The 55,639-nt window shown below is 58.6% G+C and carries 54 protein-coding genes, 1 tRNA gene and 2 pseudogenes (2 of these 57 only partly in view); 31 read left to right on the top strand and 26 right to left on the bottom strand.

All coding sequences use genetic code 11. The annotated features are described in order from the left end of the window. Positions 1–764: the 5' portion of an NAD-dependent epimerase/dehydratase family protein gene (locus ACP7E0_RS19090; RefSeq protein WP_426126877.1), read on the bottom strand. 457 nt of this gene lie to the left of the window's left edge; the window shows 764 of its 1,221 coding nt (coding positions 1–764); its start codon is at positions 762–764; the stop codon falls past the left edge of the window. A gap of 125 nt (positions 765–889) precedes the next feature. On the opposite strand from ACP7E0_RS19090, the gene ybgC reads away from it, so the two are divergent. After that, complete coding sequence (ybgC, locus tag ACP7E0_RS19095) at positions 890–1,333, top strand: tol-pal system-associated acyl-CoA thioesterase (RefSeq protein ID WP_426126879.1); 444 nt, start codon at positions 890–892, stop codon at positions 1,331–1,333. A 3-nt stretch (positions 1,334–1,336) separates the two neighbouring features. Here the strand turns inward: ybgC and ligD are convergent, their stop codons facing one another. The 3 genes from ligD to ACP7E0_RS19110 are packed head-to-tail and all read right to left on the bottom strand — an operon-like array spanning position 1,337 to position 5,103. Further along, positions 1,337–3,955 carry a DNA ligase D gene (gene ligD, locus ACP7E0_RS19100; RefSeq protein WP_426126881.1) on the bottom strand — a complete coding sequence of 873 codons (2,619 nt, stop codon included), beginning with the start codon at positions 3,953–3,955 and terminating at the stop codon, positions 1,337–1,339. A 9-nt stretch (positions 3,956–3,964) separates the two neighbouring features. Beyond that, positions 3,965–4,804 (bottom strand): Ku protein, encoded by an 840-nt coding sequence (locus tag ACP7E0_RS19105; protein ID WP_426126882.1) that lies wholly within the window; start codon positions 4,802–4,804, stop codon positions 3,965–3,967. A 26-nt stretch (positions 4,805–4,830) separates the two neighbouring features. Further along, on the bottom strand, positions 4,831–5,103 hold the full coding sequence (locus ACP7E0_RS19110; RefSeq protein WP_426126883.1) for a hypothetical protein: 273 nt from the start codon (positions 5,101–5,103) through the stop codon (positions 4,831–4,833). Positions 5,104–5,411: 308 nt separating this feature from the next. Between ACP7E0_RS19110 and tolQ the strand changes: the two genes are divergently transcribed. From tolQ to pal, 5 genes are all read left to right on the top strand, one after another. Further along, positions 5,412–6,131: a protein TolQ gene (tolQ, locus tag ACP7E0_RS19115; protein WP_426126885.1), complete on the top strand. Its 720-nt coding sequence runs from the start codon at positions 5,412–5,414 to the stop codon at positions 6,129–6,131. A gap of 46 nt (positions 6,132–6,177) precedes the next feature. Next, on the top strand, positions 6,178–6,639 hold the full coding sequence (gene tolR / locus ACP7E0_RS19120; protein WP_113317157.1) for a protein TolR: 462 nt from the start codon (positions 6,178–6,180) through the stop codon (positions 6,637–6,639). A 10-nt stretch (positions 6,640–6,649) separates the two neighbouring features. Further along, positions 6,650–7,720: a hypothetical protein gene (locus ACP7E0_RS19125; RefSeq protein WP_426126886.1), complete on the top strand. Its 1,071-nt coding sequence runs from the start codon at positions 6,650–6,652 to the stop codon at positions 7,718–7,720. A gap of 37 nt (positions 7,721–7,757) precedes the next feature. Continuing rightward, a complete protein-coding gene (gene tolB, locus ACP7E0_RS19130; RefSeq protein WP_426126888.1) occupies positions 7,758–9,062 on the top strand; it encodes a Tol-Pal system beta propeller repeat protein TolB in 1,305 nt (434 codons plus the stop codon). Positions 9,063–9,255: 193 nt separating this feature from the next. Further along, positions 9,256–9,783, top strand: a complete 528-nt coding sequence (gene pal / locus ACP7E0_RS19135) for a peptidoglycan-associated lipoprotein Pal (protein ID WP_426126890.1) — start codon at positions 9,256–9,258, stop codon at positions 9,781–9,783. A 76-nt stretch (positions 9,784–9,859) separates the two neighbouring features. Here pal and ACP7E0_RS19140 read toward each other — a convergent pair whose 3' ends face one another. Next, positions 9,860–10,705: an alpha/beta fold hydrolase gene (locus tag ACP7E0_RS19140; RefSeq protein ID WP_426126892.1), complete on the bottom strand. Its 846-nt coding sequence runs from the start codon at positions 10,703–10,705 to the stop codon at positions 9,860–9,862. 262 nt (positions 10,706–10,967) lie between these two features. Between ACP7E0_RS19140 and ybgF the strand changes: the two genes are divergently transcribed. The 7 genes from ybgF (at position 10,968) to ACP7E0_RS19175 (ending at position 19,182) form a co-directional block, all read left to right on the top strand. Then, positions 10,968–11,963 carry a tol-pal system protein YbgF gene (gene ybgF, locus ACP7E0_RS19145; protein WP_426126893.1) on the top strand — a complete coding sequence of 332 codons (996 nt, stop codon included), beginning with the start codon at positions 10,968–10,970 and terminating at the stop codon, positions 11,961–11,963. 73 nt (positions 11,964–12,036) lie between these two features. Beyond that, entirely contained in the window at positions 12,037–13,335 is a 1,299-nt protein-coding gene (gene tilS, locus ACP7E0_RS19150) for a tRNA lysidine(34) synthetase TilS (RefSeq protein ID WP_426127040.1), read from the top strand. A 101-nt stretch (positions 13,336–13,436) separates the two neighbouring features. Next, on the top strand, positions 13,437–15,377 hold the full coding sequence (ftsH, locus tag ACP7E0_RS19155; RefSeq protein WP_426126895.1) for an ATP-dependent zinc metalloprotease FtsH: 1,941 nt from the start codon (positions 13,437–13,439) through the stop codon (positions 15,375–15,377). A 126-nt stretch (positions 15,378–15,503) separates the two neighbouring features. Beyond that, positions 15,504–15,767: a hypothetical protein gene (locus ACP7E0_RS19160; protein WP_426126897.1), complete on the top strand. Its 264-nt coding sequence runs from the start codon at positions 15,504–15,506 to the stop codon at positions 15,765–15,767. 15 nt (positions 15,768–15,782) lie between these two features. Next, positions 15,783–17,135: a phosphoglucosamine mutase gene (gene glmM / locus ACP7E0_RS19165; protein ID WP_426126898.1), complete on the top strand. Its 1,353-nt coding sequence runs from the start codon at positions 15,783–15,785 to the stop codon at positions 17,133–17,135. Between the two features lie 231 nt (positions 17,136–17,366). After that, entirely contained in the window at positions 17,367–18,188 is an 822-nt protein-coding gene (locus tag ACP7E0_RS19170; protein WP_426126900.1) for an outer membrane protein, read from the top strand. A 181-nt stretch (positions 18,189–18,369) separates the two neighbouring features. Further along, positions 18,370–19,182, top strand: a complete 813-nt coding sequence (locus ACP7E0_RS19175; protein ID WP_426127042.1) for an outer membrane protein — start codon at positions 18,370–18,372, stop codon at positions 19,180–19,182. Positions 19,183–19,214: 32 nt separating this feature from the next. On the opposite strand, the gene ACP7E0_RS19180 is transcribed toward ACP7E0_RS19175, so the two are convergent. After that, a complete protein-coding gene (locus ACP7E0_RS19180; RefSeq protein WP_426126902.1) occupies positions 19,215–21,167 on the bottom strand; it encodes an acyltransferase family protein in 1,953 nt (650 codons plus the stop codon). 296 nt (positions 21,168–21,463) lie between these two features. Here ACP7E0_RS19180 and ACP7E0_RS19185 point away from each other — a divergent pair, with 296 nt between their 5' ends. The 3 genes from ACP7E0_RS19185 (at position 21,464) to ACP7E0_RS19195 (ending at position 24,929) form a co-directional block, all read left to right on the top strand. Continuing rightward, positions 21,464–22,642, top strand: coding sequence for a phosphoserine transaminase (locus tag ACP7E0_RS19185; RefSeq protein ID WP_426126904.1), 1,179 nt, complete (start codon positions 21,464–21,466; stop codon positions 22,640–22,642). 75 nt (positions 22,643–22,717) lie between these two features. Beyond that, positions 22,718–24,313: a phosphoglycerate dehydrogenase gene (gene serA, locus ACP7E0_RS19190; protein WP_426126905.1), complete on the top strand. Its 1,596-nt coding sequence runs from the start codon at positions 22,718–22,720 to the stop codon at positions 24,311–24,313. An 88-nt stretch (positions 24,314–24,401) separates the two neighbouring features. Then, a complete protein-coding gene (locus ACP7E0_RS19195; protein WP_426126907.1) occupies positions 24,402–24,929 on the top strand; it encodes a GNAT family N-acetyltransferase in 528 nt (175 codons plus the stop codon). On the opposite strand, the gene ACP7E0_RS19200 is transcribed toward ACP7E0_RS19195, so the two are convergent. Continuing rightward, the gene (locus tag ACP7E0_RS19200; RefSeq protein WP_426126909.1) at positions 24,926–25,840 is read right to left on the bottom strand and encodes a DMT family transporter; all 915 of its coding nucleotides are present in this window, start codon (positions 25,838–25,840) and stop codon (positions 24,926–24,928) included. The genes ACP7E0_RS19195 and ACP7E0_RS19200 overlap by 4 nt on opposite strands. 202 nt (positions 25,841–26,042) lie before the next feature. Between ACP7E0_RS19200 and ACP7E0_RS19205 the strand changes: the two genes are divergently transcribed. The 3 genes from ACP7E0_RS19205 (at position 26,043) to ACP7E0_RS19215 (ending at position 30,720) form a co-directional block, all read left to right on the top strand. Continuing rightward, complete coding sequence (locus ACP7E0_RS19205) at positions 26,043–26,651, top strand: lysozyme inhibitor LprI family protein (protein ID WP_426126911.1); 609 nt, start codon at positions 26,043–26,045, stop codon at positions 26,649–26,651. Positions 26,652–26,986: 335 nt separating this feature from the next. Then, a complete protein-coding gene (locus ACP7E0_RS19210; protein WP_113317173.1) occupies positions 26,987–28,285 on the top strand; it encodes an adenylosuccinate synthase in 1,299 nt (432 codons plus the stop codon). Between the two features lie 62 nt (positions 28,286–28,347). Continuing rightward, positions 28,348–30,720: a hypothetical protein gene (locus ACP7E0_RS19215; protein WP_426126913.1), complete on the top strand. Its 2,373-nt coding sequence runs from the start codon at positions 28,348–28,350 to the stop codon at positions 30,718–30,720. Positions 30,721–30,795: 75 nt separating this feature from the next. Here ACP7E0_RS19215 and rpoH read toward each other — a convergent pair whose 3' ends face one another. Beyond that, the gene (gene rpoH, locus ACP7E0_RS19220; RefSeq protein ID WP_113316746.1) at positions 30,796–31,701 is read right to left on the bottom strand and encodes an RNA polymerase sigma factor RpoH; all 906 of its coding nucleotides are present in this window, start codon (positions 31,699–31,701) and stop codon (positions 30,796–30,798) included. 393 nt (positions 31,702–32,094) lie between these two features. Here rpoH and ACP7E0_RS19225 point away from each other — a divergent pair, with 393 nt between their 5' ends. Next, positions 32,095–32,454 carry a hypothetical protein gene (locus tag ACP7E0_RS19225; protein ID WP_426126915.1) on the top strand — a complete coding sequence of 120 codons (360 nt, stop codon included), beginning with the start codon at positions 32,095–32,097 and terminating at the stop codon, positions 32,452–32,454. A 66-nt stretch (positions 32,455–32,520) separates the two neighbouring features. Here ACP7E0_RS19225 and ACP7E0_RS19230 read toward each other — a convergent pair whose 3' ends face one another. The 5 genes and pseudogenes from ACP7E0_RS19230 to ACP7E0_RS19250 all read right to left on the bottom strand — a co-directional run bounded on the left by ACP7E0_RS19230 (position 32,521) and on the right by ACP7E0_RS19250 (position 35,432). Further along, entirely contained in the window at positions 32,521–32,778 is a 258-nt protein-coding gene (locus ACP7E0_RS19230) for a DUF2171 domain-containing protein (RefSeq protein WP_426126917.1), read from the bottom strand. Positions 32,779–32,866: 88 nt separating this feature from the next. Continuing rightward, on the bottom strand, positions 32,867–33,181 hold the full coding sequence (locus ACP7E0_RS19235; protein WP_426126918.1) for a DUF1127 domain-containing protein: 315 nt from the start codon (positions 33,179–33,181) through the stop codon (positions 32,867–32,869). Between the two features lie 68 nt (positions 33,182–33,249). Continuing rightward, positions 33,250–33,411: a hypothetical protein gene (locus ACP7E0_RS19240; RefSeq protein WP_426126920.1), complete on the bottom strand. Its 162-nt coding sequence runs from the start codon at positions 33,409–33,411 to the stop codon at positions 33,250–33,252. 107 nt (positions 33,412–33,518) lie between these two features. Continuing rightward, positions 33,519–34,347: pseudogene (locus tag ACP7E0_RS19245) on the bottom strand (helix-turn-helix domain-containing protein). A gap of 62 nt (positions 34,348–34,409) precedes the next feature. Further along, complete coding sequence (locus ACP7E0_RS19250; protein ID WP_426126922.1) at positions 34,410–35,432, bottom strand: RluA family pseudouridine synthase; 1,023 nt, start codon at positions 35,430–35,432, stop codon at positions 34,410–34,412. A 30-nt stretch (positions 35,433–35,462) separates the two neighbouring features. Between ACP7E0_RS19250 and ACP7E0_RS19255 the strand changes: the two genes are divergently transcribed. Continuing rightward, a complete protein-coding gene (locus ACP7E0_RS19255) occupies positions 35,463–35,846 on the top strand; it encodes a hypothetical protein (RefSeq protein ID WP_426126923.1) in 384 nt (127 codons plus the stop codon). Positions 35,847–35,858: 12 nt separating this feature from the next. After that, positions 35,859–36,680: a TrmH family RNA methyltransferase gene (locus tag ACP7E0_RS19260; RefSeq protein WP_426126925.1), complete on the top strand. Its 822-nt coding sequence runs from the start codon at positions 35,859–35,861 to the stop codon at positions 36,678–36,680. Positions 36,681–36,689: 9 nt separating this feature from the next. On the opposite strand, the gene ACP7E0_RS19265 is transcribed toward ACP7E0_RS19260, so the two are convergent. Both ACP7E0_RS19265 and ACP7E0_RS19270 read right to left on the bottom strand, forming a co-directional pair. Then, the gene (locus ACP7E0_RS19265; RefSeq protein WP_426126927.1) at positions 36,690–37,895 is read right to left on the bottom strand and encodes a hypothetical protein; all 1,206 of its coding nucleotides are present in this window, start codon (positions 37,893–37,895) and stop codon (positions 36,690–36,692) included. A gap of 172 nt (positions 37,896–38,067) precedes the next feature. Then, complete coding sequence (locus ACP7E0_RS19270) at positions 38,068–38,604, bottom strand: DUF1134 domain-containing protein (RefSeq protein ID WP_426127044.1); 537 nt, start codon at positions 38,602–38,604, stop codon at positions 38,068–38,070. 321 nt (positions 38,605–38,925) lie between these two features. Between ACP7E0_RS19270 and chpT the strand changes: the two genes are divergently transcribed. Both chpT and ACP7E0_RS19280 read left to right on the top strand, forming a co-directional pair. After that, positions 38,926–39,573 carry a histidine phosphotransferase ChpT gene (gene chpT / locus ACP7E0_RS19275; RefSeq protein WP_426126929.1) on the top strand — a complete coding sequence of 216 codons (648 nt, stop codon included), beginning with the start codon at positions 38,926–38,928 and terminating at the stop codon, positions 39,571–39,573. Positions 39,574–39,685: 112 nt separating this feature from the next. Then, complete coding sequence (locus tag ACP7E0_RS19280; RefSeq protein ID WP_060506444.1) at positions 39,686–40,048, top strand: response regulator; 363 nt, start codon at positions 39,686–39,688, stop codon at positions 40,046–40,048. Positions 40,049–40,271: 223 nt separating this feature from the next. On the opposite strand, the gene ctrA is transcribed toward ACP7E0_RS19280, so the two are convergent. After that, positions 40,272–40,970: a response regulator transcription factor CtrA gene (gene ctrA / locus ACP7E0_RS19285; RefSeq protein WP_037099813.1), complete on the bottom strand. Its 699-nt coding sequence runs from the start codon at positions 40,968–40,970 to the stop codon at positions 40,272–40,274. 441 nt (positions 40,971–41,411) lie between these two features. On the opposite strand from ctrA, the gene ACP7E0_RS19290 reads away from it, so the two are divergent. Beyond that, complete coding sequence (locus ACP7E0_RS19290) at positions 41,412–41,762, top strand: flagellar export protein FliJ (RefSeq protein ID WP_113316755.1); 351 nt, start codon at positions 41,412–41,414, stop codon at positions 41,760–41,762. 104 nt (positions 41,763–41,866) lie between these two features. Here ACP7E0_RS19290 and ACP7E0_RS19295 read toward each other — a convergent pair whose 3' ends face one another. After that, positions 41,867–42,148 (bottom strand): GNAT family N-acetyltransferase, encoded by a 282-nt coding sequence (locus ACP7E0_RS19295; protein WP_426126932.1) that lies wholly within the window; start codon positions 42,146–42,148, stop codon positions 41,867–41,869. Positions 42,149–42,316: 168 nt separating this feature from the next. Between ACP7E0_RS19295 and ACP7E0_RS19300 the strand changes: the two genes are divergently transcribed. Then, the gene (locus ACP7E0_RS19300; RefSeq protein WP_426126934.1) at positions 42,317–42,766 is read left to right on the top strand and encodes a paraquat-inducible protein A; all 450 of its coding nucleotides are present in this window, start codon (positions 42,317–42,319) and stop codon (positions 42,764–42,766) included. A 37-nt stretch (positions 42,767–42,803) separates the two neighbouring features. On the opposite strand, the gene ACP7E0_RS19305 is transcribed toward ACP7E0_RS19300, so the two are convergent. Then, positions 42,804–43,079 carry a DUF1153 domain-containing protein gene (locus tag ACP7E0_RS19305; protein ID WP_004430042.1) on the bottom strand — a complete coding sequence of 92 codons (276 nt, stop codon included), beginning with the start codon at positions 43,077–43,079 and terminating at the stop codon, positions 42,804–42,806. A 558-nt stretch (positions 43,080–43,637) separates the two neighbouring features. Between ACP7E0_RS19305 and ACP7E0_RS19310 the strand changes: the two genes are divergently transcribed. The 3 genes from ACP7E0_RS19310 (at position 43,638) to ACP7E0_RS19320 (ending at position 45,951) form a co-directional block, all read left to right on the top strand. Further along, the gene (locus tag ACP7E0_RS19310; protein ID WP_426127046.1) at positions 43,638–44,324 is read left to right on the top strand and encodes a LuxR C-terminal-related transcriptional regulator; all 687 of its coding nucleotides are present in this window, start codon (positions 43,638–43,640) and stop codon (positions 44,322–44,324) included. A 183-nt stretch (positions 44,325–44,507) separates the two neighbouring features. Continuing rightward, positions 44,508–45,704 (top strand): tRNA 2-thiouridine(34) synthase MnmA, encoded by a 1,197-nt coding sequence (gene mnmA / locus ACP7E0_RS19315; protein WP_426126936.1) that lies wholly within the window; start codon positions 44,508–44,510, stop codon positions 45,702–45,704. 170 nt (positions 45,705–45,874) lie between these two features. Continuing rightward, positions 45,875–45,951: transfer RNA gene (locus ACP7E0_RS19320), tRNA-Met, on the top strand. Between the two features lie 148 nt (positions 45,952–46,099). Here ACP7E0_RS19320 and ACP7E0_RS19325 read toward each other — a convergent pair. Continuing rightward, positions 46,100–47,152 (bottom strand): FkbM family methyltransferase, encoded by a 1,053-nt coding sequence (locus ACP7E0_RS19325; protein WP_426126938.1) that lies wholly within the window; start codon positions 47,150–47,152, stop codon positions 46,100–46,102. A gap of 286 nt (positions 47,153–47,438) precedes the next feature. Then, a complete protein-coding gene (locus tag ACP7E0_RS19330; protein ID WP_426126940.1) occupies positions 47,439–48,455 on the bottom strand; it encodes a hypothetical protein in 1,017 nt (338 codons plus the stop codon). Between the two features lie 149 nt (positions 48,456–48,604). Here ACP7E0_RS19330 and ACP7E0_RS19335 point away from each other — a divergent pair, with 149 nt between their 5' ends. Beyond that, positions 48,605–50,290, top strand: coding sequence for a hypothetical protein (locus ACP7E0_RS19335; RefSeq protein WP_426126941.1), 1,686 nt, complete (start codon positions 48,605–48,607; stop codon positions 50,288–50,290). Between the two features lie 123 nt (positions 50,291–50,413). Here ACP7E0_RS19335 and ACP7E0_RS19340 read toward each other — a convergent pair whose 3' ends face one another. Together ACP7E0_RS19340 and ACP7E0_RS19345 are read right to left on the bottom strand one after the other, a co-directional pair. Beyond that, the gene (locus ACP7E0_RS19340; protein WP_426126943.1) at positions 50,414–50,638 is read right to left on the bottom strand and encodes a hypothetical protein; all 225 of its coding nucleotides are present in this window, start codon (positions 50,636–50,638) and stop codon (positions 50,414–50,416) included. A 108-nt stretch (positions 50,639–50,746) separates the two neighbouring features. Next, positions 50,747–51,688, bottom strand: a complete 942-nt coding sequence (locus tag ACP7E0_RS19345) for an AraC family transcriptional regulator (protein ID WP_426126945.1) — start codon at positions 51,686–51,688, stop codon at positions 50,747–50,749. Positions 51,689–51,909: 221 nt separating this feature from the next. Between ACP7E0_RS19345 and ACP7E0_RS19350 the strand changes: the two genes are divergently transcribed. Then, positions 51,910–52,950 (top strand): NAD(P)-dependent alcohol dehydrogenase, encoded by a 1,041-nt coding sequence (locus ACP7E0_RS19350; RefSeq protein WP_426126947.1) that lies wholly within the window; start codon positions 51,910–51,912, stop codon positions 52,948–52,950. A gap of 60 nt (positions 52,951–53,010) precedes the next feature. On the opposite strand, the gene ACP7E0_RS19355 is transcribed toward ACP7E0_RS19350, so the two are convergent. From ACP7E0_RS19355 to ACP7E0_RS19370, 4 genes and pseudogenes are all read right to left on the bottom strand, one after another. Beyond that, positions 53,011–53,373 carry a hypothetical protein gene (locus ACP7E0_RS19355; protein ID WP_426126948.1) on the bottom strand — a complete coding sequence of 121 codons (363 nt, stop codon included), beginning with the start codon at positions 53,371–53,373 and terminating at the stop codon, positions 53,011–53,013. 201 nt (positions 53,374–53,574) lie between these two features. Continuing rightward, positions 53,575–54,382, bottom strand: a pseudogene (kdsA, locus tag ACP7E0_RS19360) (3-deoxy-8-phosphooctulonate synthase). A 180-nt stretch (positions 54,383–54,562) separates the two neighbouring features. Further along, a complete protein-coding gene (locus tag ACP7E0_RS19365; RefSeq protein ID WP_426126950.1) occupies positions 54,563–55,027 on the bottom strand; it encodes an Lrp/AsnC ligand binding domain-containing protein in 465 nt (154 codons plus the stop codon). A gap of 33 nt (positions 55,028–55,060) precedes the next feature. Continuing rightward, positions 55,061–55,639 carry the 3' end of a M20 aminoacylase family protein gene (locus tag ACP7E0_RS19370; RefSeq protein ID WP_426126951.1) on the bottom strand. The gene runs 585 nt beyond the window's last position, so only the last 579 of its 1,164 coding nucleotides appear in the window; its start codon lies beyond the right edge, outside the window — the gene reads right to left on this strand; the stop codon is at positions 55,061–55,063.

Here is a 55,639-nt window from a genome sequence, read left to right on the forward strand (position 1 = left end):
GCCGCCTGGATCAGGAAGCGGTTGAGCACGGTGCCATAGTAGCCGTCATAATCGAAGCGGTTGATAAGCTGTTCGTGGCGGCGAGTTTGTTCTGTGTGGGTGCCCCAGACGATGCCCTGGTGCAGGTCGGTGATCCGCAGGCTGTCATTCTTGGCGTAGAACTGGAATAGCAGCTGATCGAGGCATTTGGTCATGTGGTAGATCGAGCCGGGATTGGCGGGATAGAGGATATCCTGCTTCGCAGTTTCGCCGCTTTCGGTCTCGATGCCGACCGGAAGGTAGCCTTCCGGAATGGCTGCACCGACCGTCGAATAGCCATAGACACCCATGGTGCCGAGATGGACGAGATGCGCATCGAGGCCGATCTCGACCATGGCATTGAGCAGGTTATGAGTGGCGTTGACGTTGTTGTTGACCGTGTAATTCTTGTGGCGATCGCTCTTCATCGAATAAGGCGCGGCCCGCTGTTCGGCAAAATGGATGACGGCGTCCGGCCGGTTTTCGGCGAGCCAGTTTTTCAATAGCTCATAGTCGCGGGCAAGATCGATCAGGTGGAAATGGATGCGCCGGCCTGTCTCGGCATGCCAGATGCGGGTGCGTTCCTGAATGCTGTCCATCGGGGTCAGTGACTGGACGCCGAGCTCGGTATCAATCCAGCGGCGGGAGAGATTATCGAGAATGTGGATGTCATGTCCGGCACCGGACAGATGCAGGGCTGTCGGCCAACCGACAAAGCCGTCACCGCCAAGGACTGCAATTTTCATGCGCCAATCTCCTGTGGGAAGGGAAGTCATGCGCCGGTGATAGGAGAATAGTGTGACAAGCCTGCAATGCTTGCAAAACGCGTTTGGTTCCTGCACAGGAAAAGAAAAATTTTGCGAGGCTGCGGATGACTTTGATTGCGCTTTCCGGCGAGCTGACGGATGCCGGACACCAGCTGGTGCAGCGTGTCTATTACGAGGACACGGATTTCTCCGGCGTCGTCTATCATGCCCGATACCTGCATTTCATGGAGCGGGCGCGTACCGATTATCTGCGGCTGCTTGGCGTCGAGCAGGCGACGCTGGCGATCGAGGGCGATACGGAAGGCCTGGTTTTCGTCGTTCACCGCATGGAGATCGATTTCAAGCAACCGGCACGTATGGACGATATCCTGACGATCACCACGGTGACGGAAAAAGCTGGTGGCGCCAAGATGGTGCTGAACCAGGAAATCCGCCGCGAGGGCACGCTTCTGATCGCCGCCAAGGTGATCATCGCCGTCATCAACGGGCAGGGGCGGCCGCGGCGGCTGCCGGAGACCCTGGGCAAGAAGTTCCTCGGCCAGGGTTGAGTTTCAGTCTCCGGCCTCGACGGCTTTCAGCATCGCCTTCGTCAGGCTCTGTTTCCAGTCCTTCGCCTCGGCCCAGGGATCGGTGCCGCTTTCCAGCCGCTTGAGAATATCGGGGATATGAAACCCGTTGGCGGCTTCGAGATCGTTCAGTTCGTCCCAGCCGACGGGCGTGGCGACAGGGCCATTGGCGCGGGCGCGCACCGAATAGGGGGCGACGGCGGTGGAGCCGCGCTCATTGCGCAGCCAGTCGATGAAGATGCGGCCCTTGCGCTTGGCCTTGGACATGGTGGCGATGTAGTTGTCCGGATCATTGTCGGCGATCTTGGCGGAAAGGCCTTTGGTGAAGGCCTTGGCCTCTTCCCACGGCGCGCGGCGCGACAGCGGCACGATGACATGGATGCCCTTGCCGCCGGAAACCATTGCGACGGATTTCAGGCCAAGCTCTTCGAGCGCGTTGCGAAGCGAGACGGCAGCCTGTTTGACGGTTTCGAATGTCACGCTCGGATCAGGGTCGAGGTCGAAGACGAGCCGGTCGGCGGAGTCGAGCCTGTCGATGGTCGAGCCCCAGATATGCAGCTCGATCGTTCCCATCTGCACGGCGGCAACCAACCCTTTCGCATCATTGACGTAGAGATAATTGGCCATATCGCCATCGGATTCCTTGATGGGAACCTGATGAATTTCATCGGGGAAACCGTCGCCGGCATGTTTCTGATAGAAACACTGATGATCTGGTCCCTGCGGGCAACGCAGGATCGAGGCGGGGTGGTCGGCAGCGTAGGGCAACATTCGATCGGCGATGACGCCGTAATAGCGGGCGAGGTCGATCTTGGTGATATCCGGATCGGAAAACAGCAAACGGTCGGCATGGGTAATGCGGATACCAAGCACGTCGCCGTCCGCATCCTTTTGCCTGCGCGCCGGACGTTTCTTGTCCGCAGGCGGCTCGGCCGGTGCTTCCGCTTCATTCGCCGCGGCTCTGGACGGTGGTGTTGGGTTCTTCGTTTCTGGTGTCACGGCGGAAGCCTCCTTGTCTTCACGCAGGCCCTGAAAAGCCCCGTGACGGATATGACCATCGTCGGTAAACTCGGCGAAATCGACCTCTGCAACAAGCTCCGGCGTCAGCCAGACAGCGTCACGGGCAATCTCCTTCGGGACCGCGTCGAAGGGTGACGTCTTGCGCTTCAGCTTCAGGAAGCGTTTGGCCATGTCTGCCATCGTGTCTTCTTCAAACCCGGTGCCAACGCGGCCCTGATAGACGAACCTACCGCCATCATAGGCGCCAACCAGGAGCGAGGCGAATGGGCGGCCGCGTTTGTCGGAGGGTGAATAGCCGCCGATGACAAACTCCTGCCGTTTCGTGCATTTGATCTTCAGCCAGCTGCCGACCCGGCCTTCGCGATAGGGGGCATCGGCTTTTTTGGCGATGATGCCTTCTTGCCCAGACTTGCACATGGCCTGGAATACTTTCTCGCCATTGCCACGGACATGTTCGCTGTACTGTACCGATCGGCTTGGGCCGAGTGTGTCCAAGAGGGCTTTCAGCGCCTTCTTGCGCTCGATCAGCGGTTGCTTGCGCAAATCCTTGCCGTCGAGTTGCAGCAGATCGAAGGCATAGAACCGCGTTTCACCGCCGGTCTTGATCGCCTTCTGCAAAGCGGAGAACTTCGAGCCTTCGTCGGAGGCAGCGACGGCTTCGCCGTCGATCAATGCGGTATCGCAATCCAAATCGGCTAACCCATGGGCGATGTCGGGAAATTTTTCCGTCCAATCCAGTCCGGTGCGGGTGAAGCAGGTGATGCCGTCCTTGCCGATGGAAACAATCAGACGGTAGCCGTCAAACTTGGCTTCGTTCAGCCAGCCGTCGCCTGCCGGTGCTTCGGCGGTAAGGGTCGCGAGCTGCGGCTTGATGAAGGCGGGCGCCTTGCCCGTGCGTTTCCGCGCACTTCGTGGCTCAGAGGGTTCTGCGGCAACGGCACCAGCCTTGACGTTGGCGGCAGCACTTTTCGCCGATTCCCAGACATGGGCTTTCTTTTCCCCCTGACTGGCCGCGATCTCCTCCATTGAACGGCCGGTTTTCACGCTGGTCAGGTTGTCCGTCAGCAGGCTTTCGCCGTCCTCGCCGGTCTCTTCGTCATGCTCCTTGATCAGCAGCCAGTTCTCGCGCTTTTCGCCGTTGCGTGGTTTCATCCGTACTAGTGTCCAGCCGCCGTGCATGCGCTGACCATGGATATGGAATTTCAGCTTGCCTTCCTTGAGGCCTTCATCGGGATCGTTGTCCGGTTGCCACCAGCCGGTGTCCCACAGCATCACCGTGCCGCCACCATATTGCTTTTTCGGGATCGTGCCTTCGAAATCGCCATAGGCCATAGGATGATCTTCGGTGCGCACGGCAAGCCGCTTGTCCTCCGGGTTGATGCTTGGACCGCGCGTCACGGCCCAGCTTTTCAAAACGCCCTTCCATTCCAGCCGGAAGTCGTAGTGCAGCCGAGTTGCATCATGTTTCTGCACTAGGAAGAGTTTGCCCTCCTTGGCTGGTTTTGGTGCGCCCTTCGGCTCGGCGGTCTTGGTGAAATCGCGCTTGCGGTTGTATTCGGAGAGAGATTCTTGATGATCAGCCATGACGGTGCCTCAGGCGGATTTTTTCTTCGGGGCGGCTTTCTTGGGTGCAGCTTTTTCGCCGCCGCCTTCGAGGCTCTTTTTCAGAGCCGACATCAGGTCGACGACATTGTCGCCGCGCTTGCCGGTTTCGTCCTCGTCTTCGACCTCGATCTTTGCCTTCTTGCCCTTGAGCTTTCTCTGCACCAGCTCTTTCAGTGCGGTCGAATAATTGTCCTTGAAGGTGGTGGCATCGAAAGGTGCGGTCTTCTTGTTAATCAACGCGGTTGCGACCTCCAGCAGGTCGTCGTCCGAGGTTTTGCCGGAAAGGCCATGGAACATCGGATCGGCTTTGCGCAGCTCGTCGGCGTAATGCAGCGTCTCCAAAAGCAGCCCGTCACCGCAGGGTTTAATGGCAGCGATATATTCGCGGCCACGCAGCGTCAGCTGGCCAAGCCCCACCTTGCCGGATTTGCGCAGAGCATCCCGAACCACCCGATAGGCGTCCTCGGCCAGATCGTCGGAGGGAACGACGTAGTAGGGTTTGTCATAGTAGATCGGTGAAATTTCCGAGGCGTCGACAAACTGGACGAGTTCAAGCGTCTTCTTGGTCTCGAGCTTGACGGCGTCGATCTCCTCCGGCTCAAGCAGGACATACTTGCCGCTCTCATACTCGTAGCCTTTGACGATCTCGTCGGTATCAACGGGTCCGATGCCATCGACGACTTTATCGTAGTGGACAGGCTTGCCGGAAGGTTCGTGGATCTGGCGGAAGGCAAAGCGTGCGCCGGTCTTGGTGGCGCTGAACACTTCGACGGGAATGGAAACGAGGGAAAGGCGCAGCTGCCCCTTCCACAATGCACGCGATACCATGTCTCCACCTTTTCCGTGTGTCGGTGTTAGTGCGGAATATTTGTCGTGTTCGTGTCGCGGGATAACAGACGTTCCAGCGCCGCCACGTCCTCGCTGGTAATCACCGGCACCGGATCGGCGACCATGGCCTGCAACACGTCCGGCGAGAGGGCGCCGTTCTCGATCGCCCATTCCAGCGCTTCACGCGTCTCGCGCTCTGCCCGCAGTTGCGCGTAAAGCGCAAGGATGAGGCGGTCGCGATGATCGAAATGCGGCCGGGAGGGTCGTTTGGACGATTTCTTCGGCGTGATGGTGCTCATGGCCGTGTAACGCGGCGAGGGGCGGATTGTTCCGGTGCCAAGTCTTGGCAAAGATGACATTGCAGTGCGGCAAAGTAATACTCTCTTAACCATAATGATGTCTTAATGCGCATATTAGGGTTTTGTGCAGTGCACGTCATCCTTTCACCAAGATTGAACGCAAGAAGGCAGACAGGAAGCTTAAAGATCGGCATGACGCCGGTTATCGGCAGCTGCCGGGTCAATCTTGCAACAATGACGTTTGAGCACCCTGGCTGTGAGCATGTGACTGCTCTTGCCGGGCGTTTGGATTCGGGGATTTGAGAACGATGGAACAGGTTGGATTGGCTGCGGCGACGACAGACGTAACGCTGTGGTCGCTATTCATGCAAGCGGGCTTCGTGGTGAAGCTGGTCATGCTGGGACTGATCGGCGCTTCGATCTGGACCTGGGCGATCGTCGTCGACAAGACACTGAAATTCGGCAAGGCCCGCCGCCAGCTGGACGCCTTTGAACAGGTGTTCTGGTCCGGCCAGTCCTTGGAAGAACTCTACCGGACACTGTCCGACCGGACGACTTCCGGCATGGGGGCGATTTTCGTCTCGGCCATGCGCGAATGGAAAAAGTCGTTCGAGCGCGGCGCCCGTTCGCCGATCGGTCTGCAGATGCGTATCGACCGGGCGATGGACGTCACCCTGTCGCGCGAAGCCGAGGCGCTGGAAGCCCGGCTCGGATCGCTGGCGACCATCGGTTCCGCCGGTCCGTTCGTCGGTCTGTTCGGTACGGTCGTCGGTATCATGACCTCGTTCCAGGCCATCGCCGGATCGAAGTCGACCAACCTTGCGGTTGTTGCTCCCGGTATCGCCGAGGCGCTTCTGGCAACCGCGATCGGCCTTCTCGCCGCTATTCCGGCGGTTATCGCCTACAACAAGTTCTCCGCCGATGCCGGCAAGCTGACAGCCCGCATGGAAGGTTTTGCCGACGAGTTCTCGGCCATTCTTTCGCGCCAGATCGATGAAAAGCTGCAGCCGCGCCAAGCGGCACAGTGACGGCCGCACAGTAAAAGCCTGAGCGGCACGAAGACGGAGATAGACCATGGGTATGTCAGCAGCAGGTGGATCGAAGGGTGGCGGCCGTCGCCGTGGCGGCCGTAGCGGCCGCGGTGGCAAGGGCGTCATGAGCGAAATCAACGTGACGCCGTTCGTCGATGTCATGCTGGTGCTTTTGATCATTTTCATGGTTGCAGCACCGATGATGACGGTCGGCGTGCCGATCGACCTGCCGGAAACGCAGGCCAAGGCGCTGAACGCCGAAACCCAGCCGATTACCATTTCAGTCAAGAGTGACGGCCAGGTCTTCCTGCAGGAAACACCGATCCCGGTCGAAGAGGTCGCCGCCAAGCTCGAAGCGATTGCCACGACGGGCTACAGCGAGCGCATCTTCGTGCGTGGGGATGCGACGGCGCCTTACGGCGTGATCGCCGATGTCATGGCGCGCATTCAGGAAGCTGGCTTCAAAAATATCGGTCTCGTCACCCAGCCGCAGAAGGGCCAGTAGAGCGCTTACGATGAAGAGCAGTCTCATCACATCCGCTGTGCTGCATGGCCTGGTTCTGACCTGGGCGCTGGTGTCGCTTGGCAGTCCCAAATCGTTCGAGGTCTCCAGCATGGAGTCCATTCCGGTCGATATGGTGTCTGTCGAAGAGCTGACCCAGTTGCAGCAGGGAGACGCAAAGGCTCCGAAGTCCGAAAAGCCTTCGCCTATTCCAACAAAAAAGCCGGCCGAAATCAACAATGGTGAAAATACCGGCGACAACAGCGTCGATCTGAAAACACCGCCGAAACCGGAATCCAAGCCGATCGAGAAGGAATCGACCGGCGCGATAAAGTCTGAAGAGAAGCCGCTGCCGACACCTGAACCGGTGAAGGAAGACACGCCCGAGGTGACCGAAGAAAAGCCGGCATCAGAGCCTGCGACGGAGGTCGCTTCACTGCCGGAGCCGAAGCAGGAGGTCCAGCCCGACCCTAAGCCTGCGGAGACCCCTGCCGAGGAGAAGCCTGCGGAAAATCCGGATGCCGAAGCCCTGCCGGAGAAGGTTCCGACACCAATGGCAAAGCCCAAGGTGGAACAGCCGGCGCAGACGGCCAAGACGCCCGATCGCAAGAACGAAGAAAACAAGACGGAAAAGAAGAAGACGTCGACAGCGATGAAATCGGATTTCGATGCTGACGAAGTGTCCGCTCTCCTCAACAAGCAGGATTCGTCCGGCGGCGGCACGAAGCGGTCCACCGAAACGGCTTCGCTGGGCGCGAAGAAAACGACCGGCAACACACTGTCTGCCGGCGAATTGGACGCGCTACGGGGCCGGATTCAGAATAACTGGTCCGTTGTTGCCGGGATCTCCGGTGCCGAAGGGTTGACGATCACGGTGACGATGCAGCTCGACAAGAATGGCGAGATCATCGGGCGGCCTGAAGTGGTTGCGTCCGGCGGAACGGATGCGGCGCGGCGGACCTTCGAGGGCAGCGTGCGGCGCGCCATCATGAAATCGGCGCCGTTCGATAATCTGCCCGCAGACAAATACGAAGGTGGCTGGAACGAAGTGGTCGTCAATTTCGATCCAAGCTCCATGCTTTAGAACACACACGAATGAATGGCTGAAAGGCTCCGTTACAATGTTGAAACGCAATCCCTTCCGTTTTCTGATCGCGCTCGCGACGATGGTCACTCTTGCGATCGCGCCCGCACATGCGCGTGTGGAAATCAATATCAACAAGGGCAATGTCGAGCCCCTCCCGATCGCCATCACCGACTTCCTGCAGGGTGAACTGGGCCAGAAGATTTCCGACGTCGTCGCAGCCGACTTGAAGCGCTCTGGCCTGTTTGCGCCGATCGCCAAGACGGCCTTCATCGAGAAGATCACCAATCCGGATGCTGCTCCGCGTTTTGAGGACTGGAAAGTCATCAATGCGCAGGCGCTGGTCACCGGGCGCGTCACCCAGGAAGGCGACGGCCGTTTGAAGGCTGAGTTCCGCCTGTGGGATAGTTTTGCCGGCCAGCAGATGGCAGGCCAGCAGTTCTTCACCCAGCCGGAAAACTGGCGCCGTGTCGCCCATATCATCGCGGATGCGATCTATGAGCAGATTACCGGTGAAAAGGGCTATTTCGATACCCGGATCGTCTATGTCGCTGAAAGCGGCCCGAAGACGGCGCGCAAGCGGCAGCTGGCCATCATGGACCAGGATGGCGCCAATGCCCGCGGCATCACCAATTCCAACGATATCGTGCTGACGCCGCGTTTCTCGCCGAACAAGCAGGAAATCACCTACATGTCGTTCGAGGGCAACGAGCCGCGCGTCTATCTGCTGCAGCTCGAAACCGGACAACGCGAAGTGGTTGGCAATTTCCCCGGCATGACCTTTGCGCCACGCTTCTCGCCGGATGGCCAGCGGGTGATCATGAGCCTGCAGCAGGATGGCAACGCCAACATCTACACGATGGACCTGCGTTCGCGCACCACGACCCGCCTGACCTCGACCGCTGCGATCGATACCTCGCCGTCCTATTCGCCGGATGGCGGCCAGATCGTCTTCGAAAGCGACCGTGGCGGCCGCCAGCAGCTCTACGTCATGAGCTCCGGTGGTGGTGGACAGAACCGTATCTCGTTCGGCGATGGTTCCTATTCCACTCCAGTCTGGTCGCCGCGGGGAGACCTGATCGCCTTCACCAAGCAATCGGGCGGCAAGTTCTCGATCGGCGTGATGAAGCCGGACGGTTCGGGCGAACGCATCCTGACGACCGGCTTCCACAACGAAGGTCCGACCTGGGCCCCGAACGGCCGCGTCCTGATGTTCTTCCGCCAGAACGCCGGTGCCGGTGGCCCGCAGCTCTATTCGATCGACCTGACCGGTTATAACGAGCAGCTGGTCCAGACCAAGGGCTTCGCGTCCGACCCGGCCTGGTCGCCGCTTCTCGAATAGCCTCCTCGAATAGCATCGTGACGGTGCGGCGGGAAATAAGGCGAAATTGCCGCTTTCTCGCCGCAAAGGACTGATCTAGCAAGCCTTCAAGCCTATTTTGACAAACTGTTAACCATATCCGTTGAAATGGGATTAACCGCTTCCGGTTACAGTCTGGCAACCCTGAATTCAGACCATCCAAGGAGACCGGCCCATGAGCCGCATTCACGCCCAGGCCGCAGGCCGCATGCAATCCATCGCCCGCAACCCGATCATGATCGCTCTCTTCGCCAGTCTGGCACTTGCCGCCTGCGCTAAGAAGCCGATGAACAGCGCCGGTGATCTCGGTCTCGGTGCCAACTCTGCGGCGACCCCGGGTTCGACCCAGGATTTCACCGTCAATGTCGGCGACCGCATCTTCTTCGATACGGACTCCACCTCGATCCGTGCAGATGCCCAGGCAACGCTCGATCGTCAGGCTCAGTGGCTGGCCAAGTACCCGAACTACGCCATCACGGTCGAAGGTCATGCCGACGAACGCGGCACCCGCGAATACAACCTGGCATTGGGCGCACGCCGTGCCGCTTCGACCAAGGAATATCTCTCCTCGCGCGGTATCTCAGCCTCGAAGATCCGCACGATTTCCTATGGCAAGGAAAAGCCGGTCGCCGTCTGCGACGACATTTCCTGCTGGTCGCAGAATCGCCGCGCCGTCACGGTTCTCGGTGGCGCCGGTATGTAATTGCCGGTCTGTGTGACAGCCGGACTATTCTTCAAATGCAAGGGGCCGCGTGTTTTTCACGCGGCCCTTTTTCACATCACCGGGCTCCGGCATGCGCTGCGATCGCACCGATGATCTGCTGCCAATCGTTCCGGTGCAGCTCATGGCCGCCGCCGTCGATCCGCTCCAGTTTCGCGCCCCTGACGGCGTTTGCCAGAGCCTCCCCATGGACGACCGGAAAGATGGGATCCGCGGTTCCGTGAATGACGAGGAGGGGAACGCGCAGGTCGGCTGCAGCCAGGCGCTTTTCACCGTCGCCGCCTTCAACCAGGAAGTGGTTGGTCGCGTTCGCAAACGAGCGGGCACGATCCATGTCCCGCTCGATCACCTGAAGCGCCGCGCCAGCGTCATGCGGATGGGCCGTGCCGGCAATCATGCGTACGTCGCGTACCATGAAATCGACGACATTTGCGCGGTCGTTCCAGTCAAGGGTCTCTGCCGTCGCCGCATGCGCGCTGTAGTCCTCCGTGAAATTTGGCAGACCGTCGATTCCAAGGGGGCTTGAACTTATGATTGTGAGCGTCCTGACGCGACCCGGATGGGAAAGCGCGACGCGCTGGGCGATGGAGCCGCCCAGCGACATGCCAACGATGCCGGCGGATTTGATCCCGTATTCGTCGAGGACCGCCACGGCATCTTCCGCCATGTCGGAAAGGGTATAACCGGGTTTTCCGAGCGGGTAGCTGGTAGACAAGCCGGTATCGCGATTGTCGTAGCGGATGACAAAATGCCCTTGCTCGGCAAGTTGCTCGCAGAATTCTTCCGGCCACCATAGCATTGAGGCCATTGCACCCATAATCAGCAGCAAGGCCGGGTCGGAAGGATGGCCGAATGTCTCGGTGGCGATCTCCACGCCGCCGCGTTTGATTGTCATATCCGCCATATCTCGTCCTTCAGATTGCGAAATAAAACCGGTTGCATAATGAATTCGGTTTTGGGATTTTACAAGAGGATTTTCCCCGCGGTCGTGGTTTCAATCGACGTACGGCCGAAAGAGTGGCATTCGGGCTGTTCCTTTCTTTTTTGTCACACTTTGACCGAACTCCGTTGCTTTTTGAGGCCAATTGGAAAACTGTGCGGCAATCATCAAGTGACCGATTTGAATCGGTTCGGGTGAGAGTGGATACACAAACAGGACACATGACATGAAACATTTTGTCGTGGCGGGATTGATCGGCCTGACTGCCTTTGCGGGGTTTGGACAGACAGTGACCGCCATGCCGCTTTCCGCGCTGTTTAACCGCGCAATTCACGGCGAAGCCCAATCGCCGGGCAAGGCGCCGCTGCTCAAGGTCCAGTCGAGTGAGGTTGGACGCATCGGGCAGCTCGAGGAACAGATCCGCTCTCTCAACGGGCGTATCGAGGAAATGAGTTTCCAGCTTCTGCAGATGCAGGAGCAGATTCGCAAATTCCAGGAGGACAACGAGTTTCGTTTCCAGGAACTGGAAGGCGGCAAGTCTACCTCGACCAAGAAGAGCCAGCTGGAAACACCACGCAACAATGATCAGGCTTCCGGCACCGCGCCGGCAGCGACTGATCAGGCAACGGCAACCGATCCCAACGCAGGTTTGGGATCGGATACTGCTGCCGGTACCAACACGGGCGCGCCGTCATCGACGCTTGGCCAGATCGTCTTTGACGAAAACGGCAATCCCGTCGCTGCGAACCAGGACACGTCGAGCCTTGAATCAACGCTTCCCGGTGCCGATCAAGGCATCAACCAGACCCCGGACAGCCAGCAGCAGACGGCAGCACTGGACAATCCCGGCGATCTCTACCAATCAGCCTATGGTCATGTTCTGACGGGCGATTACAGCCAAGCCGAAAACGAATTCCGCAGCTATCTCGAAGCGTTCCCGAAGGGCGAAAAAGCCGCGGATGCCAGCTTCTGGATGGGCGAGGCACAATATTCCCAAGGCAAGTTCAACGATTCCGCCAAGACGTTCCTGAATGCGCATCAGGCCTACAGCAAGTCGCCGAAGGCGCCGGAAATGCTGTTGAAGCTCGGCATGTCGCTGGCGGCTCTCGACAACAAGGACACGGCCTGCGCCACGCTACGCGAGGTCAACAAACGCTATCCGAAGGCTTCGCAGGCGGTGAAGACCAAAGTAACGAGCGAACAGGGCCGCCTTGCCTGCTGAGGCGGACCGCGCCGCACCGCACGCCACCATTGATGCGGCAAAACGATTTCTCTCCACGTTCAAGACTCCGGGCATGATCCTGGCCGCTGTTTCCGGCGGCAGCGATTCAAAAGGCCTGCTTCTGGCGCTGCATGAAGCGATCACGCTCGGCGGCTTTTCAGCTTTTTCGCTGTCAGCCTGTACCATTGACCATGCGCTGCGGCCTGAATCCACCGAGGAAGCACGCGCGGTCGCGGCTTTCTGCGCTGAAAAAGGCATTCCGCATACCATCCGCCAATGGCTGGGCGATAAGGCGGCGACAGGACTTCAGGCGGCTGCGCGGGCAGCGCGCTATGGGCTCCTCGCCGATGCCGCTCAGGACATAGGAGCCCTCTGCATCGTCACCGCCCATAGCGCCGATGACCAGATCGAAACGATTGCCATGCGGCAGAGCCGGTCGGAGCCCGATGCGCCCGGTCTCGCCGGTATGGCAGCGGGAGTACTTGTTGACCGTCGCGCGTGGGTCTGGCGTCCCTTTCTCCATCTGCGGCGGGCTGACATCCGCGCCTTTCTCGCGGCGCGGGGCGAGGGGTGGTTTGATGATCCAAGTAATAGCAACCGGCGTTTCGAGCGCGTGCGCATGCGGCAGGCGTTGAATGAGGATGGGTCTTCTTCGGTAGATATATTTGTTGCCGCTAGGGCCCGGTTTGGCTCGAGCGCGCGCGTCGCGCTGCTGATCTCCCGGCATGCGCATGGTTTCGATGGGCTTGTGGCGCGGATCGATCCTGCACTCTCAACCCGTATGGCCGACCTTGACTGCACGCGCGCGGTGCTGTCCATCGCAGCTGTGGTTGGCGGACGCCATCATCTTGCCGGCCGCGAGACGGCCGCAAGGCTTGCTGCGTTTCTAAGAGACGCAGAGGGCGGGCGGATGACGGCCGGGCGCGTGGTATTCGATCGCCGCAAATCCGGGCTCTATCTCTATCGCGAAGCGCGGGGGCTGCCGCAAGTCGAGCTTCAACCCGGTGAGCGCTTCCTCTGGGATGACCGTTTTCTCGTCAGCAATACCGGTCCGGACCGCATTGCCGTTCGTGCAGGGGGCGAAACGGCCGAATTGCGCGCGAGACTGATTGCCGCAGGCCTGCCGGAGCCGGTGGCCAAGCGTGCCGTCAAAGCGGCGATCACTTTTTCCGCGGTAACGGAGGGCTCATATCGTCACGACGCCGCGAACTCCCTGCCACCGAGGCTTTGCGTGCAAACCAGTATCGGCCCCTACGACACCTTTTTGCCGTGTTTTGACCTGATGATGGCCAATAGCATCGCCACGCTCTTTGGACGTGATAACTATCTTTCTCCTCCGGTTCACGATGTTTTGACGGAAAAGTCAGGTTAGTCTTGAGTTTGCCTTGGCAAGCCGGTTACGCAACCCTATGTTAGGTGCAAGAAAGCAGCCACAAATCATTGCGGTTTGCGACAGAGGTTCCGGGGAGTTCGATGAACCCTAATTTCAGAAATTTTGCACTTTGGGCAATCATTGCCCTGCTGTTGATCGCGCTTTTCAGCATGTTCCAGCAACCGGCGGAGCGTACCGGATCGAAGGAAGTTCCTTTTTCCCAGTTCCTGAAGGACGTTGATGGAAGCCGCGTCAAGGAAGTTGTCATCACCGGCAACAAGGTGATCGGTTCGTATGCCGAAAGCGGCGCGACCTTCCAGACCTATGCGCCTGCGATCGATACGACGCTGACCGAGCGTATGGAAGCCAAGAACGTGACCGTGACGGTTCGCCCCGAAACCGACGGCTCCTCCGGATTCCTCAGCTATGTCGGCACGCTGCTTCCGATGCTTCTCATCCTTGGTGTCTGGCTGTTCTTCATGCGTCAGATGCAGGGTGGTTCGCGTGGTGCAATGGGCTTTGGCAAGTCCAAGGCCAAGCTTTTGACCGAGGCTCACGGCCGCGTGACGTTTGACGACGTCGCAGGCGTGGACGAAGCCAAGCAGGATCTTGAGGAAATCGTTGAATTCCTGCGCGATCCGCAGAAATTCCAGCGCCTCGGCGGCCGTATTCCGCGCGGCGTACTGCTCGTCGGCCCTCCCGGTACCGGTAAAACGCTGCTTGCCCGCTCCGTGGCCGGTGAAGCCAATGTGCCGTTCTTCACGATTTCCGGTTCGGACTTTGTTGAAATGTTCGTCGGTGTCGGCGCATCGCGTGTCCGCGACATGTTCGAGCAAGCCAAGAAGAATGCGCCCTGCATCATCTTCATCGACGAAATCGACGCCGTCGGCCGCCATCGCGGCGCCGGTCTTGGCGGCGGTAACGATGAGCGCGAACAGACGCTCAACCAGCTGCTGGTCGAGATGGACGGGTTTGAGGCCAATGAAGGCATCATCCTGATCGCTGCGACCAACCGTCCGGACGTTCTCGACCCGGCACTGCTGCGTCCAGGCCGTTTCGACCGTCAGGTCGTCGTTCCGAACCCGGATATCAACGGCCGCGAGCGCATCCTCAAGGTGCACGTCCGAAACGTTCCGTTGGCCCCGAATGTCGATCTCAAGGTTCTGGCTCGTGGTACGCCCGGTTTCTCCGGTGCCGATCTGATGAACCTCGTCAACGAAAGCGCCCTGATGGCCGCACGCCGCAACAAGCGCGTCGTCACCATGCAGGAATTCGAAGACGCCAAGGACAAGATCATGATGGGCGCGGAACGCCGTTCGTCCGCCATGACCGAAGCCGAAAAGAAGCTGACCGCCTATCACGAAGCCGGCCATGCCATCATGGCGCTAAAGGTTCCGGTGGCCGATCCGCTGCACAAGGCGACGATCATTCCGCGCGGCCGAGCACTCGGCATGGTCATGCAGCTTCCCGAAGGCGACCGCTATTCGATGAGCTACAAGTGGATGGTTTCGCGTCTCGCCATCATGATGGGTGGCCGTGTTGCCGAGGAAATCACCTTCGGTAAGGAAAACATCACCTCCGGCGCGTCTTCCGATATCGAGCAGGCAACCAAGCTTGCCCGGGCGATGGTGACGCAGTGGGGCTTTTCCGACGTGCTCGGACAGGTTTCCTATGGCGAAAACCAGCAGGAGGTTTTCCTGGGGCATTCGGTTTCACAGACGAAAAACGTCTCTGAAGCGACGGCCCAGAAGATCGACAACGAAGTTCGTCGCCTGATCGACGAAGCTTATATGGAAGCTCGACGGATCATTACCGAGATGCACAGCGAGTTCGTTGCCATCGCTGAAGGCCTGCTCGAGTACGAGACGCTGACCGGCGAAGAGATCAAGTCTCTGATCCGCGGCGAAAAGCCTGCTCGTGACCTCGGCGACGATTCGACGCCGCATCGCGGTTCGGCCGTTCCGTCGACTGGAACCAAGAAAGACGGCTCTGTCGGCAAGGGCGATGAAGCCGAAGGCGGTTTTGAACCGCAGCCGCAATAGGCGCCTGCCGTTAGAAAATGGTCTTAAAGCCGCTGTGCCGTAGGGTGCGGCGGCTTTTTTGTGTGCAGGGCCGGGTGAATACGGTTTCGGCCATTCCTGATTGGTAACGCGCTGTAATGATTTCTGATGATACAACAGGATGCTGTTGCAGATATTTTATGGCAAGACGTAGCGATGATCGCCCGAAAGTATGCATCGGCTTTTGAGCAAATGGCAGGCATAAAGGACGCTGGGAATACTCTGGGGAATCGCCAGAATATGACGGGACCGGGCTATGTGTTCTTGCTCTGGCAACGTGCGGCCCTGCTGCGATCGCTGAGAATGACGGGGAGGTTTGCCGGACGTGATGTCCTGGCGACCCTGCGGGCGACGGTGCTGCGGCACCTTTGAGATGATGGAGTTTTTATGAAGCGCAAATATTTCGGCACGGATGGCATTCGCGGCCAGTCAAACCTGTTTCCGATGACACCGGATCTTGCAATGCGCGTCGGCATTGCCGTCGGCACGATCTTCCGCAACGGCGCACACCGTCACCGGGTGGTGATCGGTAAGGACACGCGGCTATCCGGTTACATGCTTGAGAACGCGATGGTAGCAGGCTTTACCGCAGCGGGGCTGGACGTCTTCCTTCTTGGTCCGATCCCGACACCGGGCGTGGCCATGCTCACCCGGTCGCTTCGCGCCGATGTTGGCGTGATGATCTCGGCTTCGCACAATCCCTTCGAGGATAATGGCATCAAGCTGTTTGGCCCGGACGGATACAAGCTGTCCGACGACCTCGAAGGCCAGATCGAGGATCTGCTCGACAAGGATATGACGGCGCAACTCGCCAAGTCGCAGGAGATTGGCCGCGCCAAGCGCGTCGAGGGGGACATCTACCGCTATATCGAACATGCCAAGCGCACATTGCCGCGTGATGTGACATTGCAGGGCCTGAGGATCGCCATCGACTGCGCCAACGGTGCTGCCTACAAAGTCGCGCCGCTGGCCCTGTGGGAGCTCGGGGCCGACGTCGTGACGATCGGAAACGAGCCGAACGGCACCAACATCAATCTCGACTGTGGATCGACTCATCCTGCTGCGTTGTCGAAGAAAGTACACGAGGTGCGCGCCGATATCGGTATCGCGCTTGATGGCGACGCCGATCGCGTTGTGATCGTTGACGAGAACGGCACGGTCATCGATGGCGACCAGTTGATGGCGGTGATCGCCGACAGCTGGGCAACGGAGGGTATGCTGAAGGGTGGCGGTATCGTTGCGACCGTGATGTCCAATTTGGGTCTGGAGCGCTACCTGAACGGACGTGGCCTTGACCTGCATCGCACCAAGGTCGGAGACCGTTACGTTGTCGAACACATGCGTCAAGGTGGGTTCAATGTCGGCGGCGAACAATCCGGTCATCTGGTTCTGTCCGATTTCGGCACGACCGGCGATGGTCTTGTGGCTGCGCTTCAGATCCTTGCCTGCGTCAAACGGCAGGGCAAACCGGTCAGCGAGGTTTGCCATCGTTTCGAACCGGTACCGCAAGTGTTGAAGAACGTCCGGGTTTCGGCGGGCATGCCGCTCGAAAATGTCAGCGTCCGTCAGGCGATTGCCGATGCTGAAGCTGAATTGGCCAAGAACGGCCGGTTGCTGATCCGTCCATCCGGCACCGAGCCGCTGATCCGCGTGATGGCGGAAGGTGACGACCGGGCACAGGTGGAGCGGATCGTCGATGAGTTGATTGGTGTGATCGGCAGCGCCCGCAACGTCGCCTGATATTTTCTTTTTCAGACAGACTTAAAGAAACCGGGTTTTGCCCGGTTTTTTTGTTCGTTGTTTCATTAAGATCATACGTTGCTTGCGGATGAAGCAAAATCCTTAACAGTTACGGTAAATTTTTGTAGTTAATCGGACCTTAACCTTTCCTATTCATGATCAACCTCAACAACCATGTATTGGGGGCCGGGTTACCGGCAGACCATCAACAAGACGTATTGGAGTGAGGCCATGAAGACTATATTGATTGGCGTTGTTGCGGCTATGCTGAGCAGCGCTGCAACCTTCGCTGCGGACCTTTATGAGCCGCCCATCGAGCAGCCGATTGCCGAGCCGGTCCAGATCAGCGAAGCCAGCGGCTGGTATCTGCGCGGCGACGTCGGTTACGCCTTTACCAATTTGCGCGGTGCCCATTTCTATCAGGGGCCAGGCCGTGACGTTCGCGATTTCGACGATGCTGATCTCGATGATACCTGGACTGCCGGCGTCGGTGTCGGTTACCAGATCAACAATTATCTGCGCACGGACGTAACGCTCGATTATCTCGGCAACGCAGATTTCAAGGGTTCGACGACGGGTGGCTGCGGTGTCGCTCTTGACTGCACCTCGCGCGACATTTCGAAAATGGCGGCTTGGAGCCTGATGGCCAATGCCTATGTCGATATCGGTACCTATGGCTCCTTCACTCCTTATGTGGGCGCAGGCATCGGCGGTACGCAGGTTCGTTGGGACAAACTGCGCAACACGAGTTGCGAAACGGCCGACCCGAGCAATTGCGATCCGTCCTTCGAGCATGAAGGCAGCCGCAAATGGCGCTTCACCTACGGCCTGATGGCTGGTACCGCAATCGACCTGACCTGCAACCTCAAGGCTGACGTCGGCTATCGCTTCCGCCATATCCTTGATGGCGACATGTTCGGCTACAACGCAAACAGCGGTCCTGGTTCGGACAAGGGTGTCTATGTCCACGAAGCCCGCGCCGGTCTGCGTTACTCCTTTGGCGGTTGCCAGGAAGCTTACATCCCGCCGGCCGAGCCGATCGTCTATAAATAAGCGAATCACGCTTTGCCTTCAAAGGCCGTCCGGTATTCCGGGCGGCTTTTTAATTTGTGTCAGGCAAATTGGTTAAGAGACATGCTTAACCTGGGGTTAACCGGGCGGTGCGATGATTAACGCCTGCAGACGCGGGCGAGGGGCTTCCCAGGCGCCGCGCATGGTTTTCAAGGGCGGTACAATGAACTGGCGGCACACACTCCTCAACGCTTCTGCGCTCACGCTGCTGGTTGCAGCCGGCCCTGCAATGGCGGCGGATGATCTCCTTGATGCACCAGAGGTCAGTATTTCGGCGGTGGAATCCGGCACGCAGGGTTTTTATCTGCGCGGCGATGTGGGCTATTCCGGCTGGACGCGGGAAGGTGATCCGTCGCTTCGCCTGTTTGATGCCGGTATCGGCACGACCAGTTCCGCTCCCTTCGATAATGCCCGGTTCGACAAGCCGTTCTCCGGCTCTCTCGGGGTGGGTTATCAATTCAACGACGTGTTGCGTGCCGACTTGACCGGTGACTATTTCGACGGGCGGTTTGATGGTGATGGCGAAGCTGCCATTCCGTGCGATGGCGAAGCGGTGGGGACCTCTTGCGCCGGACGCGCCGGAGCCGGTTTCAAGGCGATCGGCGTCATGGCGAACGGTTATGTCGATATCGCCACCGTGGCCGGGATAACACCCTATCTCGGTGCTGGCTTGGGTATGACACAGCTGCGCTGGAACGATGTTTCGCTGCGAACCACATGCGTACCTGGTGCAGCCGCCTGCTCAGGCGCAGCACCACTCGACCAGACTTTTGATGGGGATAGCAGCTGGCGCTTCACCTATGCGCTGATGGCCGGTGTTTCCTATAATATCAACGATAAGTTGAAGTTCGATGTCGGTTACCGGTATTCGCAGATCGCCGATGGCAACATGTTCGGCAGCAGCGATATCACAGGCCGCGACGATGGCCTCGGCCGTCACGAGATCCGCGCAGGTCTGCGTCTGTCGCTCTGGTAGGTGAGGGGCCAGCAGGCGCCGTTAAACCGTACTCATCGGGCCTGCGACCTGATCAGTTCCACGAGTTGCATTTTTCCCGCGATTGCAACTGAACCCTGAATGGAGAGATGCCCGGTATCGCGATAGATCGCGATACCGTCGATCGAAGTGTCGCATCCGCCGGAGTGGCAGAGAAAAGGATCAAACCGGATGATGTCGACATTCGCAGCGGCACTGACCGCGTAGAGTATGCCGAGAACGGATTTTCTGGCTTGTTCGTATGACGCTTGGTTGATTTGACACCCGTTCATTGCTCCGAGGATGGGAAGCCCCCGCTGCAGCCTTTCCGTGCATCTGCCGATATCAAGCCCGCTTTGCGGAGGCGGTGCGATGATGACGATTTTTTTTCCCGCGGCTCGCACAGCGTCGATCGTGGCCTTCAGGCCTTTAATTGCCGCCACCTGTTGCGCGTCTTCAAGCAAATAGGGTTGACCGGCATCCTTACGCACCAATAGTTGATACTGCGTGCCGTCAAGATATTGAGAGAGCAGGCTGGACAGCACAACGATTTTGATCGAACTATTTTTTTGCAGGTACGCAAGGACTGAATCGTTGAAAGCAACGCAGCTACGCGCCCAGTTGATGTCGTAGGCGCTGTTGTGATCCTCAGAAACCGGCGCGACGCCAAGCATGGGGCCGCATGTATTGCGGGTTGCCTGCACAACGCCGCCCGCGTTCATTGCCGGGCTCGCAATGCCACCGAGCAGATGCATTGCGTAGGAATCACCCCAAACCATTATCTCAGGCTCGTCGGATGTGCGGCATTCCGCGATCGGCTCAAAATTTGCTGTGAACGCACATTTTTCACTGAGGCCATGGTTGGAGCGGCGAAGCTCCTCATAGTTTCTGGTTGGCGCCGTCGCGAAGGCAGCCCCTCTTGAAAGCAAGAGGACGGCGAGGGAGGCAGTAAGGCTTGCCGCAAAGATCTTCATCGGATTGGTAAGCGGCATAAAGCGCAACGGCTTTTCTATCGTGCGGTTGAGGATCACTGCTAATGCAATGGACAACAGCAGAACGCCTGCGCGCCACGCCAAAGGCGGGTGTTCGTTGCCCGCCTCGCCCAGCCACGCGTTGTTCAAGAACGCGAAAAGCGGCCAATGAACCAGATAGAGAGAGTAGGAAATATCTCCGAACTTTCCCATCATGCCAACAAGGCGCGATGTTTGCAGCGCCGGATGTCTTCTCAGAATGATCACAAGAGTTGCAACGCAAATAGCGAGTGCATTCAAACCGGGATGACGTCCGAATTCAGGCACGAATGGCAGGACCAGAAGACCGATGAGGGCCGGCCAGAAAGCCAATTTCAGCCATTTCGGAGGGGAGCCGTTCCTCACGGAGATGAGGGCTCCATAGGAGCCGATGCCAAGTTCCCAGGCCCGAGTCGGCAGAAGATAGAAGGCGGCGGCTGCGTTTTTCTGCGCGAGCAGCCAGCAGAATGCCAGACTGGCGACGATGACAGCCATCGTCGCGATTTTCCAGAACCGGCGCGGTAACAGATAGAGGGTTATTGGAAGCAGGAAGTAATATTGTTCCTCGATTGCGAGAGACCAGATGTGCAGAAGCGGCTTAAGCTCGGAGGCCCCCTCGAAATATCCCGATTGTCTGAGCAAGCTGAAATTTGCGGTGAACGTCAAGGCGCCGACGAGTTGCCGCTGGAAATCCCGCATCTCGCTTGACGCCAGAAAAAATGGGGCGAGTAGTGCCGCGCCCAGAAAAGTTGCGTAGGCGGCGGGCAACAGCCGTTTGGCGCGCCGGACATAGAATGTCCACAGGTTGAACTTGCCCACTTGAATTCCATCGCGGATCAGGCCGGTGATGAGAAAGCCGGAGATGACGAAGAACACATCGACGCCCAGGAAACCGCCATGGGTGAAGCCGATATTGGCGTGATAGAAGAGGACGACCAGAACCGCAAAGCCACGCAGGGCCTGAATGTCGGCACGCATCTTGTGATCGTGGCTAGGGATGTTGTGAAGATAAGAGGATGGCACTGTACTTAGACCTTGGCGGAATATTCCGTATGCCTAATTTACAGACTGCTTACTTTTGTCAATTTCAATCGCTATCGGCTGGGCAGAATGGATTGCACCGCTGTGGGTTTTATCGCCAACTGGTGCTCCCCGCGCCAAAAATCTTTTCAGAAACGACACATCATTCTTGACTTCCTGGCCCGTCCGCAATATCCACGGCGGCAGGCCACCTCTCCCTAACGAGAGGCTTTCTATCTGGAAGGATAGCTTTGATGACGACCCCTGCGACACCGGAATTGCGTCCGGTAAACACCCATTTTTCTTCTGGTCCCTGCTCCAAGCGCCCCGGTTGGTCGCTTGATGCGCTCTCTGATGCGGCCCTCGGGCGCTCGCACCGTGCCAAGGTTGGCAAGAGCAAGCTGAAGCAGGCGATCGATCTCACCCGCGAAATTCTCCAGGTTCCGGCGGACTACCGCATCGGTATCGTGCCTGCCTCCGACACCGGCGCCGTCGAAATGGCGCTCTGGTCGTTGCTTGGGCCCCGTGGCGTCGACATGGTCGCCTGGGAGAGCTTCGGCTCCGGCTGGGTTTCCGACGTCGTCAAGGAGCTGAAGCTCCCCGACACCCGCAAGTTCGTTGCCGATTACGGCAAGCTCGTCGATTTCGACCAGGTCGATTTCGACCGTGACGTCGTCTTCACCTGGAACGGCACCACCTCTGGGGTCCGTGTTCCCAATGCCGACTTCATTCCGGCCGACCGCAAGGGCCTGACGATCTGCGATGCCACATCTGCCGCGTTTGCGCAGGACCTCGATTTCGCCAAGCTCGATGTCGTCACTTTCTCCTGGCAGAAGGTTCTGGGCGGGGAGGGCGCGCATGGCATTCTCATCCTCAGCCCGCGCGCTGTCGAGCGGCTGGAAAGGTATGAACCTTCCTGGCCGCTGCCGAAGATCTTCCGCATGATCAAGGGCGGCAAGATCATCGAAGGCATCTTCCAAGGCGAGACGATCAACACCCCGTCGATGCTGTGCGTCGAGGACTATATCGATGCGCTGAACTGGGCAAAGTCGCTCGGCGGCCTCAAGGCACTGATGGCGCGGGCCGATGCCAATGCGCAGGCTATCGATGACTTCGTTGCGAAGACCGACTGGATTGCCAATCTGGCGGTCGATCCGGAAACGCAGTCAAACACCTCGGTTTGCCTGAAGATCGTCGACAAGGACGTTGCAGCGCTTGATGCTGCCGGTCAGGACGCCTTTGCCAAGGGCATGGTCGCGCTGCTGGAAAAGCAGGGCGTCGCCAATGACATCGGCGCCTACCGCGATGCGCCGTCCGGGTTCCGTATCTGGGCCGGTGCGACGATCGAGACTTCGGATATCAAGGCGCTGATGCCCTGGTTCGACTGGGCATTTGCGACCCAGAAGGCAACGCTGTCTCAGGCAGCGGCCTAACCGGTTAGACCGCGCCAACAGGGCGCGGTCCTCCTCACCAATCAGAATTTTTGACGAAACCAATGGAGGCCTCTCATGGCACCGCGCGTACTCGTATCCGATGAACTGTCGGAAACTGCCGTCCAGATTTTTCGTGATCGCGGCGTAGACGTCGATTTCCAGCCGCAACTTGGCAAGGACAAGGAAAAGCTTGCCGCAATCATCGGTAATTATGATGGTCTTGCGATCCGCTCCGCCACCAAGGCGACGGAAAAGCTGATTGCTGCTGCGACCAACCTCAAGGTCATCGGCCGCGCCGGCATCGGCGTCGACAATGTCGATATCCCGGCTGCCTCGCGCCGCGGCATCATCGTCATGAACACGCCGTTCGGCAACTCGATCACGACGGCCGAACATGCTATCGCGCTGATGTTTGCCGTTGCCCGCCAGCTGCCGCAGGCCGACACGTCGACCCAGGCCGGCAAGTGGGAAAAGTCCAAGTTCATGGGCGTCGAGATCACCGGCAAGACGCTTGGCGTCATCGGTGCCGGCAATATTGGCGGCATCGTCTGCTCGCGTGCCATCGGCCTGAAGATGCATGTGCTCGCCTATGACCCCTTCCTGTCAAAGGAACGGGCCGAGGAAATGGGTGTCACCAAGGTCGAGCTGGATGAGCTGCTCGCCCAGGCCGATTTCATCACCCTGCACGTGCCGATGACCGACAAGACGCGCGGCATCCTCAACCGCGAGGCACTGGCCAAGACCAAGCCCGGTGTGCGCATCATCAACTGCGCCCGTGGTGGCCTGGTTGACGAACATGCACTCGCCGATGCCATCAAGTCCGGCCATGTCGCCGGCGCCGGTTTCGACGTGTTCGAAGTCGAGCCTGCAACGGAAAGCCCGCTGTTCGGCCTGCCGAACGTCGTCTGCACACCGCATCTCGGCGCCTCGACCACGGAAGCGCAGGAGAATGTCGCGCTGCAGGTTGCCGAGCAGATGTCGGATTATCTGGTCAAGGGTGCGGTCTCCAACGCCATCAACATGCCGTCGATCACGGCTGAGGAAGCTCCGCTTCTCAAGCCTTTCATCCGGCTTGCAGACGTGCTCGGCGCCTTCGTTGGTCAGGTGACGGAAAGTGCGATCAAGGAAATCGAGATCCTTTACGATGGATCGACCGCTGGAATGAACACCAAGGCGCTGACGAGTGCTGCCCTTGCCGGTCTCATCCGCAGCCAGGTTTCAGACGTCAACATGGTTTCGGCGCCGGTGATGATCAAGGAAAAGGGCATCATCCTGTCCGAGGTCAAGCGCGACAAGTCGGGCGTCTTTGATGGTTACATCAAGCTGACTGTGACGACCGAGAACCAGACGCGCTCGGTTGCTGGTACCGTCTTTTCCGATGGCAAGCCGCGGTTTATCCAGATCAAGGACATCAATCTGGACGCCGATGTCGGCAATCACATGGTCTACATCACCAATACCGACGTTCCCGGCATGATCGGCTTCATTGGCATGACGCTAGGCGATGCCGGCGTCAACATCGCCAACTTCCAGCTCGGCCGCCACAATGCCGGCGCCGATGCGATTGCGCTGCTCTACGTCGACGGCGCTGTGTCGGAAGACGTGCTCGACAAGCTGCGCGCCAACCCGGCCATCCGGGCTGCAAAACCGCTGGTCTTCAACGTCGATTAATCAGCTGAAAGGTTGATGGCTTCGAAGAATTGAGAGGCAAACGCGCCGGATGCTCTCCGGCGCGTTTGCCGTTGATGAAAGTAATGGAATGAACGCGACAGACCGCTTAGCCGATTGGCGCCCTGCCATTTTGACGGATGTTGACGCCATCTACGGTATCCAGTGCATCGTACATGCCGAATACCCCGAGGCGCGGGAGGTTCTGCTTGAGAGGCTGGAACTGTGCCCTGCGGGATGTTTCGTGCTGGAAAAAGGCGGCGTGGTTTCGGGATATGTGCTCAGCCACCCTTGGCGCCGTCTCTCGCCGCCGCCGATCGATACCAGGCTCGGGGCAATCCCGGCAGGCGCGGATAGCTGGTATCTGCACGATCTGGCCTTGTTGCCGGGCACGCGTGGTTCCGGCGCGGGTGCGAAAGTGGCGACGCTGCTTGCGGAACGCGCCCGCAGGGATGGATACCAAACCCTGGCACTGGTCTCGGTCAACGGATCGCAAGGTTTCTGGGAACGGCAGGGTTTTTCCGTGCACCAGGATGAAACGCTTGCCGCCAAGCTTTCCGGCTATGGCAACGAGGCCGTCTACATGGAGCGCGATCTGGCTGGCGCGGATCGGCGCTAGGATGTTTTCCCGGTGTCTGTCGCCAGGCGCGGGCGCCCTTTTTCCGCCACCGCAATACCACCCAGCACCAGCACGATTGCGACGATATGGAATGTCTGCAGCGCCTCGCCGATCAGGGCGATCGACAGCAACGTGCCGAAGATCGGGATTGTGTTGATGAACAGGCCGGCCCGGTTCGGGCCGATCAGCTCAACCCCGCGCACGTACAGAATCTGCGACACAAGAGAGGGCAGGAGGCCGGCATAGGCGACGATGATCCAGCCTTGCGTATCCGGCCAGATCATCCGGCCGGTGGAGAATTCCCAGACGACCAGCGGAATGCTGCTGACCAGCGCTCCGAAGGCAGAGATCGCGATCAGGCTTTTCCAGTGGATTGCCGGTTTCCAGCGCAGCGCCACCGTATAGCCGGCATAGACCAGCACCGCTGCCATCATCAGCGCGTCACCCTGGTTGAGATCAAGGGAGAGGATTGTCGTCAGATCGCCGTGCGATGCGGTCAGCGCCACGCCGAACAGCGTCAGTGTAAAACCGGCGATCTGCGCCATGGAAAAGGCGGTGCGGAACAGCACATAGTTCATGACGAAGATCACCATCGGAATGCCAGCCTGTTCGATGACGGCATTTATGGCGCTGGTGAACTGCAGAGCCGAATAGAGAAAAGCATTGAAGGCGGTGAAGCCGACGGTGCCGTAGCCAAGCAGGAGCAGCCAGTTCTTGCGGATAACCGGAAAATCGCGGCGCACTTGCGGAGCGGCAAAAATCAAAAGCACGCTGCAGGCAATCACCCAGCGCATTTCCGTCAGCATCATCGGACTGACATGGCCGATCGCCATCTTTCCGGCCACCGTGTTCCCGCCCCAGATCAGGGTGGTGATGCAGAGGATGATGTAAGCTTGCAGATTGACGGGCACGGTATTCCCTAAGGCAAAGCATGACGGCTGCGGCGAGGGCGGTAAAGGACGGGGCTGCTGTATCGGCGTTTGCCGACGCAGCTTTGTCCGTGCATTGAATCAACCCGGACCGCAGAAGGCAAGCCCGCATTTTTGGCCGTTGGCAGTCTTGTCCGCGCAGAGATGTCGTGACAGGTTCGGTTTGAAATCCGGGAGGCGCGTGATGAAGCAGATGCTGGCAGTGCTTATCCTGATGCTAGCCCCAAGCGTGTCCGTGGCTGCGGCCGGTTTCGACTGTGCCAAGGCGTCCACCGTCGACGAGCATATCGTCTGCGACATTCCGCAACTATCGCAATTGGACAGCCTGCTGCAGCCAGCCTATCTGGAGGCGAAAGCGGCATCGCCGGATGAAAACGTGCCACGCATGGCGCGGGATTTTCTGGTGGATCGCCATGCCTGCGGGGACGACCAGGCCTGTCTCCTCAGCACTTATCTCGGGGCGCTTGACGGATTTAATGACCTTGGTGCCACAGTTGAGTTTCCCACGGATATCACCGCCGAAACCATATCCAATGGCCGTGCCAAGGCATCGGAAGCTGTACCCGAAAAGGTTGGCCAATGCGTCCTGACGCAAGTGCTGGAAGTGCATCCCCGCATCGGTGACGATTTCGCCGCCGGGACCGGCGTCGATTTCTCCAATGAAGGATATCAGGTGTCCTATGACCGGGAAGAGGCGCTGATTGCATCAAGGCCGAAGGACGAGGTCGTCATGTGCCTCATCTCAGTTCCACATCATTGCCCAGATGGTGACGACAGGGGCGGGTTTACATGACCACCAACAAAAGGACCGGCGGAACTTGGGCGCTGGCGGACTCGCAGCATATGTGTGGCGGCGCTTAAGGGGCGGGCCCTGTTTGCGCGCTCGCGACGGGTGTACGAAAGGGCATGGATATGCGGCCGATCCGGGCGGTTTTATCAGTATCCCCGGCTAACTTCGTCTTGCGAAACAGCGCGCCAATGCAAAGTTCGGGGGTTAAATGCGGTCTTCACCATGCAAAAACCTCGAATCCCGGCCTAAGCAGGGTCGCTTTCCAAAAAACAAAACAGTATAGATGCGCGGGTTTGAAGACAGCGCATGACTGGCGCCAAGGAAACAGGAAATCTGAAATGACGAATGTCGTGGTGGTCGGATCGCAATGGGGTGACGAAGGCAAGGGCAAGATTGTCGATTGGCTCTCCGAGCGTGCCGACATCGTTGTGCGCTTTCAGGGCGGGCACAATGCCGGCCATACCCTTGTGATCGATGGCACCAGCTACAAGCTGTCGCTCTTGCCTTCCGGCGTCGTGCGCCCGGGCAAGCTCGCGGTCATCGGCAATGGCGTGGTCATCGATCCGCATGCGCTGCTTGCCGAGATCGAGAAGCTCGACAAGCAGGGCGTCACCATTACGCCGGAAAACCTGCGCATCGCCGACAATGCCACGCTGATCCTGTCGCTGCACCGCGAGCTGGACGGCATTCGCGAAGATGCTGCGTCCAACAGCGGCACCAAGATCGGCACGACCCGTCGCGGCATCGGCCCGGCCTACGAAGACAAGGTCGGCCGCCGTGCCATCCGCGTCATGGATCTCGCCGATCTCGACACGCTGCCGGCCAAGATCGATCGTCTGCTCACTCATCACAACGCGCTGCGCCGTGGTCTTGGCGAAGCCGAAGTGAGCCATGAGGCGATCATGACCGAGCTTTCCTCGATCGCCGCTCGCGTTCTGCCGTTCATGGAAACCGTCTGGCTGCTGCTTGACCGCCAGCGCCGCAAGGGTGCGCGTATCCTGTTCGAAGGCGCCCAGGGCACGTTGCTCGACATCGACCACGGCACCTATCCCTTCGTCACTTCGTCCAATACGGTGGCTGGTCAGGCCGCTGCCGGTTCCGGCATGGGCCCTGGGGCGCTCGGCTACATCCTCGGCATCACCAAGGCTTACACGACCCGCGTCGGCGAAGGTCCGTTCCCGACGGAATTGCATGACGAAATCGGCCAGTTCCTCGGCGAAAAGGGCCACGAATTCGGCACCGTGACCGGCCGCAAGCGCCGTTGCGGCTGGTTCGATGCGGCTCTAGTGCGCCAGTCGGTTGCCACAAACGGCATCACCGGCATCGCGCTCACCAAGCTCGATGTGCTCGATGGCCTCGACGAATTGAAGATCTGCGTCGGCTATACGCTGGACGGTGTCGAGATCGATCATCTGCCGGCAAGCCAGGCACAGCAGGCGCAGGCAAAGCCCGTCTACATCACGCTCGAAGGCTGGAAAGAATCGACCGTCGGTGCCCGTAGCTGGGCGCAGCTTCCGGCCCAGGCGATCAAATATGTACGTCAGGTCGAAGAGCTGATCGGCGCGCCGGTGGCGCTGCTTTCCACCAGCCCTGAGCGCGACGACACCATACTTGTGACGGACCCGTTTGAGGACTAGTCTGACGTTGACGACTAGGGAAGAATTTGGCGTAAACAGGCCGATGGTATGAGAAAGTTCTGATGGCGGATTTTGTTGCAGTTATTCGAAGGACCGTCGATGGTCTGTCGGACAATGTTCCCGAAATGCGGGCCAAGGTCTATGACAAGGCACGCGGCGCCGTCCGCCGTCAGCTTGAAAGCATGAAGCCTCGTCCTTCGGACGAGATGATCGAACGCCAGATGGTCAAGCTTGAGGCGGCGATCAGCGAAGTCGAGGGCGATCACGTCGAGGCCTTGCCGCCGCTCGAGGACGAACAGGTTGATTCGCCTCCGGATGTCGTTGACGCCGGTGACGAAATACCTGCCGCTCCGGTTTATGAAGACGAAGCCCCCCAGCCAGCGGAAACTGCTGCTGCCGTCCAGCCGGAGCATGAACCTGCCGTCGAAGACACGCAGCCGGCTGTGGTGGAGCCGGTCGAGCAGTATGAAGAGCCAGCCGCGGCCGTGCCCACAGTGGCCTTTGAACCGGCTGTCGTCGAAGAACACACCTATCATGAGCCTGTGCCGGCCGAGCAACCCGCCGTTGCTGAGCCTGTTGACGTCGCTCATCCTTTCGAAGACCACCCGCAGACAGCGCCGATCTATTCGGCCGAGCCGGTAGAATACCAGCCGGAACCTCATCCGGAACCCGAGTTTTACCGGGAACCGGCACTGCAGTACGAGCCAGAACCAGAACCAGAACCTGTGGATGCGGTTGTCTACGAACCGCCCGCCGTTTCCGATCCGGAGATTGCCGAAACTATTCATCCGGTGCCCGAAGCTGGTGAGGAGCCGGCCGAAGAAAAACCATTGCCGCCGGGACCTTCCGAGTGGGAATTGCCAGAGTGGAACGATCCGGTACCAGCCTCCGCACAGAGCGAGCAGGTGTGGAACAGGCCCGTCAGCACTAAGGCGGTAACCGACGAAATTCCCGATCTGACGGACTACGAGCCGGTCGAAACAGTCAGGCCGTTGCACGATACCGCCGAGGCCAAGGATAAGCCGGCTGCAGTCCCGGCGCAGACATGGGCCTGGGATGACAGCGATCCCTTCGCCGAGACGACAGCGATGGCTGCTGCGGAAACCTCCGAACCGGCGATTTCCGATTGGTCCTGGCCTGTTGAGAAGACATCGGCTGCAGAACCGGCGCAGCAGAAGACCGTCAATGATGGCTGGAACGAAATAGACGAACTTCTGGCCCATGGCAGCGTTGCGGCCGGTGCTGCCACCGCCTCGACCGCGCAGGCGGGCAGAAGCTCTGCCGTATCGCCGCTGGACGACGAGATGGATGTGCCGTCACGGCCGGTTTCCTATCGGGTCGAGCCGAAGCGCTCGCGGTTCAACGCAAAGGCCATCGGGCTGAGCGCGGTTCTTCTGCTTATTCTTGGCGGCGGCGGTTATGCTTATTGGCAAAATCAAACTGCGGTGAATGCATGGATTTCCGGTATGCTTTCGTCGGTGACCGCCAAGGCACCGGGTCAGACGACCCCGGAGGCATCGACACCTGCTGAAGGCAGCAAGGACCAGACGGCGCCAGAAACGAATAATCAGACGCAAACCCCGGCGAATACCGACGTCGCATCGGCCGAAGGCAGCAGCAAGTTCACGCAGCGCCTGCAGCAGGATGGAACCGAGATCGATTCTGGTCCGGCGGCGATACCCGCAGGCGCAAATGCTGCCGAGGAAGGCAAGTCTGTTGCTGCGCAGACGGAGGCCGGCAAACCGGTCGATACGGCGCAGGCGACGGCTACCACGCCTGAAGGTCAGGCGGCGACGGATGCACAGCCCGCTCAGCCGGTCCCTGGACAGCAGACCGCCACCAACCCGGCGACGCAGCAGGTACCCGCCGGAGCGCAGAAGATGTTCCTCTATGAGGAACGGCTGGGCCAGTCCGCACCAACAGCGATCGAAGGAAACGTTGCGTGGTCCGTCAAGGAGGAGTCGCCGGGCGGCGATGCCAAACCTGAGCCGGTCATTCAGGCGCAGATCAACGTTCCCGAACGTGGCCTGACTGCCCTCATGACGATCAAGCGCAATGCGGACTCCTCGCTGCCGGCAAGCCATGTGATCGAATTCGTCTTTTCGCTGCCCGAGAATTTCGAAGGTGGCAGCATCGATAGCGTCCAGCGCGTTTCGATGAAGCGCAACGAGCAGGATCGGGGTGATGCGTTGATCGCGGTTCCGGCCAAGATCACCGAAGATTTCCACATGATCGCGCTCAACGACTTCCCCGAAGCCGTGGCAACGAATACCGAACTGCTGCGCGCTCGCGGCTGGATGGATATTCCCTTGACCTATCGCAACGGCCGCCGCGCGCTGTTGACGCTGGAGAAGGGGGCCGCTGGAACAGAGGCCTTCACCAAGGCGATGCAGGCATGGAGCCTGGCAGCAAAGCCTGATCCGGCCGGTCAATAATTCTCGTACAAGCACAAAAAGAAACCCGGCTGGAGCAATCCAACCGGGTTTTTGTTTGTAAAATCAGCGCCGGTGTCAGGCGTCTTCGACGACGCGGAGCGCGTTCTGACGATCCTGGGCTGCCTTGCGGACGGCGTCCTGGACCTTTTCGAAGGCGCGGACCTCGATCTGGCGGACACGCTCGCGGCTGATATTGAACTCGGTCGACAGGTCCTCGAGCGTCACCGGATCTTCCGTCAGGCGGCGGGCCTCGAAAATACGGCGTTCACGGTCGTTCAACACGTTCATTGCGCTCGACAGAAGGCTGCGGCGGTTTTCCAGTTCGTCCTGCTCGATGAGGATGTCTTCCTGGCTCTCATGGTCATCGACGAGCCAATCCTGCCACTGGCCGGATTCGCCTTCACCTGCCTTGATCGGCGCGTTCAGCGAGGCATCTCCGGAGAGGCGCTGGTTCATCGAAATCACTTCGGCTTCCGAAACCTTGAGCGTGGTTGCGATGTGCGCAACCTGATCGGGTTTCAGATCACCCTCGTCGAGTGCCTGGATCTTGCCCTTGAGGCGGCGCAGGTTAAAGAACAGCCGCTTCTGGTTGGCGGTTGTCCCCATTTTTACCAGCGACCACGAACGCAGGATGTATTCCTGGATAGAAGCCTTGATCCACCACATCGCGTATGTCGCCAAACGGAAACCACGTTCAGGATCGAACTTCTTGACAGCCTGCATGAGGCCGACATTGCCTTCGGATACGACTTCACCGATCGGCAGGCCATAGCCGCGATAACCCATGGCGATCTTCGCCACGAGGCGTAGATGGCTGGTTACGAGCTGATGGGCGGCCTTGCGGTCGTCATGCTCCTGATACCGCTTGGCGAGCATGTACTCTTCCTGCGGTTCAAGCATGGGAAATTTGCGGATTTCGTCGAGATAGCGGTTAAGGCCGCCTTCTCCTGCGGTAATGGACGGTAACGTACTGCGGGCCATGATGCACCCCCTTTCGCGTTCCGGCCTCCTGATGGCAGGCCGGGCATGTGGGTCTCTCCGACCCCACATCCTCATAGATAAGTGCGGCGAAAGCATGATTCAAGAACTCCGGTTTCACAGAGATGTGAAGCCAGAGAAGCGCATGCTCCAGTTGGGTTACAGCCTGTAAATTGGGTTCGCCCTCGAAATATCAAGGAGGCACCATTCACATTTCGCAAAAATGCTGGCGTGCGTAGGACACATTGGCGAGGCTTGAGGCAGCAGCTCGTGCAGGCCTCAAAGCCGCGCTTTCCGGACCATAACATTCCGAACAAATCTACTCAATTTAAGATTGCATCTAGCTCTATGATTCTCCAAATCGACGCTTCTGGCAAAGTGGGAGGATGAATATTGTTGAAAATCACAGTCGCGATTCTTGCCTCAATCGCAGGCGCCTTCATTACTTTCGCCTCGGCGCAAGATCCGACCAGCAAGACAATTGGTGTCTATGACGACCGGCCGTTTATTTGTGGTGCGCTGTTTACCGTATTGGTTGAAGCACATTCCGAGGATCGGGATAGAGAGGTTTATAATCATTATAAATCGAGGTTTGACCGGTCGTTTGATAAAGCGAAATCCAATATCAGGAGCGCCGGCGGCGGTGACCACGACGCAGCGTTGAAAATGCAGGAAAATATTGAGTTTCTCGCGAAGTTGCTGGATCAGAAGAAACCTGAAACCGGAGATCTTCTCTCGTCCTGCGAACGCTCTTAAAGCCATTCGTATACGCCAGAAGACTTGAACCCCGCCGGAAGCGGGGTTCTCACATTACAGCCGTCATCAGTGTACAGCGGAACTATCCTGTTCTTCCTCGAACATGACAGCCACATCGCTATTGGCGCTCAAGCGAACGCGATTGTCATCGACGCTGGCAACCAGTTCGAGTGCGATGAAGTGGTGATGGCCTTCGTGGCCGGAGCCGCTGTCCTTCTTGGTCAGCTTGATACGGTCGCCTTCGACGTGATCGACCGTGCCGACATGAAGGCCGTCGGCGCTGATTATTTCGGCATGTTCTCTGATCTGTGTGACATCAATCATCGAGTCTCTCCTTTTGCTGTCCTGCCAAAACGCGTGAGAGCAGGAAAGGATGCATGCCGGCGTCGCTACCAATGTGGAATCTTACTCGTCAAGCCTCTGTGTCCGCATCGTCGGTTCCATCCCGGCGATAACGGCTGTATCCGTCGCCATAGGCCTGGCATCGAGAGAGACCGATGTCTTTCAGCTGCTCATCATTGAGTTCCAGCAATGCCAGCTGGTTGCGCCGCTGCTGCAATGTCCTGCCAAGAAATCTAAGGATCGCGGGCAGATGGGGAAACCGCATTTGGTACGTTACGGGGGCCAGTGCCTTACCTCCGGCACCCGGTGAAACAAGCTTCAATTCGGCGATCAGGGCGTGTTCGTTCGGCACGCGATCACCGATCACATGGGGTTCGTTCTTCATCGATGTTTCTCCGGAAATGCCGGCCCCCTACCGGGCCGGCGTGTCAGGGCAGGGGACCGGTTCCGGTCCTATCCCTTCGATACCTGGGTGGGATGGATTGCAGCGTCGGCCTCGCGTAGCGCCCGCGCACATTCCTGGCAGCAGACCTCGACGGTCTTGCCCCCGATCTTGACGGCGATGCGGCTGGCATCGAGTTCGCAGTCACAGGCGGCGCATGTATTTTCCTGCATGATCATTCTCCGTTCGGTGTGTTTCGACCAGGAGAGAAGACCATTTTCGCCAAGACGGCGCTGTCAGATTCTTTAGCGATATTGTCTGCAGATCAGAAGGAGGAGGATCAGCGCAGGCCAGCGAAGCGCTGGAATTCGGCCGGAGTGCGGCCATAGGCCTGGCGGAATGATGATGAGAAATGGCTGTGGCTCGAAAAGCCGAGATCAAGGCCAAGCCCCGTCAGGTCGTCATAGCTTCCAAGCAGGTCGAGCGCCTTGGCCAGTCTCAGCCGCAGATGATAGCGGTAGAGCGGCGTTCCTTCCACCTGCTGGAAGACCTGGGTGAGGTAAACCGGCGAGACGCCGGCGTCACGGGCGATTTCAGCCAGTGTCCAGCGCCGTGCAAGATCGGAGGAGAGGATAAGCTTGGCCCTGTCCACCAGCTTCTGCCGGCCAAGGCTGGCGGTAGCGGCGCGGGCCGTCCGTTCGCCGACGGCGCGGCGCACCAGCGTCATTGCCAGCGTTTCCGCCTCCAAAGTTTCAGCCGTGCCCCTGAGCAGGGTGTGACGCAGCAGAGCCACGAGTGCCTGTGCGCGGGCGTCTATGCGCAGACGCTGCTTGTTGAAGGCGAACGGGCTTCTCTCCGCCTGGTGAACCTTCGGCACCAGTTCCTCAAGCGCCGTTTCGTGCACGGCCAAGCTCAGGCATGCATCGCCGCCTTCCACCGGGTGGCTGATGCGATAGTCCTCGTCCCGGTTGAAGAACAGGACCTGATTTGCCTCGGCAACGGTATCGTCGCTGCCGACATGACGCAGGAAGACGCCGCGATAGGGAAACACCAGACTGGTCACGCGCGAACATTCCTCGTCGCTCTTGTGCCGGCATTCGCCGGTGCACAGCACGTCGTGGACTGACCATCTCGGTATCGAGAATTTTCCTGGCCGCAAACTGGCTCATGGACGCTCCGTGTGTCGAGGAGCGTTATACGCCTCGAAGGGACGGCCGCCAAGATATCCCCGTCAGCCGCGCAAGGCTTCGACCAGTTCCTTCATATCATCGGGAACCGGCGATTCGAAATGCATGGTCTTGCCGGTGGTCGGGTGCTCGAAGGCCAGCATGAAGGCGTGCAGGGCCTGGCGCGGGAAACGGTTGACGACCGCCTTTGCCGCGTCCGGCAACAGATTGGCCTTCGTCTTGAAGGCGGCGCCGTAATCCGGATCGCCGATCAGCGGATGGCCGATATAGGCCATGTGGACGCGGATCTGGTGGGTGCGGCCGGTTTCGAGGTTGCAGCGGACCATGGCAGCAAGCGCCGTGGAATCCGGCTTTTCGAGATAGCGCTCGACCACCTGATAGTGGGTGATCGCCTCGCGGGCGTCATCGGCGCCCTCCTGCTTGACCGCGCGCTTGATGCGATCTCCAGCGCGGCCGAGCGGCGCATCGATCGTGCCCTTCAGGCCGCGCGGGCGGCCCCAGACGATGGCCATATAGGCGCGCTCCAGCGGGCCGGTGCGGCCGTGGTCGGCAAACTGGTCGGAGAGGTGGCGATGGGCGATATCGTTCTTGGCGACTACCATGACGCCGCTGGTGTCCTTGTCGAGCCGGTGGACGATGCCGGGGCGCTTGACGCCGCCGATACCCGAAAGGCTTGCGCCGCAATGATGGATCAGCGCGTTGACCAGCGTACCGGTCCAGTTGCCAGCGCCCGGATGAACCACAAGGCCCGGCGGCTTGACCAGCACGATCAGGTCGTCGTCCTCATAGAGCACGTCGAGCGGGATGTCCTCGCCCTTCGGCTCCGGGTCTTCCGCTTCGGGCATGCCGATCTCGAAGACGTCGCCGGGCTGCACCTTCTTCTTGGCTTCCTTGACGGTCTTGCCATTGACGGAGACCTCGCCCTGTTCGATCAGGCTCTTGATGCGGTTGCGCGAAAACTCGCCGCCCAGCGCTTCCGTCAGATACGCGTCCATGCGGCCAGTCGCATCCTCATTTGCCGTGAGGACTTTCCTAATCGCCGAGGCTTGTTTAAAGGGGTCGTTCATTCTCGTTCCATTCCGCAGGGTAGGCCAGCCATGTCCAATCAGAAACCAGTCGAACAGGAAGACAAGCCGCTCGATCCGGTGATGGAGAACGTGCGCCGCAAGATGGTCAAGCTGCAGCTGGTCTCGGCCGGTGTCATGTTGGTGATGCTTATGGTCGTGCTTTCAGCGATTGTCTATAAGCTTACGCGTCCGGGCAAGGCCGATGTGGCGCAAAGCGCCTCTGTCGCGGTGCCGGGCGAGGCGCCGCTGACGGCAATCGCTGCGCTGCCTGCCGGCTTCCAAATATCCGACGTTGCTTTGTCGGGCGGACAGATCCTGTTCTATGGGGTGGTTGCCGGTGGAGATCGCAAGGCCATCGTCTTCGATATCGCTGCCGGCCGCATCGTTGCGGATGTTTCCGTCAAGACCAACTGAGAAGGCTTGGCCGTGATCCCGCTGCGCATCGACGACCCGGCTGATCCACGCATCGCCGGCTTCGTCTCGATCAAGGAGCGCGACCTGACGGGCCGGAATGGCCGTTTCATCGCCGAGGGCACCGTCGTCCTGCGCATGCTGGCGGCCGCGCATCGCGCCGGGCGTGGCATCGAAGCTGAAGCCATCCTGCTGCTCGAAAACCGTGTCGATGGTGTCAGCGGCATCCTGGCTGAATTCCCGGCCGATATTCCCGTCTATGTCGCCAGTGCCCCGGTGTTCGATGCCATTGCTGGTTTCAACATGCACCGGGGTGTGCTGGCGCTGGGCAAGCGGCAATCGGCACCCAGTCTGGATGCGCTTGTCAGTAACCTTCCCAGGAAGAGCCTGATTCTGGCCGCCTGCGGCATCTCCAACCATGACAATATGGGCTCGATGTTCCGCAACGCCGCCGCTTTCGGTGTCGATGCCGTCCTGATGGACGAAACCAGTTGTGATCCAATGTATCGCAAGGCGATCCGGGTCTCGGTCGGCTCGGTTCTGAGCGTGCCTTTTGCCCGCGAGGGATCGGTCACGGCGCTGATCGGGCGTCTGCAGGCGGAAGGCTTTGCGATCTGGGGATTGTCGCCGCGCGGCAAAACCGATCTGCACAATATTACATCATCGCCGCGCACCGTGCTTCTTGCCGGAACGGAAGGCGAGGGGCTGCCTGAAGACATCATGGCATCGATCCGGACCGCCCGCATCCGCCAGCGGCCGGGCCTCGACAGCCTGAACGTTGCGACAGCGACAGGCATCGCGCTGCATCAGGTGGCGATGATCAACGGCTTTATCTGACGTCAGAGGTTAGTGATGGTCCGGCGGCAGCATGTCGCGGGCGCGGGCAGCGAGACTTTTGTCCGGACCGTCAGGCTGCGTGGATGCCGCCGAGAGCAGGGCGGGTATCGGCGATCCCTGGCCTTCCTTGGCCGCGGTCAAAACGACCATGGTTGCCGCGATATTGGCAATCTCCTCGCGGATGGCATCGTCGTGCGCTGAAGATGTCGAGTTGATCAGCTGCTCCGAGAGCGCTGCGGCCCGATTGCGGGCATACTCGGCCGGCACGGTCAGATCGATTGCGGCTATAGGCGACATGGTGTTCTGTGCATCGGCGTTGTCCTGTGTTTCGGTGTGTAGCGTGCCGCCTGTTGCCGTATCCGCGGCTGTGGGTTTCTTTTCGCGGCGCACGGGCATGGTCAGGCCGGCGGCTCGCAGGGCCTTCGAGGCATCGCGCAGGTCCGTGCCCGCCTCCCTGACCTTGGCCTTCAAGCGCTCGATCTCACTGGCCCTGCGTTCCAGAAAACTGTCCTTGTCCGCATTGGTGGCCATCTCCCTGGCAAGTTTTGCCTCGAACTGCTTCAGGCGGGTTTCGTCACGGGCAAGCCGGACTTCCAGTTCCCGCGCCTTGGTGCTTTCAGCTTTCAGTTCGTTACGCGTGATCTCGCGTTCGTCCTTCAGGCCGGCAATGCGGCTTTTCAGGTTTTCGGCTTCCGCATCATGGGCAGCCACGTCGATCTTCAGGCTGTCCATATCTCCGGAAAGGTGATCCACCTGTCTGTTCAGGGTTTTGATGTCGATGTTCTTTTTGACATTGTCGCGCTCGACATCGGCAAGCGTCGCCTTCAGCCGCTCAATGTTCTGCTCGAGCTGGCGGGCAGCCGAGCGCAGGTCTGCCGCTTCCACATTCATGTCGGCAAGTTGCGCATGCAGGTCGGCGTTTTCGCCGGCGAGGCGCTGGGTTTCCTTGAGGGTCGAGCCGTTTTGAAGCAAAAGCACGACGTTCTTGTCGCGCTCGCGTTTCAGCATCTGGCTGGTTCGGGCATTTTCGGCCGCGTAGCCGGCGCGGGCCGCGTCTTTCTGGGCTCGAACCTCTTGCGGCGATAGCGGCATTGTTGCCGTCAGCCGGTCCTCGGCAAAGCGGACGATGCGCCTGTGCACGACTGGCGCCACCAGCAGGCCGAGCATAGCCGCGGTGAGAAAACCCAGGGCAAACAGGAGTGCGAATTCAATCACGGGCTGGCCATTTCAGTTCAGAGCACGCGGCGATACGCCATAATCCATGGTTTTCGTTTCATTCGCACTAAAGACGAACGACAATATGACTTCAAGTGTTCGCGAACGCGCATTTTTTCCAGTCACCGCAGTGCCCGGAAAGACTTTCGGAAAACCAGGGGAGAGTTTTGCGTCAGAAGGGGTTCCATGTCGGCTGCTGGGTCAGCTTCAGATAGCCGACATTGATGCCGAGGCGCGCACCAAGGCCGGTGCGGATCGGAACCAGAACGATGTTCTCGTCGGTGAGCACCGTCATGCCGACCCCGGCGACCACATAGGCCGAGCCGGAGACGCCGCCGAAGCGCTTGTAGAGCGAGGGGACGGCTGGCAGGTTGTAAACCAGCATCATCGTCCGGCTGCCCTGGCCACCCCAGTCGAGACCAAGGGATGGCCCCTGCCAGAACACGTTATGCTGGCCGGCATTCTTGGTATAGAGGTCGCCTTCGCCATAGGTCAGGCCAGCCACGAATGCGCCGGATCCTTCCTGGCCGAGAATGTAACCGTTCGGCAAGCCGTATTTGGAAAATGCGTTCTCGACCACCTTGGCAAGTCCGCCAGAGGTGGAGCCGAAGAAGCCGTGACCGGCATCGACGATTTCCTGCATCGTGTATTGTTCGCCGCTGTTGCTCTGCGCGAGCGCTGCCGGCATGAGGCTGAATGCAGCCATCATCGCCACGACTGCGCGCAAGAGTGGGAATTTCACGGCATTGACGATCCGCTGCATGTTCTTCTCCGTAATCTCAGGAGCGCCGCGACGTCATGCGCGGGCCGCTGTCCTGCCCCGTTTCACTCTGTGACGGGGTTCGGGCTGATTGTCAGCAATTTGAACCGATGATCTTAACAATCGGTTTACCAAATGTGGTGTCTTTATGATCTTCGCCCTGAGACTATGCCCGCGCAATGTTCGCGGGCTAGACTAATGGGCAATAGGATCGCGGGAGGCCGCCTGATCTCGCTTGTGAGCCGTCCGACGGCTATTGAGGATACGACCATGGGAAAGAACCCGAACCTGACCTTGACCGGTCCCGATCTCGCAGCGCTTCTGTGCAGCCGTGTTTGCCACGATATCATCTCGCCGGTCGGTGCGATCAACAACGGCCTCGAACTGCTCGACGAGGGCGGGGCGGATGCCGACGCCATGGACCTCATCCGCACCAGCGCGCTCAATGCGTCGGTACGGCTGAAATTCGCCCGCTTGGCTTTCGGCGCTTCCGGCTCGGCCGGCGCCTCGATCGATACCGGTGAAGCGGAAAAGGCGGCCAAGGATTTCGCCTCCGTCGAAAAGAAGACGGAGGTTACCTGGACCGGTCCGCGGGTCATCATCGCCAAGAACCGGGTCAAGCTGCTGCTCAACCTGTTTTTGATCGCTTACGGCGCCATTCCGCGTGGTGGCTCGATCGATGTCATCCTGGAAAATCCGGAATATGACGCGGCATTCAAGCTGATCTGCAAGGGCCGGATGATGCGCGTACCGCCGAAGCTGGTCGAGCTTCTCTCGGGCACGCTCGAAGAAGCCGTCGATGCTCATACGATCCAGCCCTATTACACGGTTCTGCTTGCCGACGAAGCAGGCATGGAGATCGAGGTCAACTCGAACTCGGAAGAAATCGTGTTTTCCGCGAAGATGGTTGCAGCCTGAAGCTGAAGATAAATCCGCTTTTAGTTGCCGCGGTAACTGATTCTTTGCCAAAGCGGCATACGGTTGTTGATAGGGATTAAATTCCCGCCGTAGCGCAGAGAGGGAGCTTGAGATGCAACGCTTGATGATTGCCGATGATTCGGACGTCGTACGCAAGGTCGGGAAGCGCATCCTCTCCGGCCTGAATTTTCTCGTCTCCGAGGCTGCCAACGGTCTCGAAGCGCTGGTGCGTTGCGAAGCGGAACTGCCCAACATCATCATCGTCGACGCGGGCCTTGATGGCGCGCTGGACCTGATTGCCAATATCCGCAACCTGCCGGAGGGCAAGACCGTGCGGATCTATTACTGTGTCGTCGAGGCGGATCTGAAGAAGATGATGGCGGGCAAGCGCGCCGGTGCCGACGATTTCCTCCTGAAGCCGTTCGACCGCAAGATCCTGACCAGCGTTTTCGGCAGCCTGTCGATCGCCGCCTGATCCTTGATCATCCGATATTGTTTCGAACAAGCCGTTGCCTTTCCAGGTGGCGGCTTTTTTGTGCGTCCCTCGTAGGGCGCGCGCTGTACGGTGCGCAAAACCCGGAAACGCAAAAGCCCGCCATCATCGGCGGGCTTTCACGAAACTCTCGGCACGATCAGCCGTGGCGTCCCTGCATTATGCGGGATGCGAAACACCGCCGGCTGGAATGGCCGATGCGGTATCAGGCGCTTTCTGCGAGTTCGCCTTCCGGCTCGCGCAGCACATAGCCGCGGCCCCAGACGGTCTCGATGTAGTTGGCGCCACCGGCAGCATTCGCAAGCTTCTTGCGTAGCTTGCAGATGAACACGTCGATGATCTTCAGTTCCGGTTCGTCCATGCCGCCATAAAGGTGGTTGAGGAACATTTCCTTGGTGAGCGTGGTACCCTTGCGGAGCGAAAGCAGCTCCAGCATCTGGTATTCCTTGCCCGTCAAGTGAACGCGCTGGCCGCCGACTTCAACAGTCTTCGCATCCAGGTTGACGATCAGTTCGCCGGTCGAGATGACCGACTGTGCATGACCCTTGGAACGGCGCACGATCGCATGGATGCGAGCGACCAGTTCGTCCTTGTGGAAAGGCTTGGTCATATAGTCGTCTGCGCCGAAGCCGAGGCCTCGAACCTTATCCTCGATGCCGGCCATGCCGGACAGGATGAGAATAGGTGTCTTGACCTTGGACAGACGCAGCGTTCTCAGAACCTCGTAACCGGACATGTCCGGCAGGTTCAGATCGAGCAAAATGATGTCGTAATCATAGAGCTTGCCGAGATCGACACCCTCTTCACCAAGATCGGTGGTGTAAACGTTAAAACTTTCCGACTTGAGCATCAGTTCGATGCTCTGCGCTGTCGCGCTGTCGTCTTCAATGAGTAGTACCCGCATAATTGTCCCCTTTTCCGCCGCCGAAAGGTCGTTGTGGCCCCCTTACGCGATACGGATCCAGTCGTTGCCTGATTTGGAGGCTGCCAGTAAATGGTTAACAAATTCTGATTCACTCTGGCAAGGTGTATCGAAAATGTTAAATATTTTTTGCAGTCCTCTGATTTTGCATGTGAATCTAGAATGATATCCTTAACGCACAACATTAAGGAAATCGGCTATCTGACTCATCTGACTCAATCTATGCCGAACCTAAAATTTCGTGCCCGGCATTTACTGACCCTTAAATGATCGTCCCTATGATTAACGATGCCCGTAAACGAAAGGTTACCAGCGGTAGGATTTTGTTAAGATCGCTGTAATTATTTTTGTTTCCGACGCCGTAAGGTCGGTTGAACGGGTCAAATCCAGTAACCGGGGTCTCGCATCACGGGAGTATTGCGTATGAAGTCACGTGAGAGCCTTGTTCGCCTGAAGGAATTTCAGGTGAAGGAGAAGCAGCGTCAGTTGAGCCAGCTACAGCTGATGATGTCCGAATTTGAGCGGATGACCAAGGAATTGGAAAATCAGATCACGTTCGAGGAAAAGAAGTCCGGGATCGCCGATCCCACCCATTTCGCCTATCCGACGTTTGCCAAGGCTGCGAGACAGCGGGCAGACAATCTTCAGGTCTCGGTTCGGGAGTTGAAGGTACAGCAGGATGCGGCGGAACTTGCGCTGGAAGAGGTTCAGGCGGAATTCGCCAAGGCCGCAGCGCTCGAAGAACGCGATAGCGGTGCTCGCATGCGCGCTTAGGCGCGCTTGAGGCTTGCCCAAGGCCAAAAGGCCCTTCTCACGGACTTACGTCAAGTCCGTGAGAAGGGCCTTGTGTATTTTTGGACCAGGTTTAATGGCGCTTCTTAAGCTTGGATGGCGTCCTGCCATTCGGGATGACGCTGTGTCTGAGCGCGCATGAAGGGGCAGAGCGGAATGATCTTCCAGCCACCTTTTCGCGCCTGTTCAATCGCATGCGCTGCCAGCGCCTGACCGACGCCTTTGCCGCGCAGCGCGTCGGGAACGGCGGTATGATCGATGATGATCAGATGCGGCGATGACCGGGAATAGGTCATTTCAGCCGTATGACCTTCGACGGCTGTGCTGTAACGGCCATGCGAGCCGGTTTCTTCGCTCACGATATTCATCGCATCTCTCCCATTTGCCGGTCGAACCCGGACCGTTTCCGTTACGTGGTTGGTTCATCGTCGCACATGCGGAGGTCAAGCATCCCGGCATACGATGCCAAGGACCTCGCTGTTCTGCATCATCAAAGGTGATATGTAATCCTGCCCGTGCAATAGAAGACAAGAATCATGCGTCTGATCACACCGCTTTTCCTTGTTCTTTCAGCGTTTTTTCTCGCTCTTGGGCTCGTGCTGCCGCTGGTCCGGTTCGAAAAACTGGTCTTTTTCAACGAAACGCCGTCGCTTCTTGGGATCGTGTCTTCGCTCTGGGACGACGGCAACCCCATGCTGGCCATCGTCGTGGCGCTTTTTTCCGTCGTGTTCCCGCTCGCAAAGCTGGTCGGGATTGCCTTCGAGGCGACAGCGCCGGCGGACGGCAAGGCGGTGGGCGGGGTGGTTGCCCGGCTTTTGCCTATACTCGGCAAATGGTCGATGATGGATGTGATGCTGGTGGCGATCGTGATCTTTGCGGCCAAGACCAGTGGAATGGCCGAGGCTTTCACCCAGCCGGGCCTGTGGTTCTATGCCGGATCAGCGGTGCTGACGGGGCTGCTCCAAATGTGGCTGCGGCCGCACTGAGCGCGGCCGCTTTAACTCTTTTAAATGAAGGATCTGGCTAGTGGCGATATTGCTGGATGCGGGTTGTGCGCAGACCGGCAAGGCCATGGTCGCTGATCGACGATTGCCAGGACAGGAATTCTTCGACGGTCAAGGTATAGCGTTCACAGGCTTCTTCCAGGCTCAGCAGCCCGCCACGCACGGCGGCGACGACTTCTGCCTTTCTGCGGATCACCCAACGGCGCGTATTGGCCGGTGGCAGATCAGCAATTGTCAAAGGGCTGCCATCGGGTCCGATGACATATTTCACGCGGGGTCGTATCATTTCGGTCATTGGACTCTCTACACATACTCAAGACCATATAGGCTCAACTTACCCTGCCACATTTAACATTTGCCTAAGCGAGTGGTAACAATTTGCTAATAATTTTAGAGACTTCCAGCGCGCTCTTCGACCAATTACGGACCGTGCAAGCGACGCCCGGTGCAGCGCAACTGTTCTCCTGAGCGACTCTTTATTGTGAGGCTGCGAAGGTTCGTTCCTGTAATTTCCATGTAATGCATGGGAGCTATGCAAATATAATGCTTCAATTTTCATCAAACTGTTGATAATAACGGCCAGTAATTGAGCATATGCAGCATTTTGTTGCTCTGGAATGCTCTCGATGCGCCATTTTATTTCAAAATACCAACCTTTTCGCTTCGATTGTGTCCCTGGTGGCCTCTCGGAGTTTTGTTGGTGTTGGATCTATCGTGCTGCTGCCGAAAAAATTCCGGAATGAGAATTTTTTGGAGAGCTGGCGCCATCGCCGGCAGGTTGGTGATTAAAAATATGAGAGACCCTGACAAGCTGACCTTGCGAAGCGAGGCTTATGCTGATTTCCTTTCGGGCATGAATAGTTCCGCAGTCCAGACGGAGTATGAAGTGCTCCACCTGATGCGCCAATGCACGGCGCAGTTCGGTTTCAGCCACTTCATGATCGCGCGCATTCCGTTCGGCGAGCAGCAGCGCTTCGCCGAACGTCTCGTTTTGAGCAGTTGGTCGGCAGAGCTTGTGCGGGAATATGACGCCGCCACCGTCTTCCAGGCAAGCGCGCTGATCGAGCGGCTGCGCCATACCAAGCTGCCGATCTTCGGCGCAACAAGATCGCTTCTCAATGCGCAAGGGTCCGCGGCGCGCGACAATGTCGATGCGCTGTTTGCCGGGGAGGCGATGGGCAATACATTTGCCGTAACGCTGCACACAACCCACGGGGAAGCATTTGCTGCCCTGCTTTGCGGGCCGCGCGGTGAACCCGACAGGGCCGAGACGGCCGATCTCTACCTGACCTTGCTGCAATTGTTTGAAACTCTCGAGCGCACCTTTGAAGTCGGCGCCTCGGCGCGTGACAAGCTGTCGACGCGCGAGATCGAATGTCTGCGCTGGGCTGCGGCCGGCAAGAGCAGCGACGAGATCGCCATCATCCTCGGTATTTCCGCTTATACGGTTTCCAGCTACTTCAAGACCGCCACCCGCAAGCTCGATTCCGTCAATCGCATGCAGGCGATCGCCCGCGCGATGCGGATGAAGCTGATCTGAGCGGCGGCAGACCCCTTGCCCTTGTTCAATTCCCCGCGACTTTCTATATAGCGGCCTTGCGGTATGGCCGGTCTGGACCGGGAACCGCATTGCTGCGGCGTTGGCCGTTTGCAGGAAACAGGGTATGGTCGCGCGAAAATGCCGAATAACCCGCCGATGGACCGGAATACCGGATTGGATGCCGTGAACAGTCTCGATTTTGATCGCAAGCCCGAAGATACGCGCGTCGTCGTTGCCATGTCCGGCGGCGTTGACAGTTCCGTCGTGGCCGGCATCCTCAAACGCCAGGGCTACGACGTTCTCGGCATCACCTTGCAGCTCTACGATCACGGCGCAGCCGTCCATCGCGCCGGCTCCTGCTGCGCCGGCCAGGACATCGACGATGCGCGCCGCGTCTGCGAGGTGCTGGGTATTCCGCATTACGTTCTCGATTACGAGCAGCGCTTTCGCGAAACCGTGATCAATCCTTTCGCCGAGAGCTACGTTGCCGGCGAAACCCCGATCCCGTGCGTTGCCTGCAACCAGACCGTCAAATTTGCCGATCTTCTGGCAACCGCGCGCGATCTCGGCGCCGATGCGCTGGCGACCGGCCATTATATCCGCTCCAAGGCGAACCCGCAGTCTGGCGTTCCGGGCCGCCGCGCGCTGTTTCGCCCGACGGATGCCGATCGAGACCAGAGCTATTTCCTGTTCGCCACCACCCAGGAGCAGATCGATTATCTGCGGTTCCCGCTTGGCAATCTGACCAAGGCGGAAACAAGGGCGCTTGCCGAAGACATGGGCCTCGTCGTCGCCAAGAAGGCCGATAGCCAGGACATCTGTTTCGTGCCGCAGGGCAAATATGCCGATATCATCAACAAGCTGAAGCCGAATGCGTCTCTGGCGGGCGATATCGTGCATCTGGATGGCCGCGTGCTCGGCAGCCATGAGGGTATCCTGCATTACACCATCGGCCAGCGCCGCGGCATCGGCGTCGCCACCGGCGAGCCGCTTTATGTGGTGCATCTCGATGCCCGCTCACGCCGGGTCATCGTCGGCCCGAAGGAAGCGCTGGAAACCCGCCGCGTCTATCTGCGTGATATCAACTGGCTGGGCGACGGCGATATTTTCGATGTGGCGGCCGATGGGTTTGCCTGTTTCGCCAAGGTCCGCTCCACCCGCCAGCCGGCACCTGCGATCCTGCGCGCCAATGCAGACGGCGTCTCGGTCGAGCTTCTGGAAGGCGAGGCGGGCGTTGCCCCCGGCCAGGCCTGTGCGCTCTATTCCGGTATCGGTGAAGACGCCCGCGTCTACGGCGGCGGCTTCATCCTGCGCTCCGAACGCGAGGCGGCAGCCGAAGCCGCTCTCAAGGATCTGCTGCAGGGCGTGGTTGCGGCCTGATTAAGGGCAGGGGACTGTCCATCACGCGTCGTGTCCGGCCCTTGTCCACCATCGCTTGAAAAACTTCCGGTTTTTTGAAACGGCTCGGCTTGACACCAGCATGAACCGCACCTTATAAGCCGCCCACTGACGGCGACGACAGCGGCCAAGCGCCCAAGTCACAGTCTGATGGCGGGGTAGCTCAGGTGGTTAGAGCAGCGGAATCATAATCCGCGTGTCGGGGGTTCGAGTCCCTCTCCCGCTACCACTTCTTCCGAACCAATTTTCAATATAATCAGGTAGGCAAAGTCTCCGTTTGGCGTGGAGTTCTTTAACAGTATCTGCGGTCAGCATAAAGCGCCAGCTGGCGCTTAGGCCACGCTGGCAGATGGTAACGTCCATCAATCACGCGTCTTTCAGCGCGCGGTTTTCAGGCCAATGATATCAACCTGGTGGCCTTCCTGCAGAGCCCTGACTTCTTTCAGGCTTTTGTATCGTTTTCCGTCGGAATCGTAGAGGAATGGGAAGTTCTCTTGTAAAATATCATCAATCTCTGAAACGCTATTTTGCCCGATAAGTGCTGGCGTAATCTCGGCGCAAATTCCATCGGCGTGGTTCCGCAGGTATTCCGGGGCGCCTTTCAAGACGTTCAATTCGTATCCTTCGGTGTCCATGAATAGGAAACCCCTCTTTGCCGGGAGGACGTCATCCAATCTGACCAGCGGTACTTCCTCGTGGCCCTTGTGAAAGTCACGTACAAAAGAATGGCGGCCGATACTCGACGGATTGAGGTTGATAATGCCGGTTCCTGCAGTATCTCCGACCGCTTCGCAGCGTAGCTCAATCCGGCTTGTTTCTTTCAGCTGGGCGAGATTGTGTTCCAATAACTCAAAATTCGACCGGACGGGCTCGAAAGCGATAAAATCGCGAAAGCCCATTGCGTGAGCGCTCAGGCAAGAGGTGCCGATATTTGCACCTATGTTCACGAAGAACACATCTCTGGTTGCGTATAGATCAGAGAGGGTTGCGAAGAGAGACGCCTGGAAGCAGCCTTTTTCCAATACCTCTTCGGCGATGCTTTGTCCGCGAGTGTCGAGAAGCATCGGATATTTGCCAAGAAATTGGTATCTAACCTGATTAATGCCCATAGATTGACAAACATCCAAGAATGTACTTGGATTGGATTTGCTCATATGCTCCAATACGCGCTTGAGATACTTATTCCGCCTTCTAGGTCTTAAAAGCGTCATCATCAGATTCATCGTTTGATTCATGTCTTCTCTCAAATTTTTTTTAAGCAGTAACCTGCTTTTCAAACGTCCCAAGCGGGAACTTTCCTCTCTTTCCACATCTCTGATTAAATTGCCATTGCTTTTAATATGGTCTGTTATATAGACTTTCTCTAAAGTAAATCCTGCAAATAACATTGATTCCGCGCGGATTTTGTTTTTTGGGTTCGAATACAACATTGGAAAAACTTCGCATCGATCGATGTTATAGCGTCAAAAAATCGATGTTGGCCGCTGAGAGGAATTCCAATCCGGCAATGCCGCCCGAAAATAGTCAATGACCTTTGCCGTTCCGCCGGGTTCTTCCGACGTGATGATCAGCCGTTTCGATCGCAGCATGGCGTAACGATGCACTATGCGAGTTTGCAGAAGGGGATTTTGTGTGCGGTTGGCCGCCTGGGAGACCCGCCCAACCGCTGGTCTTTCGTGACTACGCAAAGAAAGCCACCGAGAGTACGATTCAACCTCAAATCTGCCCGCCGGCTGCCTGCACAAACCGCACGTATCTTGCCGCCAGGCCTTCCTGCAGCCGGTCCGTGATCAACAGTGACATCTGGAATGCCGACGTAAGATCGGGCGTTTCGCCGATCAATTCGGCGAGATAGACCACTTCGGGATCGTATTGATCCGGTGCATTCGCGACCTCACGCAGAAATGAGCGCAAGGCAATGCGGGCATTGGTCATCTGTGCGTTCTGGCGCTGACCATCGGATAGGGGCATGTTGATCAGGAAGACGTGGGTATCGATGAAGCGGAGCAGGGAGGAGAAGCGCTCGGCGGTATCCGGCAGGCCAGCCTGCCGGTAGAGGCTGCTATTTGCCGCTTCGATGCCCTCAGTGCTGGCCCAACGGCCCAGGTCGTAGCGATAGATCGTCGAAGGATCGTGGAGAAATTTTCCGGCAGCACACAGGGCAAAGCTCAGCGCCCAGTCGCAATAGCCGCCGTGTGTCGGGTGCGCTTCAGCAAAAAGCGAAAACAGGTTCTTGAAAAGCCCCGAGCGATAGAAGCTGTAATAAAGCGCATTATTGCCGGCTGCTTTCTGGTTATATTCCAGTATCCGGCCGCCGGCGTCATCGGCGGTGATTGAAAACCGGTCGGTACGATGCACGCCCATGCCAATGGACCAGATGGACGTTTGCGGGCGAACACCGATAACGTCCTCTGGAAGTGCGGCAAAATCGAATGCCAGCCTGTCATCCAGGCCATAGATTTCGTCGTCATCACCCATCGGCATCACAAAGGGTGTTTCGACCCTGGAAAGCGCATGAGCCATATTCTGCAGGGCGCCGTCGCTGTCCGGAACGACATATGTCAGATAGGGCGAGCTGTTTTCGTAATAGGCCTGCTTTTCCGGGTCACGCGAATTATCGGAAACGATCAACCGGCAGCTCCGCTTCTGCGCATAGATCAAGGCTGTTTCGATCGCGCTGGCTGAGTTGCGCAGGTCGCGATTGCTCGGCATGCAGAGAGTAAGTTGTGTCATCCAGGCTATCCACGAGGGGCTTCTGTCCCGACCGTATAGGCCGCCTCGGGTGTGCGAAGCTTGCGCGCAAGTTGACCCGCATACTGAAATCCAGCTTTGCGCCAGTCACCATCGTTAACACTAGCTGCTGGTTGGTTCTGGAATTATCGATGTCTCTGTCAAAAGCGTTGCAATGCTACAATGCCAAGGATTATGAGGGCGCGTTGCGTCTCCTGTTGCCGAAGCACCGGCAAGCTCTTTCTGCCGAAGAAATATTGCTGGTGGCGCAGTGTTACGCCAAGACAGAGAAATATGCTGATGCGGCAATCTTCTATATAAAGGCGGCCGATCTCGGCGGTCCGAAGGCGGCAATGCTGAAGGCGCTGGCGGCAAACATGCTGCAGCAGGCCGACGATTCCCTTGCCTCCCTGCATACCGCCCGGCTTGCCGCCAAAACCGGCGGGTTCGATGCGAATGCCGAAGAAATCTACCGGCGATATCTGCACGAGTTTTTGTGTCTCGACGAGGCTTTGATGGACGACCAGCGTTTCCTGGATCGCATGAAGGCCGGTGACGAACGTTATCTCGCGGTTGAATTTCCCCAGCGCCATATAGGCTGGTGCGCGGACGAAAGCCTGAATGCGCGGCTGACCAAGGTCAATGGTGCGCTAGGGTTCACGCAGGCTTCACGGTCTGCACGGCGGGCAGTGCCACATACCTTCACCGATAGAATCAGGATCGGGTATCTTTCCGGAGATTTCAGCGATCAGCACGCGACGATGCGCCTGTTGCAAAGCGTAATGCTTCAGCATGACCCGGAGAAATACGACATCACGCTGTTCTGCTATACGCCGGACGAGCTGATCAATATAGATGGCGGATTGCGGGCAACCTATCCGAACCTGATACGGATAGGGCATCTGTCCGATGAAGATGCGGCCGCGCTGATCCGCAGCCGGGGCATCGATATTCTCGTCGATCTCAAGGGGCATACCAAGGGCACCCGCAGCGCTCTGGTCAATCATGGGGCTGCCCCCATCCAGGTGGCCTATCTCGGTTATCCCGGGTCAGGCACCGGCATCGATTGCGATTACATCATCAGCGATGCCGTGGTCACGCCTGAAACCAGCCGGCCTTTCTATCATGAGAAATTCTGCCTGATGCCGGAGAGCTATCAGGCCAATGACAATGTCTACCGGCCGCTGCCTCCCGCCACGCCGCGCAACGCACTTGGCCTTCCGCAGGACCGGATCGTCTTTGCTTCGTTCAACGCCCACCGCAAGATCACTCCGTCAACAGCCGGGCTGTGGGCGGATATCCTGCGGCAGGCAGAGAATAGCGTCCTCTGGATGATGTGCGCGGATAGTTTTACTAGGGGTAATTTTACGCGCTGGATGAGTGCAGAGGGCATTGACGCAGACCGGATCATCTTTGCCGAACCGCTCGCATACCCGGCGCATATTGCGCGATTGCAGGCCGCGGATATCGGGCTGGACACCTTCCCCTACAATGGTCATACGACGACTTCGGACAAGTTGTGGGCAGGTCTGCCAGTGCCCACCTGCAAAGGTACGCATTTTGCCTCCCGCGTTTCCGAGAGCCTGCTGCGCGCGCTCGGCGTCGGCGAGCTGGTGGCGGACACTTCCAAACACTATGTCGAGCTTTGCGTGTCGCTGGCCAAGGATGCTGACAAGCTACGTGCCCTGAAGGACAGGATCGCGGCTCAGCGGGCCGTCGCGCCTTTGTTCGATACGGCGCGCTTCACCCGGCATCTGGAAAGAGCCTACGCTTTGATGGTTGAACGCGCCCGCCAGGGGCTCGAACCGGATCACATTACCGTTCCGGCGCTTTCGTGAAATGAAATGTATTCGTTTTGCCCCAACGCTGGAAGGCGGTTGCTGCCTCCGGTGGACCGGCCATGAATCATTGCGCCCGGAACACTACGCCGGCCTGTGAGGGAGCGGATATCGGCGAAACGTTCAGGAGTGCAGGATCTTTTCGAAGATCGTGGTGGATTCGTTGAGATCGCCGAGTTCGTAGAGACCGGTTTCCTCAACCTGCCGGCAAACAAAGTTCACTCTGGCTTCATCATAGTCGAGCGCCGAAAGCAGGGTTTCCCGCAATCCGATTGCAGTCAGCAATGTTGGTTCGCGAAGAAGATGCCCTTCGCGCCAGTAGCTCATCCGTACAGTAACCGGCATCATTTGGTGATTCTCCTTCCGATGCCAAATTTATCACCAAAGACTCTAGTGTAGTTATTCCTAATATTGGTGATGTACTTCGTGTACGGAAAGCGCCGATGCTATCTTTACCTACCCCTCGCTTAACATCTCCATGCCGCCCGTCAGCCGGTCCATCAGGCTGCGGCGGACGCGGCCGACATCGCGCAATGGCGGTTCACCGAACTGACGGGCATATTCGCGGCTGAACTGCGACTGGCTCTCATAGCCCACCTGATGGCCGGCGGAACCGGCATCCAGCATGTCCTCCAGCATCAGCCGGCGGGCTTCCTGCAGCCGCAGTTGCTTCTGGTACTGCATCGGGCTCATGGCGGTGATCGCCTTGAAATGGTGGTGCAGCGACGAAACGCTCATGCTGACGCGGCTGGCCAGATCCTCGATCTTCAGGGGCAAGGCGTAATGTTCCTTCAGCCAGACGCAGGCGCGGCTGATCTGGTGCGATTGGCTTTCGGTGACTGCCATCTGGCGAAGGCGCCCGCTCTGCGGACCGGTCAGGAGCCTGTAGATGATCTCCTGTTCGATCAGCGGCAGCAGAGCCGGAATGTCGTCCGGCCGGTCCAGAAGCCGGAGCAGCCGGATGGCGGCATCTTCCAGGTCAGGTGTTACCGAACTCACAGCCATGCCACGCGCGCCCGGCGCGGGCGCCCCGGTTTGTACGCCGGCCCGGTCCAACACGCCGGCAATACGCGTGGTGTCGATGCCGAAGGTCACACTCAGATAGGGTTTTTCCTCCGACGCTTCGACGATCTGCGTGGTCACCGGCAGGTCGATCGAGGTCAACAGATAATCGGCGCCGCCATAGCGGTAGATGTCGTCGCCAAGCACCACCTGCTTTGCGCCTTGGGCAATCAGCGCCAGGCTGGGCTTGTAGGAACCACACGATTTCGTCCCGGTTCCTGAGCGCCGGTGAACGCTGACGCCCGGTATAGCCGTTTTATGATCGCCATCTTCCTTGGCGAAACGGGCAATAAGATCAATCAGTTCCTGACTGCGTGGGGTTCGTGAAGCTGTCATAATCGAAAGTCTTTCCAGCTATTTAGATTTTGTCTCGCAAATCGCAAGTTAGTCGCTCTGCGGTTATCTGCAAAACCTTGAAGACACATTTTGCAGGATCGTACAATAATCTTGCAGGATTGCTCTAACGTTCTGCCAACATGATCTGCAAGTATGCTTTCGGGGAGAGGCGATCTGTGCTTCCATCACAATCCCCGCTTCATCAGATAAAGGAGTGACCCATGGCCCTGGCAAGAGGATATGCTGCGACGGATGCGTCAAAGCCGCTGCAGCCCTTCACATTCGAACGGCGCGAACCCCGCGAGGACGACGTCGTCATCAGCATCAAATATTCCGGCATCTGCCATTCGGATATCCACCAGGCCCGCAACGAATGGGGCAATTCGGCATTTCCAATGGTTCCCGGCCACGAGATTGCCGGCATCGTTACGGCGGTCGGCTCAAAGGTATCAAAATTCAAGGTCGGCGACCGGGTCGGCGTCGGCTGCTTCGTCGATAGCTGCACAGCCTGCGCCAGCCGTGATGTCGATCTCGAACAGTACATGCCCGGCCTCGTGGTCACCTATAACGGCGTTGAAGCCGACGGCAAGACCCCGACCCAGGGCGGCTATTCCGATTTCATCGTCGTCAAGGAAGGCTACGTCCTTTCCATTCCGGAAAACCTACCCTTCGAGGCAACCGCGCCGCTGCTTTGCGCCGGTATCACGCTCTATTCGCCGCTGCGCAACTGGGGCGCTGGTCCCGGCAAGAAGATCGCAGTCGTCGGTATGGGCGGTCTTGGTCATATGGGCGTCAAGCTTGCTCATGCCATGGGTGCCGATGTCACGGTTCTCAGCCAGTCCCTGTCGAAGAAGGAAGATGGCCTGAAGCTCGGTGCCGATCACTATTATGCTACCGCCGATGCCGAAACCTTCACGAAACTGGCAGGAACGTTCGACCTCATCCTGTGCACGGTCTCGGCTGAGATCGACTGGAACGCCTATCTCGGCCTGTTGAAGGTCGATGGCACGCTGGTGCTGCTCGGTATTCCGGAAAAGCCGGTGCCGGTGCATGCGTTCTCGCTGGTCCCGTCGCGCCGCTCGATTGCCGGTTCTATGATCGGCTCGATCAAGGAAACCCAGGAAATGCTCGATTTTTGCGGCGAGCATAACATCGTCTCGGAAATCGAACTGATCCGCATGGACCAGGTCAACGAAGCCTATGAGCGCGTCATCAAGAGCGACGTGCGCTACCGCTTCGTCATCGATATGGCGACACTGTAATCCATTAAAACGAAAAGGCCGGCAAATTCCCCTTGCCGGCCTTTTGTCGCGTCCGCCCAATCATTTGACTTCGGTCAAAACTTCGGTGCCGGAGCCGTCCTTGCCGGTAATCGTCCAGGCGCCGTCAAGCGTGCCATTGCCCTTGACCTGGTAGACGATCAGCCCCATGGCGTCTTCGAGCACGTAGGCAGCTGCAAAAGCATCGCCGTTGAGCATGCAGACGCCGGTCGATTTGACGCCGGCGGTTTCCCACTCGATCACGCAGGTGGTTTCGCTGGCGAGCGTGATTTCCGCCGTACCGGAATAGCTCGACCCGTCGAGATTGGTACCTTGAACGGTGTACTTGCCGGCATTGACGGTTTGCGCATTCGCGCCGGAAGCAGCTGCGAGCGCGAGCGCTACGGCGATAATGATCTTCTTCATGGCACCCCTCAAAAATTGGCTCGATGGTCGAGCTGCACTCCCAGCCTATGCGTAATCAATGCCGTTTGAAAAGAACCAAAATTGTGGTGATCGAGGCGAACCTCATCGCCGGCTCAGACGGCTGGATTTGCTGACGAGATCGGATTCTGAGCCGTAGCGGGAAGGGCTGCCCGCGTAAGATCGCCCGCGTCTTCGCTTGGGCTAAGACCGTACCGCCTGATGGACAGCACGCAATGTGGAAAGCAGGCTCCCAGCCATGTCGAGGGGAAGGCAGCTTGGCCCGTCACAAAGCGCCCGGTCGGGATCGGGATGAAACTCGAGGAACACGCCATCGGCACCGGCGGCCACGGCTGCCTTGGCGATGATGGGGACACCCTCGCGGCGTCCGCCCGTCGAGCTGCCGTTGGTGCGGGGATCGGCGCCCGGCAATTGCACGGAATGCGTCGCATCAATCGTGACAGGGACGCCGAGGCGCTGCATTTCGGCGATACCAAGCATGTCGACGATCAGATTGTTATAGCCAAAGGAACTGCCGCGTTCGCACAAGGCGATCTGAAGATCGGGCGCCACCGCCCGCGCTTTGGCAATGATGTTCCTGCAGTCCCAGGGAGCAAGGAACTGGGCCTTCTTGACGTGCAGCAGACCACCCGCGCGGCCTGTGGCAACGGCGGCGGCGACAATCAGATCGGTTTGGCGGCACAGGAATGCCGGAATCTGAGTGAATATCCGTGGCGATCGGCACATCTAAGGTTCGCTTGATTTCCGCAAGCATGGCCAGCCCATCTTTCAATCCCGGACCGCGATAGCTGGCGTTCGAGGACCGGTTGGCCTTGTCGAAGCTGGCCTTGAACACGAAAGGCAAGCCGAGATCGGCTGTGACGGCCTTCAGGTGCCGGCCCACGTCAAGTGCCAGCTCAAGATTTTCCAGGACATTCAAGCCTGCGATAACGGCTAGCGGCTGGCCCCCGCCAAACGACATGTTCCAGTGTTTCAGGTGCGCTACGGCCATTGTCGACTTTCCCTTGCAAGACGCAACTGTGCGCCCGCTACCATCCAGGTTGGAGCGAGAATCAGACCTCTGATCGTCGCAAGTGCGCACAATATGGAATTTGGTCAGGGCTGCAACTCAGCGCTGTTACGCTTGTGGCTCCGGTTGTCACCGGTTGCTGAGTGTGGAAACAGACGATCCTCAGCCCAGCGGCAGCGGTCCGTCGTTCTTGATTTCTTCCATCACCGCATAGGTCCGCGTTTCCTTGACGCCGGGCAGGGTCCAGAGCACCTGGCCGAGGAAGTTGCGATAGGCGTTCATGTCCTCGAAGCGGGTTTTGACGAGATAATCGAAGCCACCGGCGACCATATGGCATTCGAGTACCGACGGCGCCTGTTTGACGGCGATGGCGAACTTGTCGAACACTTCGGGCGTCGTTTTGTCGAGCATCACCTCGATGAAGACGAGAAGCCCGAAACCGAGCTTGTGCGGATCAAGCCGCGCGCCAAAGCCCGAGACATAGCCTTCCTTCAGCAAGCGGCGCAGCCGCTCGCTGGTGGCAGTCGGAGAAAGCCCGATGCGGTCGGCCAGTTCCAGATTGGTGATCCGGCCGTCCGCCTGCAGGATGTTGAGGATCCGCCGGTCGATTTTGTCTATCTCATGCATCGGATTCTCTACCCTTTCAGCGCTTGCGGCAGCTTAAGCCGCCAGCCGCGTTTCGGCGAGCTTCACCCAGTAGGAGATGCCGTGCGGGATCGCCTCGTCATTGAAGTCGTAGGCCGGATTGTGCAGGCCGGCCGTGTCGCCATTGCCGATGAAGATGAAGGCGCCCGGACGGGCCAGCAGCATGTAGGAAAAATCCTCGCCGCCCATCATCGGATCAAGATCGCCCGATACTTGGTTTTCGCCGGCGATGATTGCCGCAGCCGAAAGGGCATGGCCGGTTTCCTCGCGATGATTGACCGTGACCGGATAGTTGCGGGCGTAGGAAACCTTGATCTTGGCACCATAGGCGGCACCCAGGCCTTCGCAAATCTGCTTGATACGCTGTTCGGCGAGATCGCGCACTTCCGGCATCAGCGTGCGCACCGTGCCGCCGAGCAGGGCCTGTTCCGGAATGATGTTATGGGCAAAGCCGGCATTGAATTTGGTCACCGAAACGACCACCGAAAACAACGGATCGACCGAGCGGGAGGCGATGGTCTGCAGCGCGTTGACGATCTGCGAGCCGATGACGATCGGGTCGATCGTCTTGTGCGGCTGGGCGGCGTGGCCGCC

This window comes from Pararhizobium sp. PWRC1-1, assembly GCF_049897905.1.
Lineage (GTDB): Bacteria > Pseudomonadota > Alphaproteobacteria > Rhizobiales > Rhizobiaceae > Pararhizobium.

Bases quoted from the DNA above. Each gene is read 5' to 3' on its own strand.
- ACP7E0_RS19110 (WP_426126883.1), bottom strand. From the start codon at position 5,103: ATGAGCACCATCACGCCGAAGAAATCGTCCAAACGACCCTCCCGGCCG.
- ACP7E0_RS19290 (WP_113316755.1), top strand. From the start codon at position 41,412: ATGAAGTCACGTGAGAGCCTTGTTCGCCTGAAGGAATTTCAGGTGAAG.
- tolQ (WP_426126885.1), top strand. From the start codon at position 5,412: ATGGAACAGGTTGGATTGGCTGCGGCGACGACAGACGTAACGCTGTGG.
- ACP7E0_RS19255 (WP_426126923.1), top strand. From the start codon at position 35,463: ATGTCCAATCAGAAACCAGTCGAACAGGAAGACAAGCCGCTCGATCCG.
- ACP7E0_RS19305 (WP_004430042.1), bottom strand. From the start codon at position 43,079: ATGACCGAAATGATACGACCCCGCGTGAAATATGTCATCGGACCCGAT.
- ACP7E0_RS19325 (WP_426126938.1), bottom strand. From the start codon at position 47,152: ATGTTGTATTCGAACCCAAAAAACAAAATCCGCGCGGAATCAATGTTA.
- ACP7E0_RS19280 (WP_060506444.1), top strand. From the start codon at position 39,686: ATGCAACGCTTGATGATTGCCGATGATTCGGACGTCGTACGCAAGGTC.
- ybgF (WP_426126893.1), top strand. From the start codon at position 10,968: ATGAAACATTTTGTCGTGGCGGGATTGATCGGCCTGACTGCCTTTGCG.
- glmM (WP_426126898.1), top strand. From the start codon at position 15,783: ATGAAGCGCAAATATTTCGGCACGGATGGCATTCGCGGCCAGTCAAAC.
- serA (WP_426126905.1), top strand. From the start codon at position 22,718: ATGGCACCGCGCGTACTCGTATCCGATGAACTGTCGGAAACTGCCGTC.
- ACP7E0_RS19140 (WP_426126892.1), bottom strand. From the start codon at position 10,705: ATGGCGGATATGACAATCAAACGCGGCGGCGTGGAGATCGCCACCGAG.
- tolB (WP_426126888.1), top strand. From the start codon at position 7,758: ATGTTGAAACGCAATCCCTTCCGTTTTCTGATCGCGCTCGCGACGATG.
- tilS (WP_426127040.1), top strand. From the start codon at position 12,037: ATGATCCTGGCCGCTGTTTCCGGCGGCAGCGATTCAAAAGGCCTGCTT.
- ACP7E0_RS19210 (WP_113317173.1), top strand. From the start codon at position 26,987: ATGACGAATGTCGTGGTGGTCGGATCGCAATGGGGTGACGAAGGCAAG.
- ACP7E0_RS19175 (WP_426127042.1), top strand. From the start codon at position 18,370: ATGAACTGGCGGCACACACTCCTCAACGCTTCTGCGCTCACGCTGCTG.
- ACP7E0_RS19350 (WP_426126947.1), top strand. From the start codon at position 51,910: ATGGCCCTGGCAAGAGGATATGCTGCGACGGATGCGTCAAAGCCGCTG.
- ACP7E0_RS19310 (WP_426127046.1), top strand. From the start codon at position 43,638: ATGAATAGTTCCGCAGTCCAGACGGAGTATGAAGTGCTCCACCTGATG.
- ACP7E0_RS19180 (WP_426126902.1), bottom strand. From the start codon at position 21,167: ATGCGTGCCGACATTCAGGCCCTGCGTGGCTTTGCGGTTCTGGTCGTC.
- ACP7E0_RS19365 (WP_426126950.1), bottom strand. From the start codon at position 55,027: ATGCATGAGATAGACAAAATCGACCGGCGGATCCTCAACATCCTGCAG.
- ACP7E0_RS19195 (WP_426126907.1), top strand. From the start codon at position 24,402: ATGAACGCGACAGACCGCTTAGCCGATTGGCGCCCTGCCATTTTGACG.
- ACP7E0_RS19335 (WP_426126941.1), top strand. From the start codon at position 48,605: ATGTCTCTGTCAAAAGCGTTGCAATGCTACAATGCCAAGGATTATGAG.
- ybgC (WP_426126879.1), top strand. From the start codon at position 890: ATGACTTTGATTGCGCTTTCCGGCGAGCTGACGGATGCCGGACACCAG.
- ligD (WP_426126881.1), bottom strand. From the start codon at position 3,955: ATGGCTGATCATCAAGAATCTCTCTCCGAATACAACCGCAAGCGCGAT.
- ACP7E0_RS19160 (WP_426126897.1), top strand. From the start codon at position 15,504: ATGATACAACAGGATGCTGTTGCAGATATTTTATGGCAAGACGTAGCG.
- ACP7E0_RS19355 (WP_426126948.1), bottom strand. From the start codon at position 53,373: ATGAAGAAGATCATTATCGCCGTAGCGCTCGCGCTCGCAGCTGCTTCC.
- ACP7E0_RS19340 (WP_426126943.1), bottom strand. From the start codon at position 50,638: ATGATGCCGGTTACTGTACGGATGAGCTACTGGCGCGAAGGGCATCTT.
- ACP7E0_RS19105 (WP_426126882.1), bottom strand. From the start codon at position 4,804: ATGGTATCGCGTGCATTGTGGAAGGGGCAGCTGCGCCTTTCCCTCGTT.
- ACP7E0_RS19230 (WP_426126917.1), bottom strand. From the start codon at position 32,778: ATGATTGATGTCACACAGATCAGAGAACATGCCGAAATAATCAGCGCC.
- ACP7E0_RS19205 (WP_426126911.1), top strand. From the start codon at position 26,043: ATGAAGCAGATGCTGGCAGTGCTTATCCTGATGCTAGCCCCAAGCGTG.
- ftsH (WP_426126895.1), top strand. From the start codon at position 13,437: ATGAACCCTAATTTCAGAAATTTTGCACTTTGGGCAATCATTGCCCTG.
- ACP7E0_RS19330 (WP_426126940.1), bottom strand. From the start codon at position 48,455: ATGACACAACTTACTCTCTGCATGCCGAGCAATCGCGACCTGCGCAAC.
- rpoH (WP_113316746.1), bottom strand. From the start codon at position 31,701: ATGGCCCGCAGTACGTTACCGTCCATTACCGCAGGAGAAGGCGGCCTT.
- tolR (WP_113317157.1), top strand. From the start codon at position 6,178: ATGGGTATGTCAGCAGCAGGTGGATCGAAGGGTGGCGGCCGTCGCCGT.
- ACP7E0_RS19300 (WP_426126934.1), top strand. From the start codon at position 42,317: ATGCGTCTGATCACACCGCTTTTCCTTGTTCTTTCAGCGTTTTTTCTC.
- ACP7E0_RS19235 (WP_426126918.1), bottom strand. From the start codon at position 33,181: ATGAAGAACGAACCCCATGTGATCGGTGATCGCGTGCCGAACGAACAC.
- ACP7E0_RS19125 (WP_426126886.1), top strand. From the start codon at position 6,650: ATGAAGAGCAGTCTCATCACATCCGCTGTGCTGCATGGCCTGGTTCTG.
- ACP7E0_RS19240 (WP_426126920.1), bottom strand. From the start codon at position 33,411: ATGCAGGAAAATACATGCGCCGCCTGTGACTGCGAACTCGATGCCAGC.
- ACP7E0_RS19295 (WP_426126932.1), bottom strand. From the start codon at position 42,148: ATGAATATCGTGAGCGAAGAAACCGGCTCGCATGGCCGTTACAGCACA.
- ACP7E0_RS19185 (WP_426126904.1), top strand. From the start codon at position 21,464: ATGACGACCCCTGCGACACCGGAATTGCGTCCGGTAAACACCCATTTT.
- ACP7E0_RS19270 (WP_426127044.1), bottom strand. From the start codon at position 38,604: ATGATGGCTGCATTCAGCCTCATGCCGGCAGCGCTCGCGCAGAGCAAC.
- ACP7E0_RS19215 (WP_426126913.1), top strand. From the start codon at position 28,348: ATGGCGGATTTTGTTGCAGTTATTCGAAGGACCGTCGATGGTCTGTCG.
- ACP7E0_RS19345 (WP_426126945.1), bottom strand. From the start codon at position 51,688: ATGACAGCTTCACGAACCCCACGCAGTCAGGAACTGATTGATCTTATT.
- chpT (WP_426126929.1), top strand. From the start codon at position 38,926: ATGGGAAAGAACCCGAACCTGACCTTGACCGGTCCCGATCTCGCAGCG.
- ACP7E0_RS19250 (WP_426126922.1), bottom strand. From the start codon at position 35,432: ATGAACGACCCCTTTAAACAAGCCTCGGCGATTAGGAAAGTCCTCACG.
- pal (WP_426126890.1), top strand. From the start codon at position 9,256: ATGAGCCGCATTCACGCCCAGGCCGCAGGCCGCATGCAATCCATCGCC.
- ctrA (WP_037099813.1), bottom strand. From the start codon at position 40,970: ATGCGGGTACTACTCATTGAAGACGACAGCGCGACAGCGCAGAGCATC.
- ACP7E0_RS19170 (WP_426126900.1), top strand. From the start codon at position 17,367: ATGAAGACTATATTGATTGGCGTTGTTGCGGCTATGCTGAGCAGCGCT.